This is a genomic window from Campylobacter sp. BCW_6465 (assembly GCF_001762815.1).
GTDB classification, from domain to species: domain Bacteria; phylum Campylobacterota; class Campylobacteria; order Campylobacterales; family Campylobacteraceae; genus Campylobacter_D; species Campylobacter_D jejuni.
The window spans coordinates 1-45920 of record NZ_MJXN01000086.1 but is presented as its reverse complement, the minus strand read 5'-3'; the positions used below and the strand labels follow the sequence as shown (position 1 = coordinate 45920).

The following is a 45920-nucleotide window of genomic DNA, read 5'->3' as shown; positions in this document are numbered from 1 at the left end:
ACCATCTTTATCTACACTATAACCATAGGCTGTATTATTACTTATATCTGCTTGTTTGTATTTTAGAGTATAAATAGAGTTTTTAAATTCACTTGATATATCATAATTAGGAGAACTTGTCTTACTACTTATACTAAAATTAGTATTATTGCTAGTATTTGTTGTATTAGTAGAATTTAATATTTCACTTCTTGCTAGAGTTTGTGAATTTTTACTTTCTATATCACTTAACTTGCTGGCATTTTGTTTTAAAAAAGCATTAGCAAAACTTATTTTAGAATTTTCTTTACTTTCTTTATTAGCTTTACTTTGTGAAAGTATAGAATTATAGTTTGAGTTATCATTGATGCTAAAGATACTCATATTAATTCCTTAATTTAGATTTTTCTGCCTTCAACCTAAATATATTAAAATAATATAAGCAAGATCTGTTCCGTTTTGGAGTGAAAAGAAAATATTTATCACACCAAAGGTAAGGTAAAATAAAAATTCTTAGGATCGCTTTGAAAACTTAACTCTCCCTTATGAGCGTTTATGATTTCTTTAGAAAGAGACAAGCCAAGCCCATTGCCTTTAAGTTTTGTTGTTTTAAAAGCTTCAAAAACCAATTTCTCATCTTTTATTTCACAACCATTATCATACACTCTGATGCATATTTTTTCATTATCACAACTTGCTAAAATTTTAATCATAGGCTTTTCACATTCGCTTTCTTCTATTGCATCAATAGCATTATAAATCAAATTTTGCAAAACCAAACCAAGAAGAGCTTTATCAGCACAAATCTGCTTATTCAAAAAAGATATTTCAAAGTCTATTTGAGAAGTAAAATTATAAGAGTTAATGGCGCTTTCACACTCTTCTTTTAACTCTAAAAGATTAAAATTTAAAGCATTGATGTGCACACCCTTAGTAAAAAGTAAAGTTGAATTTACGATACGCTCTACTCTGGCAATAGCCTTTTGGATTTCAAGAACTATATGCTTATTTTTAAGCTCACTACGAGCAAAAAGGGTTGAAGCAAGTAAAGATATAGATCCAATAGGATTTCTTATCTCATGTGCCAAATGAGCCGCTACACTACCCATGCTTGCAAGCCTTTCATTGCGTTTTTCATCGCTAATATCTGTAGCTGAAACTATAGTTTTTTCATTATGTGCTATGATTTTTACCGCATAAAACCTACCTTCAAATTCAAGCTCATCACGAATTTTATCAAGACTAATGATACTAAGTAATTTTGGATTTTTCAAGGCTTCTTGATTTTGTAAAATAATATTTTTTTCTTTATCTAAAATCCAAAGCGCACTAGGCAATACCTCTATAATCTCATCAACCATTGCACGTAAGGAATTATAGTTTTCATTTAAAGTTTTGTATTCATTTTCTATTACATAAGTTTGTTCTATAAGACTTTCTAAGCCTTTTTGTAGGGTTTCTTTTTCATTTGAGTCTAAACTTTTTAAAATACTTTCATTCATTTATCATTCCTCTAATAAAATCTTAAAATCATTCAAATCAAATAAAAGCAAATTCTGTTCGCATATTTTATCAAATTCCTTGCTAAAACCATTTTTTGAGATTATAATATAATAATTTGGAGCCAAATTTAAAGACTTTGCTTTTGATTTTAAAAGATTTAAAATATTTTTACAAATTTTTTTATTTTTAAATTTAACTTCTCCGACAAAACACAAATTTTCATCTTGATAATAAAGATCAAGTTCTAAATTCTTATCCCAGTAACTTTGCACTCCATTGATATTGAATTTTTTCTCAAGCAATTCTCTAGAAAGCTGTTCAAAACAAAAACTTTGATAAAGTTCAAATTTTTCTTTAATGCATTCTAAAACTTCTTTATAACGATTTTGTAAAATAAGCTTTTCATTGGGCTTTAAAAAATAAAAAAAGAAACGAGTAAAATGATTGCTAAATATAATCTTATCTTGGACAACATAAGATCTTAGTTCTTTTTTGATTTTTTGTCTTTTATCTTTTATTTTTTTAGCTTCCTTACTATACTCAAGTTTTATTATACCTGTTTCTAAAAGATATTTAAGTGTAGATAAAGCTTTAAAATGCTGAATTTTTCTATTGATAGAAAAACGCTTGCGATTGTTTTTAGCTAGTAAAGTAAGAGCGTAAGAACTTGTTTCATCCAAGGCAAAATAACTTTTGATTTTTAGATAATCATCAAGCAAAATTCGCTCTATATTTACAAATACATCGTCTTCAAAATTTAAAATGTTTAATTTTTCAAAACCTTCAAACACACTATAAAAATCAAAAAGCTTACTTAAAGATAAATTCTTATGCAAATCTACAAAGTTCTTAAATTTTATATTTTTCCTTTTATAAAGCATTTTTATAGTATAATTTTAGCAAATTTTTATAAGGATTGTATTTGCAAATTTCAGATTTAAAAAAAGAATTGATCTTAAAAAAAGGTATTTTGCATTTTGACTTCACAGCAAGTGCTTTAGCTCTAAAATGTGTAGAAAAAGAAATTTCAAAAATTCTCCCAACCTATGCAAACACACATTCTGATAGCTCTTTAAATTCTTTTAAAACTCAACAAATTTACGAACAAGCAAGAAAAGATATAAAAAAAAGTTTATCATTAGATGAAAATTTTGCCCTTATAGCCTGCGGAACAGGATCAAGCAGTGCTATTAAAAAATTTCAAGAATTGATCGGCATTTACATTCCCCCTCTTGTAAAAGAAAGATATTTTACGCAAATTGATAAAAATACTTTACCTTTAGTTATCGTAGGGCCTTATGAGCATCATTCTAATGAACTTTCATTTCGAGAAGGCTTGTGCGAATGTATTAGAATTCCCTTGGATAAAAATGGAGAAATTGGTTTTGATTTTCTAGAAAAAACTTTACAAAAAAACAAAAAAAGGAAAATAATCGCTAGCTTTTCTTTAGCTTCAAATGTTACTGGGATATTAAGTGATTACAAACGCATTTCTGAAATGGTTCGTAAATTTAAAGGGATAGTTGCTTTTGATGCATCTAGTTTCATTCCTTATAAAAACATATCTTGTCAATACTATGATGCGTTGTTTATAAGTTCTCATAAATTAATCGGTGGTATTGGCGGTTCTGGACTTTTAGCCATCAAAAAAGATCTTTGCGGAAACAAGCCTAGCTTTGCAGCAGGTGGAACTGTGGGCTATGTTTCTCGCACTTCACAATGCTACCTTTGCAATGAAGAAGCTTTAGAAGAAGGAGGAACACCTGGAATTTTACAACTCATTCGCGCTAGCTTAGCTTTTAAAATCAAAGATTCTATAGGGGTTAAAAATATAGAAAAAAAAGAAGAAATTTTAAAAGATTATTTTTTTGAACAACTAAAAACTATACCTAATTTAATTTTATATGCAAAGAATTTAAAAACTCGATTGCCTATTTTTGCTTTCAATATCAAAGGAATTTCTCCTTTTGATATCGCTTACGAACTTAGTAAAAAATACCACATAGAAACACGCGCTGGATGTGCTTGTGCTGGGCCTTATGGTCATGATTTGCTAGGCTTAAAAGATAATCAAAAACTTAAAACAAAACCAGGTTGGTTAAGAATAAGCTTGCATTATACGCATGAAAAAGAGGATATTGATTATTTTTTTAATGCTTTAAATAAAACTATAGTAAAATTATCGCATTAAAATATTATAGTTTTATTATTATGTATAAAAATTCTATCTTCAAAAACCAAATCAAGTGCTTTTGAAAGAACATCTTTTTCTATATTTCTACCTGCTTGCTGCATATCTTGCCAAGTAAATTCATGGTTTACAGGTAAAACAGCTTGAGTGATAATAGGACCTTCATCAAGATTATTATTTACAAAATGTGCCGTAGCTCCAATTATTTTAACCCCTCTTTCAAAGGCTTGTTTATAAGGATTTGCTCCTATAAATGCAGGTAAGAAAGAATGGTGAATATTTATAATCTTACCTTCAAAATGCTCAACAAAATCAGGAGATAAAATTCGCATATATTTTGCCAAAACCAAATAATCAAATTTATATTGTTCAAGACATTTTAAAATGTGATTTTCTTGCTCTTTACGATCTAAATTTTCAGCGCTGATAAAATGATAAGGAATTTCAAATTTCTCAACTAAATCCTTTAAAGAGTTGTGATTTGAAATCACAGCTTTGATATTTGCTTCAAGTTCGTTACTATAATGCTTTATTAGCAAATCTCCCAAACAATGACTTTCTTTAGTAGCAAAAACAACAATATCTTTTTTTCTCTTCTCGCAAAGCTCTATCAAGGCTTCTTGTCCAAGCATAGCCTCAAGCGTTCCTATAAAAGCTTCTTTATCAAATTCACCTTCTAAAAGAGCACGAAAAAAAAACATTCCTTCGCCTACAAATTCATCGTTTTTTACTATATTGATATGATATTTAAAAATAACATCAGAAATTCTATAGATTAAACCTTTTTGATCTTTGGTACAAATTTTTAATACAGAAATCATTTAGCTAAACCTTTTATATATTCTTTTAATTCATTCTCTCTTGCTTCTTGAAGCTTTAAACCAAGAATTTTACCACAAAATCCAGCATTTATGAAATCTTTTGCTAAAATTTTACTTTCAAACTTATTCTCATAAAGCCCTAATCTTTTAGCTTGTTCAATACGCTTTTTACTCCAAAGTCCAAGCCATTCCTTCAAAGGCATTTCAAAAGCAATTTTTGCTAGTTCAAAATCACTTATATCATCAAGATAAAAAGCTTGATTTGCGTATTTTAGGTATTCTTTTTTAAGTTTAGTTCTTTTAAAAAATATATCTTTTTCTAAATTAAAAAAATTCAAATACAAATACAAGAATAAAGCATCACTTTTTACAAATTCTCTACTTTGTCTGAGTAAATTTTGAAATTCCAAACTCTTAAAAACACTCTCAAAGCCAAAAATCTGTTTCTCTAAGCCAAGTTCTTGTAAATATCTATAGCCGACATCAAGTCTAGGGCTTTTAAAGAATTTATAAAGCTCTGCATTGATCCTATCTTTGCTAAGATCAGTAATATCCATACTTTGCATCAATTTCAAGCTTTCGCTAGTTATCTTAAAGTTAAACCTTGAAGCAAATACTACCGCTCTTAATACTCTTAAACTATCCTCTTGAAAGCTTTGTTTATCAATATGCCTTAAAAAGCCTACTCCTAGATCTTTTAATCCTCCGTAAAAATCTAAAAACTCATCGTTAAAAAGATTAATCATCATAGAATTTATGGTAAAATCGCGTCTTTTGGCGCCAAGTTTTTCATCATTGCAAATTTGAACTTCAAAACCTTTATGTCCATAGCTTATTTTATTTTCGGTTCTAGCAAGAGCTAAATCATAATTTTTAAACTTATATACAAAAAAACTTTTTCCAAAGCCTTGTGCGCCCAATTTTTGCATAATCTTTTCAAAATCTTTAGATTTTATATCATAAAGCTCTATATCATAGTCGCAAATTTTTAAACCTAAAAACAAATCCCTAACGCTACCTCCAACCAAATACGCTCGTTTAGTATAAGGCTTTAAAAACTCAGCGATAAACTGTAAATCGGGATTATTTTTTAAGCTTATCTTCGATATTTGCAAGCAAAAACTCTAAAAAATTTATGGTCAAGTTTAATCTATTTTCAAGATCATCTTTTTTTATACTATTTAAACCTTCAAAAAGAACTAAAATTCTCTCTCTAAGATGTTTTAAAAAAATATCCTCATTAAGCGTTTGAACCTCTGTCATAACACTGGGATTTAAAATTTCACTTTGTAAAAAAGGCTCTTCTTTTTTAAACTCTTTATTTTCCTGAGTAGAAATTTCAATATTATTTTGTATTTTTTGCTCTTCTTCAAATTTTGCCATAGAAATTTTATCTTCTAAGTCTTGCGGAGTATCAAGTTCTTCGCATACAAACTCCATAGGTGGTAATTCATCTTTTATTTCAGTTTTTCTGCTTAATTCTTGTTCTTTTAAAATTTCATTTTGTCTTCTTTGCTCTTCCATGATAGAGCTAACTTCGCTAATGGTTTTTTTAGCTAAATCTTCCAAATTCATATTTTTATCAACCACCTTTTAAATTCATTAATTTCTTCATCGCTTTTCATATTAATAAAAAAATCCAACATTTGAGTGTTTAAATCTTTATGCTTGGATCTAAAACCACTAAGACGACGAACCGCATCGATAGCGTTTTGGTTATCTGGATCTTCTTTTAAGATATTTTTATAAATTTCTAAAGCTTCGTCTTTTAACCCTTGAGCCTCATAGATAGAAGCTTCAGTGACTGTATTTTTCATCACTGTTTCCTAAAATTTTTCTTTAATTCTAGCAAAAAGCTTTTTAATTTATCTTTAAGAAAATAATATGATTTTTAATGTCTATTTTGTTTTAAATAATTTTTCTATATATTCTTTTTTTTCTTTCTCTAAACTAGAATTTAATTCTTTTTGTTCTTTTTTAACTTGCACTTTTAAATCTTGATTTTTAAAATACACATAATCAATTCCAAAAATAACACCAATTATAATAAGCAATGGGATTAAAAATACCATCTTTACACTTTAAGAAAATTGATTAAATACACTACCATAGTAGCGAACATTCTCAGCATTTTCATTTTTTTCTATCGTTTCTATTGCGCCACTATTGATTGCTTTTTGGATATCATCATTTAAATCTTGATAAGAAAAAACCATATTAATACTGATAATATTTGGCAATTTCTCAAGCATTTTATAAGAGTTTAATTCATCTTCTAAATTTTCACTTTCAATCACAACTATAATCTTTTCATTTTCACAAAGTTCTACAGAACAAAAAGGAATTTCAGATATAGCCTTTTTTAAATCATTTATATATTCTTCTTTTGCTAAAATCAAAACACTAGAAAGATTATTCATCAATACTCCTAAACATTATACTATCACCAAAGCCTGAAACAATAAAATCTTTATTGTTTAAAAAAATAATAAACTCACTCATCAAATTTTCATTATTAAAAGTTTTAACAGGCTTAAAATCACTTGTGCTAAAAACTTCACTAACTCCAGCTTCATTATCGCTATAAACAGCGAATTCTCCATTAGGACTTAAAGCGCAAGTATATATCAAAAAATCTTTTTGCAAAAAATTTTGCTCTTCATTTTTTACAACTCCTATACGCCTATCCGTTCCACAACTTAAAATAATATTATTTTTAAAATCTACTTGATAGATATTATCTTTATGCATTTTATCATAGTTTTTTAACATCTTCCAATTTTTCAAATCAAAAAGTTCTACTTCACCACTCTCAAAACCTGCAACCAGCATACTCTTATCTTCATTTAAAACTGCATCATTAAGACTAGAATGAGAAAAATTAAATTTTTTTATATTTTTTAAACTTTTATCAATCAATTCTATTTCAGAACCAATAGAAATCAAAAGATAAGTGTTTTCATTGATAAAAAATGCTTTTATTATGCTATTTTCTTCGAGCTTTTTGATTTGTAAATTTTCCTTATAAAAACTTAAATTTTTAGCACCAAAATCACCCTCGCTAAGTATTAAAAGTGTATGTTTAAAAATATCAATGTTGTAAATTTTAGCAAAATCATCACCATAATAATTTTTAATCTTTGGCAAAGATAAAAGTTCTTTTAAACTTTTATCTTTAATGTTATATTGTAAAATTTCACCTTTATCAGTGCCTATATATAAGTTTTGCTTATCTAGTTTTAAAGCTGTTATATTGGCATTTAATTTCAGCTCATAAGCATAAGATAAAACACAAAAAAGACTCAAAATAAAAAGAAATTTTTTCATTTATTTACTTTACACCCTCATTAATCACATCAATTAAATTTGAACGACTTTTTAATTGTTCATTTTTAAATTCAGGTTTAAAACTATTTCCCACTAAAGGTTTTGCATCGCTTTGTGGAACATGACACTGAGTACAATTAAAACGACTATCGCTAATCATATCTCCTGTGGTTTTGTTGTGTCTAAAATCATAATAATGACTAGCAGGAAGTGGAGTTGCACCAGCATCTGCTGCTATAGCCTTATCATGGCAGCTTAAGCACATATTGTTATCTTTAGTTATAGGTAACAAATCTTCAATAGCATGCGGAATTAATGGTGGTGCATTTTCATAAGAACGCTCAAAACGAGTAGATTCCCCAGGCTGTAAAGTTGTGAAATTTGCCTCCACTAAATTTACTTTATTTTCATTTTCTAAACTTGCTTTTCTAAGTCCAATTTGTTCTGAACTTACCCCACTATTCATTGCGCAAGCGGCAAAAAATACCACTGCAGCACTTCCTAATAAAACCAATTTCTTCTTCATTATTTATTCCTTAAATCAAAAATATTAAAATTCAAAGCATCATCATTGCAAACTTCTATACATCTTGCACACCTTATACACTCTCCTGATTTCACGCTAGCACTTTCTTTTCCAACCATCCACAAAACCTGTTTTTCAGGACAAATACGGATACATTCATAACATTTAGTGCATTTATCACTATCATGCTTTATTTTAAGCAAAGCAAAACGAGAAATAAAAGCATAAAAAGCTCCTAGTGGACAAAAATGTGAACAAATTGCCCTAGGGCTTAAAAAAGTATCGATACAAAAAAGTATAAAGGCTACAAAAATCCAAGAACTTGTAGCAAAAATAATCCCTCTATGTATCATTCCTATATAAGAAAAACTTTCAAACACAGGTAATGAAAATACAAAAGAAAGGATTAAAACCAAGACTAATACAAAATAGCGTAAATTTTTAGGCAAAATTAAAAATTTATTATTAAGGGTTAATTTATTTCGCACAAAAGCAGCAAAATCTGTGATTAAATTAACAGGACAAACCCAAGAGCAAAAAACCCTTCCTAAAAGCAAACCATAGATAAAAAATATAATCAAAGCTCCTATTAAAGCCATTAAATCTATACTCCAGCTTGCTAAAATGATTTGCAAAACCGCAAAAGGATCGCTTAAAGGTATGGTATTAAAAAGTCTAGAAGAACTTAAATTTCCCTGCAAGATAAAATCTGTAGCTTTAAAACTAAAAAGCGCTAAAATTCCAAGCTGAACGATGCGTCTAGCAATTAAATACTTCATCACAGTTCTCCATCATTTAAATAATTGGTTGCTTTTTTAGCATTAAAATGTTTTGAAGTATCTGCATTTTTTATACGACCTTCATCTTTTTCATCCCAGCCTTTTACATAATGAGATCCTGCTTTTCCCAATACATACTCCCTTGGTAAAACACGAATGGCCGGTTTTTCAGTAATACAAGCAAGTTCACAAAGCCCACAACCTACACACACTTCATGATCCACACTAGGTAGTAAAAAAGCATGTTTGGCGGTGCGTTCATTGCGTTTAAGCTCAAGTTTTAAAGCCCTATCTATCAAAGGACAAGCTCTATAACAAGCATCGCATTGAATTCCCCAGTGTGCCACACAAGAAGCACTATCAACAATAGCAATACCCATTTTCAAGGATTCTATACCCTGCTCTAAATGCTTTTTATCTAAAGCATCAGTTGGACATTCTCTAATGCAAGGAATATCCTTACAAAGATAACAAGGAATTTCTCTTGCTCTAAAAAAAGGCGTGCCATTTTTTGGACTATCTAACAAGCTAGCGAGCTTTAAAGTATTATAAGGACAGGCTTTTACACAAAGCCCACAACGAATACATTTGCTTAAAAATCTAGCTTCATCTTCAGCCCCAGGAGGACGCAAGGCATAATTATCATCGGCTTTTAAAGTCAAATTAACCAAAAATCCACCTCCTGTACATAAACATGCAGCCTTAAAGGCGCTAACGAAAAATTCTCTTCTACCTTTCATTTAATCAAAACCCTAAATTAAGCCTTATAAATTTTTACAGCACATTTTTTAAAGTCAGTTTGTTTTGAAAGCGGACAAGTCGCATCCAAAGTAACTTTATTGATATATACATTCTCATCAAACCACGGCACATACACAAGTCCTACAGGCGGTTTGTTTCTTCCACGCATATCTACTCTTGCTTTTACTTTACCACGACGAGATTCCACCCAAACCAAATCACCTTGATTTAAGCCTAATTTCTCTCCATCTTTCTCACTCATATAGCAAAGCGCTTCAGGGACAGCACGGTAAAGCTCAGGCACACGCATAGTCATAGTTCCACTATGCCAATGCTCTAAAACCCTTCCTGTTGCAAGCCAGAATGGATACTCTTTACTTGGTCTTTCAGGTGCTTTCATAAATGGCCTAAAGAAAATTTTAGCCTTATTTTTAATACTGTGCTCTTTTTCATCTTTAGGAGCTATTAAATCTCCATTTGTAAGCATTTTGTTAAAATCACCATAAAAAGCAAAATCTGAATTTGGAGCCGCTTTTTTAGCATAATAATCAAATTTAGTATTAAATCTCCACTGTGTTTCCTTGCCATTAACCACAGGCCATCTTAAACCCCTTACTTTATGATAGGTATCAAAATCCGCTAAATCATGGCCGTGTCCTAAGCCAAATTTACGATATTCTTCCCAAAGGTATTTTTGAACGAAAAAGCCATAGCCTGTAAATTCTTTTCCATCACTGCCTTGAATTTTTCTCTCATCGCCTTTAACATCAGTATTATCAAAGCCTTTTGCGATAGCATCGCTTGGATTAAAGCTTTTTGCTTCTTTATTGGCAAATAGTACATCAAAAAGTGTATCATCTTCACTATAACCCATAGCTTTTGCCTCTTCTAAAACACTTGGCAAGGTAAGCTTATTATCCACTTTTTGCTCTTTCCAAACTTCTTTAAGCTTAAAGCGTTTTGCAAATTCTAAAATTTGCCAAGTATCACTCATGGCAGCACCTACAGGTAAGACTTGTTGTTTCCAATGTTGAGTTCTTCTTTCAGCATTACCATAAGCACCCCATTTTTCATAAATCATAGCACTTGGTAAAATAAGATCAGCTACTTTTGCTGAAATTCCAGGATAACAATCACTTACAACAATAAAATTATCCATTTCTCTTGCTGCTGCGATCCAGTGATTTGCATTTGCAGTGTTTTGCCATGGATTATTCACTTGCACCCATGCAAATTTAATTTTTCCATCTTCTAAATCTCTCATGATATTAAGATAAGGAGAACCTGGTTTTGGGTTGATGGTCTTTGCAGGAACTTTCCAAATTTTTTCAGAAATTTCTCTGTGTTTTGGATTTGCCACAACCATATCCGCAGGCAAACGATGGGAGAAAGTCCCTACTTCCCTAGCCGTTCCGCAAGCACTTGGCTGTCCTGTTAAAGAAAAGGCTCCACTACCTGGTTTAGCTTGCTTTCCTAGTAAAAAATGCACCATATAAGCTTGTTCATTTACCCAAGAACCTCTTGTATGTTGATTAAAGCCCATAGTCCAAAAACTTACGACTTTGCGATTTTTCTCTATGTAAAGATTAGCTAATTCTTGAAGTTTTTTCTTAAAATCTTCCAAAGACTCATTATCATCACCTTTGGCTACCTTTGCAGTGTATTCCAAAGTATAAGGGGCTAAACCTTTTTTAAATTCTTCAAAAGAAATTTCCCAGTTTTTATCAGCCACACCTTGATGTTTCATTTCGAATTTATCACCCGCTTTAACGCCAAGATAAGATAAAGAAGTAGCCTCTTCATCGTCTAAAGTGATTACATTTTCTTTTTCAACTGTATCTTTTTCACTTTCTTTAAATTTTGGATGATTTGGATTATTTCTCATACCATAACCAATATCAGCATAACCAGTTGCAAATACACAGTGATCTTTGATAAATTTCATATCCATAGCCTCTGGATGATTATAAACAATCTCTCTTGCTATGTAGTTCCAAATAGCCAAATCTGTATTTGGTTTAAAAATAATTTCAATATCAGCAATATTTGAAGTACGGTTAGAAAAAGTGCTTAGATTAACAACTTTGACCTTATCAAGATTACTTAGTTTTCTATCACTTACTCTTGACCAAAGGATTGGGTGCATTTCAGCCATATTAGCTCCCCAAGTGATGATAGTATCTGTAAGTTCTATATCATCATAACAGCCTGATGGCTCATCTACACCAAAAGTTTGCATAAAACCAACCACTGCAGAGGCCATACAATGTCTTGCATTTGGATCGATATTGTTTGTTCTAAAACCCGCTTTTGCAAGTTTTAAAGCAGCATAACCTTCTTGGATAGTGTATTGCCCACTACCAAAAATCCCTATACCTGTAACGCCGAGTTCATTGTAGGCTTTTTTAAATTGTTTTTCCATTTCATCAAAAGCTCTTTGCCAAGAAACCTGTTGAAATTTGCCTTTTTTATCAAATTCGCCTTTTTCATTCATGCGAAGCAAAGGCATAACAAGGCGATCTTCACCATACATGATTTTAGCATTAAAATAACCTTTGATGCAATTAAGTCCGCGATTTACGGGTGCTGCAGGATCGCCTTTTGTTGCTACGATTTTGCCATCTTTTCTGGCTATCATAATTCCACAGCCAGTTCCACAAAATCTACAAACAGCCTTATCCCATTTCCAATCTTCTTCTTGCGCGCCAAGCATAGAGCTTGGAACACTAAGTCCTGCAACACTAGCAGCACTTGCAATAGCGGTATTTTTAATAAAATCCCTTCTATTCATCCTTATTCCTCCAAAATAAAAAAATCATCTTATTATAAAAAATGGAGTATAAAAATCTCTTGAAATTTTAATAAAAATAATAATTTTAAAGCTCTATTTTATAGGAGTTTTATTGTCCTTTTTATATTATTCTTACACAAAATAAATATTAAAAATAATCAACTTAAAATAATAAAAAAATGAAGATGTAAAAATTAAGCCCTAAGAATGGGCTTAATCAAAATTAATGGCAACCACAACCACCGCAGCAGCTAGAACCACCAAAAAATGCATCAAGTTTTGCAATATCTGGCATTTCTGTGATTTCATTTACAAGTTCTTTATATGCCACTTTACCCTCTTTAATCACAAATACGGCACGAGCTAAAAGCCCTTCTAAAGCACCTTCATTTATCAAAACACCATATTTTTCACCAAATTCTTTTGCCACAAAATCACTTGCAACACTTAAATTTTCAATACCTTCTGTACTGCAAAATCTTCCCATAGCAAAAGGCAAGTCCATACTTACTACAATCACTTCAGCACCATTGTAACTGGCTACTTTTTTATTAAATTCTCTAGCCTCTGTAGCACAAACTGGTGTATCTAAGCTTGGAACACTTAAAATGATTTGAGTTTTACCCGCTGCACCGATTTCAATCACGCTTAAATCTTTAGCTTTAAGATTTACCTTAGGAGCATCTGCTCCAACTTCTACTGAATTTCCTTTAAGTTTTACAGGATTTCCTTTAAAATTTACTGTACTCATTTAATTTCCTTTTTTGATATTTTAAACATTATTACAATTAATGTTTTAAGAGTGATTATATCCTATAAACATTAATTATTTTTAATTTCACTGAAAATTATTTTACTTCTTTCCAAGTATATTTTTTCCACACTTTTTGAGCTTCCTTACTCTTAATAAAATCTACAAATTCTAAAGCTTTTTTATTTTCTAAACCTTTTTTTGTAGGAGCTATTTCAGCTGCACGATAAATCACTGCATTTTTATCTTTGATAAATAAAGCTTTATCATCGCCTAAAGCCTTTGCCCAATGAGACCAAATGATTAAAGCATCAATATTTGGATTGTTATTCCACTCATCTACAGCAGCTTTGGAATTTTTAGCATAAATTTTTATATTTTTACGTAATTTTACCAAATTTTCTCTTTTTGCACTTTTTAAAGCCATATCTTCATAAAGTCCAACTTGTCCTGCACCATCAACCACCATAACATTTACACCATCTTTTAAAATGTCTTCAAAATTTTTAATATTTTTTGGATTATTTGGACGCACGATAATACCTGATGGACGCACATTTAAAACGCTTAAATTTTCCAAACTTAAACTTGGAATTTTTTTAGCAAAATCATCCATCATTGAAGTATTGCCTGAAAAAATCAAATCTGCATTTTCTTTTGCTTTATCTATCCAAGCTGGAGTTGGACCTGCGGTTACAATCACCTTTTCTTTTGTTTTTTCCTCAAATTTTAAAGCAAGCTCTTTTAGCACAGGAGCAGGACCACCTGGACCATAAACTAAAATTTTAGCATTTAAAAAACTTGCTGCTACTAAACTTAAAAAATTAATATTTTTTTCATAAAATAAACCTTTCTTTAATAATATAACTTACTTGAAAGAAAATTCTATCAATCTATAGTTAACTCTCCCTTGCAAAGCCCTGCTTCTATAAGAAAACGAGAAGGAGCAAAAGAAGTTTTTTTGTTTTTATCATATTTAGCATAACTTAAATAAAGTATATTTTTTGCCCTAGTTACCGCAACATAAAAAAGTCTTCTTTCTTCTTCTAAGCTTCCACCCATTCCCATAAGCTTTTGATTAGGAAAGCGACCTTGCGCAAGATCAATCACAAAAACAAGATCAAATTCCAAGCCCTTACTTGCATGCACGCTAAGCAAATTAACTCCTTTGCCACTACTCATTTCGCTTGCACCTAAAGTTAGAAAATTATAATACTTGTAAATATCGCTATAATTTTTTGTAAGCTCTTTTAAAACATTGAATTTTGTTTCTATTTTTTCTAAATTTTCACTCTTTCTTAATAAATCCACCTGCCCTGCTTTATTTGTCGCTCTTTTGGTTGCAAGTTCTTCGCAAATTTCTCTATAAAAAGAATTTTCACAAATTAAATTGACTAAAGTCAAAGAATGTTTTATTTCCATAGCTTTTTTTAAAAAAAGATAGATTTTTTCCAAATTTCTAGCGCACAAATCATTGATTTTTGAAAGTCTTAAAATAGGATGTGCATCAAATTCACTCTCAAATTTAAAACGAGTTTCGCTGGCTAATTCTTCCAAATCTGCAAAAAGCCCAAGTTGATAATTTCTTTTTTGATGATTTTGCAAATTTACATTTTTATCAGGATCTAAAAAACCTTTTATTAAATTTCCATGCCCTAATTTTAAAAGTGCGTCAAAAATTTCTTTTGCTAAAACTCCACCCACACCTTTGGTATATTGAACCAAATGAATAAAAGCCATGATATCTTTAGGATTTACCACAAGCGCAAGCATGGAGCTAAAAGCTTTAACTTCCAAACTTTCAAAAAAACTTCCACTTCCCTTTCTCACACTTGCAATGCCCTGCTCCCTTAAAGCTACTTCAACCCCATCAGCACTTGAGTTGTTGCGAAAAATCACGGCAATTTCTTCCAAACTTACTCCGCTTGTAAGTATCATTTTGGCTATATTTTGATACTGATCAAATAATTCTTCAAAAGTAAGCAAAGATGGGGCTTTAAACTCATCATTTCTTGTAACAATAAGTTCTTTTGGATATAATCTTTCGTTATTTAAAATCACTTTATTAGCCAAAGCTAAAATACTTCTTGATGAACGGTAGTTTTTATTTAAAGAAAAAATTTTTGCATCTTTAAAACGATCTTTAAACCCACCTATGATATTAATATCCGCTCCATTAAAAGCATAAATACTTTGATCATAATCCCCTACGCAAAACAAACTTTTACTATGAAAAGCCTCTATTAAGGAACTTTGCAAAGTATTTGTGTCTTGATATTCGTCCACTAAAATTTCATCAAATTCATATTTTTCTTCTTTTAAAAGCTCTTTTAGATTGATAAGTAAGTCATTAAAATCTACATAATTAAAACGCTTTTTTTCATTATCATATTCTTTTAAAATATCTTCATAAATTTCAGCATAAATACTTTGTTCTTCATAGTTTTGACAAAACCAAGTATAAAAATCTTGATTGTGTGCTTTGTTTTGAAACAAAGAATAAAGATCATATAAATAACTTGATTGATAAGGTTTTATATCACTTAAATGCCTAAAGGTTCTTTTTTCATAGACACTTTTAAGTAGAGTTTTTAACTCGCTTGCTTGCTTTAAAATTATATTTTTATCCGCATTTCTAAGTAAGGTATAAGCCGTACTATGAAAAGTTCCTGCAAGTATTTTACTGGTAATATTTTTATCAAAAAATTTCCCTAAACGCCCTATCATTTCTTTACTGGCTTTATTTGTGAAAGTCAAAAGCATAATTTTTTGAGGTGCCACTCCCTTGCTTAAAAGATAAGAAATTCTTGCAACAATAGTAGAAGTTTTTCCCGTCCCTGCACTTGCAATAACAAGATTGTGTCCAAAATCAGCAGTAGCAGCAAGATATTGTTCATTATTTAATTTTGAAAGTGGCATTATTTTCCTTATAAAAGTTAAAATTATAAAAAAAAATTACTTAAAAATATAAAAATTTAAAATTACTTTATATTAGATTATAGTACAATGCTAAAATTATTTAACTTTCTGTTTTTAAGGGATAGCAAATGAATTTGAAAATTTTTTCTATTATTGTTGGCATATTAATTGCTATTATTGTGATATTAGGTGGAACCTATTATTATCTTTTTGAATATTCAAAACCAAAGAATTACACCTTAAACACCAACACTTACACCGAGCAAAAATCGTATACTAATAACTACGATAATTCCTATTCGCCCTCGATCCAAACCAACAATAGTTCATCAGATATAAATATTAATAACAATACTATCCAAAAGCAAGAAACAAACCCATTAGATGAAAATCAAAGCTTAAATAACAATACATTTAATACGCCAATAAGCGAAAACAATCAAAGCTTAAATAATGACACCAATACAAGTAATAATATTAATACAAATGAAAATAAGCAAATTTTAGATACGGATAAAGAAAAATTAAAACAAGAAAATAAACAAGCCAAAATAGAAGCTCTTAAAAAAGAAATCAGCAAACAACAAAAGATCTTAGAAAGAGAGAGAGCCGTAAAAAAAGAACTTCAATCAAACAAGTCAAACAAAAATAAATATCTAAATACCGCTAGAGAGTATCTAAGCATAGGAAAAAACAGTCGTTTAGAACCTGAACTTAGTACAGAAAATATGAAAGTTTATATTTTAGATGGAAAATTTTTAAGCCAATATAGAATCAATCTGTTAAAAGATATGCTAAGCGTTATACAAGATAATGCAAAAGATTATTATCTAAGTATTTTTGTTAAAATGCTACCAAAAGGGGAAATGAAATTAACTATCTATAACAAAGAAATTATCTTTTCAGATATGAAAAAAGCTTATAAATATATTAGCTTAGATAGATTAAGCCCATATTTAAACAATCCAAAAGAATTAAATGAACATGTAGCACGTGAAGAAATTTTAGAAAGACTTAAACTTCAAATTAAAAAAGATGGCAAAGGAAGTGATTTTTCTAAACATATCAAAAGTTTGAAAACTGGACTTAATACAGCACAATATTTCTTCCCGTTTTGTGAAATTATAGAAATTAGCTCTATTAAATAAGCTAAAACAATAAAGGCAAATAATGTATGATAAAAATTTAGAAAAAGAGTATTATCAAATTTGCGAAGAACGCGGATATTTTGAGATCGATGGCAATAAAACCATACAAGAAAAAGATAAAAATTTCTGCATTATGATGCCTCCTCCTAATGTCACTGGAGTTTTACACATAGGACATGCTTTAACTTTTACTCTACAAGACATTATGACGCGTTACAAAAGAATGGATGGCTATAAGGTTCTTTATCAACCAGGGCTTGATCACGCAGGTATTGCTACTCAAAATGTTGTAGAAAAACAACTTCTTGCTCAAGGCATTAAAAAAGAAGAACTAGGTAGAGAAAAATTTATAGAAAAAGTCTGGGAGTGGAAAGAGCAAAGCGGTGGAAAAATTTTAGACCAAATGAGAACACTAGGCATCACTCCTGCATGGAGTCGCTTGCGTTTTACTATGGATGAAGGTTTGGTTAATGCCGTAAAAAAAGCCTTTGTAGAACTTTATGATAAAAGACTTATTGTACGTGGAAACTACATGATAAATTGGTGTACTCACGATGGCGCTTTAAGTGATATAGAAGTTGAATACAAAGAAAACAAAGGAAAACTTTATCATATTAAATACTTTTTAAAAGATAGCGATGAATTTTTAGTAGTAGCCACAACGCGTCCTGAAACTTTTTTTGGCGATACTGCAGTTATGGTACATCCTGACGATGAACGCTATACTAAATTTGTGGGCAAAGAAGTGATTTTGCCTATAAGTAAAAAAGCCATTAAAATTATAGCTGATGAGCATGTAGAAAAAGAATTTGGAACAGGAGTTGTAAAAGTTACTCCCGCTCATGACATGAACGATTATGAAGTAGGACTTAGACATAATTTAGAATTTATAAGCGTTTTTAATGAAAAAGGAATTTTAAACGAACATTGTTTAGAGTTTCAAGGTTTAGAACGCTTAGAAGCAAGAGAAAAAATCGTAGCCAAACTTGAAAGTCTTGGCTTTATAGAAAAAACAGAAGAACATAATAATCAGGTAGGATATTGTTATCGTTGCAACAATGTAGTTGAACCTTATATCTCCAAGCAATGGTTTGTAAAAAAAGAAATCGCCCAAGAAAGTATAGAAAAAGTTGCACTTGGCGAAAGCAAATTTTATCCAAATCACTGGATAAATAGCTTTAATGCTTGGATGAAAGATTTAAGAGATTGGTGTATTTCAAGACAACTTTGGTGGGGGCATCAAATTCCTGTGTATTATTGCGAATGCTCTCATGAATGGGCAAGCCAACATACGCCTAAAACTTGTCCAAAATGTCAAAGTCAAAATTTCAAACAAGATGAAGATGTACTTGATACTTGGTTTTCTTCAGGACTTTGGGCTATGAGTACTCTAGGCTGGGGGAATGAAAATTGGGGTAAAGATAAAATTTGGTCTGAAAAGGATTTAAAAGATTTTTATCCCAATTCTTTACTCATTACAGGTTTTGATATTTTATTTTTCTGGGTGGCTAGAATGATGTTTCAAAGCACTAATGCCTTACATCAACTTCCTTTTAAAGATATTTATTTACACGCTCTTGTGAAAGATGAGCAAGGTAGAAAAATGAGTAAAAGTCTTGGAAATGTCATCGATCCAAATGAAAGTATTAAAGAATATAGTGCCGATATTTTACGCTTTACTTTAGCACTTCTTGCTATACAAGGACGCGATATTAAACTTAGCAATGATAAACTTTTACAAGTTAGAAATTTTACAAATAAAATTTATAATGCTACAAATTATCTGCTTTTAAATGAAAGTAAATTTGAAGATTTGGAAAATATCACACTTCATTCAGAATTAGCAAAATATATTTATGCCAAATTTCAAACTTGTGTTAAGGATGTAAGAGAAAATTTAGACAATTATCGCTTTAATGATGCAGCCAATACTCTATATAAATTCTTTTGGGATGATTTTTGCGATTGGGGTATAGAGCTTAGCAAAGCAGAAAAATCAAGCGTTAAAGAACTTGGTAGTATTTTCAAAGAAGCTTTAAAGCTCTTAAATCCTTTTATGCCTTTTATCAGTGAATATTTATATCATAAACTAAGCGATACAGAACTTAAAACAAGCCCTTCTATTATGATAAGCAAATATCCAAAATTTAAAGAACAAGATAAAAATATAGAAAAAATCTTTTCTTTACTTATAGAAAGCATAGTTGGTATCCGCCGTGCTAAAAGTTTAATCGATCTTGGAAATTCTAAAATAGAAAAAGCTTATATCAAATTTAACGATAAAAAAATCAAAAATGAAATCAAAGCTTATATGAATTTTATCATGATGCTCGCAAAGTGCGAGCAAATAGAATTTAGTGAAGAAAAATTACCAAAGGCAATATGTGATGTTAGCGAGAATTTAGAAATTTTCATTACGCTTGAAAATGTTGATTTAAGTGGTATTTTAACAAGACTTGAAAATCAAAAAAATAAGCTTGAAAAAGAAAGCTTCAAGCTTAACTCCATGCTTTCAAATGAAAAATTCACTGCTAACGCACCTAAAGAGGTGGTGGAGCAAAATAAAGAAGCTCTAGAAAATTTAAAAATTCAGCTTGAAAAAATATCAGTTGAACTTCAAAATCTAAGAGGTTGAAAATTTGATAAAAATAAAAAATTTAAAAAAATATTATGGCAAGGAACTCGTGATAAACGATGTTTCTTTGGAGATTAAAAAGGGTGAAATTTACGCCATAGTAGGTCATAGTGGAGCTGGAAAATCCACTCTTTTAAGATGTATTAATGGACTTGAGAATTATCAAGAAGGAAGCTTAAAAGTCTTTGATCAAGAAATTAAAGATTTAAGTCAAAAAAAATCAAAAGAGCTAAGAGTGCTTAGAAAAGATATAGGGATGATTTTTCAAAATTTTGCCCTAATGGAGCGCAAAAATGTATTTGAAAATGTTGCTATGCCTTTAAGAACACACTATACTCAGTGTAAATTTCATGCCAAGCTTTTTAATAAAGAATACATGAGTGAAAAAGAAATTGCCCAAAAAGTCAATTCTTTGCTTGAAATCGTAGGACTTGATCATAAAAACAAATCCTACCCAAGAGAACTAAGTGGGGGGCAAAAACAACGCGTTGCTATTGCTAGAGCCTTAGCTTTAAACCCAAAAATTTTACTTAGTGATGAAGCTACTTCGGCTCTTGATCCAAACACTACAAAAAATATTTTAGAGCTTATATCTAAAATCAATACTGAATTTGGGATTACTGTTGTTTTAGTAACTCACGAAATGGATGTGGTAAAAGACATAGCTCAAAAAGCTTTATTGCTTGAACATGGACAAATCATAGGAAGTGGAGCAATTGATGAGCTTTTTTTAAAGCCTAATGCCAAAATGAAAGAATTTTTAGGAGAAAGTGATTTTTTGCCTAAACACGGACTTAATATCAAACTTTACTTTCCAAAAGAAGTTGCCCAAAATAGCGTCATCACTCATATGGCAAGAACTCTAAATATAGACTTTAACATAGTTTGGGGTAAAATAGAAAAACTTAATGGAAAAGCCTTAGGAAATTTAGTTATAAATATAAATGAAAAGGATAAAGACAAGGTTCTTGATTACATAGAAAAAAGTGGAGTATTATGGGAGGTGGCATCATGAATGAAGAAAACATCTCTATCATCAGTGCTTTTTTTGGTAGAATTTCTCAATTTTTTAATGAATTTTCTTGGCAGGATATTAAAGAAGTGAGTTTAAGTTCTATCACAAGTTTCAGTGAAAATTATGAGAACATTTTAAAACCTGCACTTAATGAAACAATTTATATGAGTTTAATGGCTGTACTATTTGGATTTTTATTGGCTATTATTCCTGGAATTTTACTTGCTATTTGGGATAAAAACGGAATTAAAGAAAATAAAATCGCTTATAGCATTTTAGATTTTATTACAAATATACTGCGTGCCTTTCCATTTTTAATTCTTATAGTTGTTCTTTTACCACTTTCTAAAATCATAGTAGGCACCAGCATAGGTACAAATGCCGCCATAGTTCCATTAGCTATCGGAATAGCTCCTTATTTGGCAAAGATGCTTGAAAGTGCTTTTAAAGAAATAGACAAAGGAATCATAGAAGCAGCAAAAAGTTATGGCGCTAGCAATATTCAAATTATCTTCAAGGTTATCTTTAGTGAGGCTCTTCCTGCTATAATTAGCGGAATTACTCTAACTTTAATCTTTACCATTGGTTTTTCTGCTCTTGCTGGAACTGTCGGTGGTGGAGGTTTGGGAGATGTCGCTATTCGCTATGGTTATGAAAGATTTAACAAAGAAGTTATGATTCAAACTGTAGTTATTTTACTTATATTAGTTCAGTTAGTTCAAATTCTAGGTAATTTATTTTATACTTGGGCTAAAAATAGTAAAACTACATATATCATTGCCACTCTATTGATTTTACTTGGAGTTAGTATAGTTATCAATATAAACAATGATGAAAATTTCTTTTGGCAAGCAATTATTTTTATCTTATTTTTAGGAAGTTTGCTTTATAAAGGTTTCAAAAAATAAGGAGATTATATCTCCTTTTAAGATAAATATAAGTTTTTTTAAGTAAAATTTAAAAAAAATTAAAGGAATTAAAATGATGTATCAGATGCGTTAATCTGACTATCAACAAGTTTTTATATGCTTCTTCCTGATAGTCAGAGTGAATTTATTAAGATTAAAGCAAGCACAAAATGACTAAAAAGGAAAAAAATGAAAATCAAATCTTTATTTATAGCAAGTATTTTAACATTAAGTCTTAATGCAAATGCATTAGAAACCATCACAGTTGCAGCAACTCCCGTCCCTCATGCTGAAATCCTAGAACAAGTAAAACCTGATTTAGAAAAACAAGGCTATAAACTTGAAATCAAAGAATTTACGGATTATGTTTTACCTAATCTAGCTGTTGATAACGGAGAAGCCGATGCAAATTTTTTCCAACATACTCCTTATTTGGAAGAATTTAATAAAAACAAAGGCACCAAACTTATCAAAGTAGCTGCCATACACATAGAACCTATGGCTGTTTACTCCAAAAAATACAAAAGTCTAGATGATATTAAAGAAGGGGTTAAAATCGCCATTCCAAATGATCCAACCAATGAAAGTAGAGCTTTAGATATTATTGCAAAAAAAGGTTTGGTAAAATTTAAAGATAAGGCTTTAAAAACACCTCTTGATATTATAGACAATCCTAAAAAAATTAAATTTGTAGAATTAAAGCCCGCACAACTTCCAAGAGCTTTGGATGATGTTGATTTTGCTGTAATTAATTCCAACTACGCTCTCTCTGCAAATCTAAATCCTGCAAAAGATAGCGTATTTATCGAAGATAAAGAAAGCCCGTATGCAAACATTCTTGTTGTAAGAGTGGGACATGAAAACGATCCAAAAATCAAAGCCTTAATCCAAGCTCTACAAAGTGATAAAATCAAACAATTTATCATAGAAAAATACAACGGATCTGTTTTACCTGCTTTTTAATTTTGTCCCTTACCTAGGGACTTTTTTTTAAATACAAAGGAGTTTTTATGAATTTATTTAAAATTATTATACTCGCTTGCATTCTAAATTTATCTAGCCTATTTGCACAAAACATTACTATAGGAGCCACTCCAAATCCTTTTGGTAGCTTACTAGAACTAATGAAAGATGATTTTAAAAACAAAGGGTATGAGCTTAAAATAGTAGAATTTTCAGACTATATTTTGCCCAATCGTGCATTAGAGGAAAAAGAACTTGATGCAAATTTATATCAACACAAACCTTTTTTAGAAGAATACAACCTAAAAAAAGGTTCAAATTTAATTGCAACAACGCCTGTACTTATAGCTCCAGTAGGAGTTTATAGTAAAAAAATCAAAAATTTAGAAAATCTTAAAGAAGATGCTAGAGTTGCTATACCTAATGATGCGACCAATGAAAGCAGAGCTTTAGAGCTTTTAGAGAAAGCAAAATTAATAGAGCTTAACAAAAATACTCTAAAAACCCCATTGGACATAAACAAAAATCCAAAAAAAACTTAAATTTATAGAACTTAAAGCCGCACAACTTCCAAGAGCTTTAGATGATGTTGATATTGCTATAATTAATTCTAATTTCGCACTTGGAGCCGGTCTGAATCCAAGTAAAGATACTATTTTTAGGGAAGATAAAAATAGCCCTTATGTAAATTATGTTGTGGTACGCTCAGAAGATAAAAATAGCGAAAAGACCAAAGTAATTGATGAAATTTTAAGAAGCGATAAATTTAAAGCCATCATTAATGAACATTATAAAGATATATTAATCCCAGCTTTTTAGGAGTATAGCATGAATATTAAAAAAATATTTTTAAGTGTTTTATTTACAATTAGCCTTAGTTTTGGGGCAGATAAAACCATAATCATAGGTGCAACACCAACGCCTTATGCTGAAATTTTAAATTTCTCTAAACCCTTATTTCAAGAAAAAGGTTGGAGGTTGATAGTTAAGGAATTTAATGACTATAATATACCTAATATCGCTTTAAATGAGAAAGATTTAGATGCAAATTTATATCAGCATAAACCTTTTTTAGATGATTTTAATACCCACAAAGGAACAAATTTAAGTTCTTTAGGTGCTATTGTTTTAGTTCCTATGGCTATATATTCTAACTCCATAAAAGATATAAAAGACATTCCTAATGGTGCTAAAATCGCTATACCTAATGATGCTACCAATGAAAGCAGAGCCCTTGATTTACTAGCTAAAGCAAATTTAATAGAATTTAAAAGTCAAAACACCCTTAAAACCCCTATTGACATAAGTAAAAATCCAAAAAAACTTAAATTTATAGAGCTTAAAGCCGCACAACTTCCAAGAGCCCTAAATGATACTGATTTGGCTGTTATTACCACAAACTATGCTCTTGGAGCAGGTTTAAACCCTTTAAAAGATGGTATTTTTATAGAAGATAAAGATAGTTTATATGCTATTGTTTTAGCTGCAAGAAAAGGTGAAGAAACAAGTCAAAAAAGTCTTGTTATTAAAGAAATTTTAACAAGCAATAAAATTAAAAATTTTATCATAGAAAAATATAAAGGCTCTGTTATCCCTACTTTTTAACTCTATACAAAGCCTTCTAAAGGCTTTGTTAAACTTATAAAAGCTAAAATACTATTTATTGCATTATAATTCTTAGGATAAAAATGAAAATTATTTTTTTAACTTTTTTTATTGTGATAAATTATATCCAAGCAGCTAGTTTAGAAGAAATCAAAACAGCACTAGCTAAAGAATTTAGAAATAATTTTCCTAAAATTATAATTTCTCAAATTGATTTAAAAATAACATCATTGCCTAAAGATTTTGATCAATATGAATTTCTAAGAATCGCTAATGGGCGTTTTAATCAAGCACAAGGCTTTTTAAGGGCTGAATTTAAAACTCCGCAAAATATACAAAAAAATGTATTTTTTAGATATTTCATTCAAGCAAATTTAGAAGTTTTAAAAAGCGAACGCGCTATAAAAAGAGGAGATAAACTTGGAGCTTTTGACTATAAAAGCGTATTGATTGATTTTGATAAAGTTCCTTTAAATGCCTTAACCTTAGATGATGTAGATAATCTTGTAGCTAAAAGCAATATTAACAAAAACGCCATTTTAAGAGCAAATATGTTTAAAACCACAGCTTTAATACGCCGAAATGATCCTATAATCGGAGTTTTAAGTGAAGCAAATGTTGATGTTTTAATCGAACTTGTGGCTTTGCAAAGTGCAAATATGGGCGAAAGGATTCGTGCAAAAAACAAAGAAGGTAAAGTTATGCAAGGCATCGTAGTGGGTAAAAATAGGATGATTATACAATGAAGGTTTTATTAGGAATTTCTGGTTCAAGCAGTGTCAATTTAGGCTTAAAATTATTAAAAAATTTAGAAAATCAATGCGAACTTTATTGTATTTTAACTCAAGGTGCAAAACTTAGTTTCAAAGCTGAAAATGAAGCAAATTTAGAAGAAATTTGTCAAGAAAATTTTAAATACACTCATTTTTTAGATGATAAAAATTTAAGTCTAAGTGTAGCAAGTGGATCTTTTGGAATAGAAAAAACTATCATTGCTCCTTGTTCGATTTCAAGTTTAGCAAAAATTCACGCTGGTTTTGCAGACACTCTTTTAATGCGTGCTGCAGCAGTGGCCTTAAAAGAAAGAAAAAAACTCATCTTAGGCGTACGTGAAATGCCTTTTTCTACTTTAAATTTAGAACATATGTTAAAACTTAGCCAAATGGGAGTTATTATCGCACCTCCTATTATCGCAAGTTATTCTAAAGCAAACAATCTAGAACAAATGGAAAATTTTATCGTAGGTAAATGGCTAGATCTTTTAGAAATAAAACACAATTTATATGAAAAATGGCAAAATTTTTAGTTTAAATTTGTTATATTTTTAAAAAAAATTGGAGCAAAAATGACTTGTTTATATCCTGGGACTTTTGATCCTATTACCAACGGACATTTGGATGTTATCAAACGAGCTTTAAAAATTTTTGATGAAGTCATCGTTGCCATAGCAAAAAGTGAACATAAAAAACCTTGCTATGATTTAGAAAAACGCAAAGAACTAGCCCTGCTTGCAACACAAAATTTAAAAAATGTTAAAATCATTGCTTTTGATAATTTACTTGTAGATTTAGCCAAAGAATTAAAAGTTAATACTATAATCCGTGGACTTAGAGCGGTGAGTGATTTTGAATACGAATTGCAAATTGACTATGCAAATCACGCACTTTGGGAAGATATGGAAACCATTTATCTTATGCCAAGTCTAAAACATGCTTTTATTTCAAGTTCTATTGTTCGCTCTATAGTAGCACATGGGGGTGATGTAAGTTCTCTTGTTCCAAAAGAAATTCTACCTTTTTTAAAGGATCAATCTTGTATGTAGTTTTTGAAGGTATTGACTGCGTAGGAAAAAGTACGCAAATTTCACTTTTAAAAGAAATTTATAAAGACGCCATTTTCACACTCGAACCTGGCGGAACAGAACTTGGAAAACATTTAAGAGAAATTTTACTTAATAAAACTCATCCTATTAGCAAAAGAGCTGAACTCTTGCTTTTTTTAGCTGATCGTGCTCAACATTTTGAAGAAATCTTAAAAACCAATCAAAACAAACTCATTATTAGCGATAGAAGTTTTATTTCAGGCATGGCTTATGCCAAAGATTTTGAAAACGATTTGCTTTTTGCTTTAAATAGTTTTGCTTTAGAAAATTTTTTTCCACAAAAAATTATCTTTTTAAAAGGAGATGTAAACCTTATCCAAGAACGTCTCAGTCAAAAAGAACTAGATAGCATAGAAAAACGTGGCATTGAGTATTTTTTAAGCATACAAGATAAACTCGAAAAAGTGCTTTATTTTTTAAAAGAAAAAATTTCTATAGAAATTTTAACACTTGACGCAAAAGAAAGTAAAGAAAAATTACACCAACAAATAAAGGAATTTTTACAATGATTAACGCTTTAAAAGGAATGAAAGATTTATTAGATAAAGATGCATATTATTATGAAAAAGTGATTAAAATCTGTGAAGAAGTAGCTAAAAACTATAGCTTTACTTTTATCAACACACCGCATTTAGAACTTTGCACCCTTTTTAAAAGAAGCGTAGGAGAAAGTTCTGATATAGTAGGCAAAGAAATGTATGAATTTATCGATAAAGGCGAAAATCATGTTTGCATGCGTCCTGAAGGAACTGCTGGGGTGGTGCGTGCCTATATAGAAAAAAAACTCGATAAAAACACTAGTGTGAAAAGATGGTTTTATCATGGTTCCATGTTCCGCTATGAAAGACCCCAAAAGGGACGCTTAAGAGAATTTCATCAATTTGGCGTTGAAAGTTTTGGAAACGCAAGCGTTTATGAAGATGCAAGTATTATTTTAATGTTAGTAGAAATTTTTTCACGCTTAGATATTAAATTTAGACTACTGATTAACTCTTTAGGTTGTTTAGAATGTATGCCAAAATATCGTGAAAATTTGATACATTTTTTAGATAGCAAAAAAGGTTTTTGCGAGGATTGTTTGCGTAGAAAAAACTTAAATCCCATTCGTGTTTTAGACTGTAAAAATGAGCATTGTCAAAGCTTACTTAATGATGTTCCGCTTTTAAATCAAAATTTATGCTCATCTTGCCAAAAAGACTTTGAAATTTTACAAAGCGTTTTAAAAGAAAACGGAGTGGATTTTGAAGTGGATTCTAAACTTGTTAGAGGGCTTGATTACTACTCTAAAACGGCTTTTGAATTCATTAGCGATGAAATTGGTGCAAAAGCTGCTATTGCTGGGGGCGGAAGATATGATAGACTTATTGAATACCTTGATGGAAAAAGTGGTTTTGGTGTAGGTTTTGCCATGGGTATAGAAAGAATTATAGCTATTTTAGAACAAAAAGAAGAAAAGGTTCAAAGAGAAGGAATTTATCTTTGTGCTATGGATGAAATTTATATCCAAAAACTTTTGCATATCGCTACAAATTTAAGAAAAGAACATAAAGTGCTTTTAAGCTATGAAGCAAGAAAACTAGCTAAACATCTTGAAAACGCGGATAAAAATAATGCTGAAATTTTTCTTTGTATGGGAGAAAATGAAGCACAAAATGAAAGTTTGTTTTATAAAAATTTAGCAAAAAAAGAAGAAAAAATGATTAAAATTTCAGACTTAAAGAAGGTTTTATAATGGATTATGGTATTGATATTTGGGGAAATGAAAATTTCATTATCAAAAATGGTAAAGTTTGTATCAATCATGAGAAAAAACCTGCTATTATTGATATAGTTAAAGAATTAAGAGATGATGGATACAAGGGACCTTTACTTTTAAGATTTCCTCATCTTATTCAAAAACAAATTGAAAATATTTACGGAAATTTCAATAAAGCAAGAAAAGAATTTGGCTATAAAGGAGGATTTAACGCTGTTTATCCTTTAAAGGTAAATCAATACCCTGGTTTTGTAAAAAATCTTGTAAAGCTTGGAAAAGACTATAACTACGGACTTGAAGCAGGTTCTAAAGCAGAGCTTTTACTCGCTATGGCTTATAATAATGAAGGTGCACCTATTACAGTAAATGGCTTTAAAGATAGAGAACTTATCAATATAGGCTTTATCGCAGCTGAAATGGGACATAATATCACTTTAACCATAGAAGGACTTAATGAACTTGAAGCTATCATAGACATAGCCAAAGAACGCTTTAAACCCAAACCAAATATAGGCTTACGTGTGCGTTTGCATTCTGCTGGAGTTGGAATTTGGGCAAAAAGCGGTGGGATTAATTCTAAATTTGGACTTACATCCACTGAACTCATAGAAGCAGTAAATTTACTCAAAGAAAACAAACTTTTAGAACAATTTACCATGATTCACTTTCATCTAGGCTCACAAATTACCGAAATTCATCCTTTAAAAAAAGCCTTAAACGAAGCAGGAAATATTTACACAGAACTTAGAAAAATGGGAGCTAAAAATCTAAAAGCTATCAATCTTGGTGGCGGTTTAGCTGTGGAATACTCACAATTTAAAAATGAAAAAAGTAGAAATTATACCTTAAGGGAATACGCTAACGATGTAGTTTTTATCCTAAAAAATATAGCTGAACAAAAAAAAGATTTAGAGCCTGATATTTTCATAGAAAGCGGACGTTTTGTAGCAGCCAATCATGCTGTTTTAATCGCTCCTGTATTAGAACTTTTTTCTCAAGAATACGCAGAAAACAAACTCATACTTAAAAAACAAAATCCAAAACTTATCGATGAGCTTTATGATCTTTATAAAAGCATAAAACCTTCCAATGCTTTAGAATACTTGCACGATAGCATAGATCATTTAGAGAGTATTCTAACTCTTTTTGATTTGGGCTATGTGGATTTACAAGATCGTTCCAATGCTGAAATTTTAACTCATTTGATTACGAAAAAAGCCATCTTGCTTTTAGGCGATAAACAAAATCCTGCGGATTTACTTGCCATACAAGATGAAGTGCAAGAAAGGTATTTGGTAAATTTTTCACTCTTTCAAAGCATACCCGATTTTTGGGGCTTAGAACAGAATTTCCCCATCATGCCCCTTGATCGCTTAGATGAAGAACCGACTCGAAGTGCAAGTATTTGGGATATAACCTGCGATAGCGATGGAGAAATTTCATATTCTAAAGATAAACCTTTATTTTTACACGATGTAGATGTAGAAAAAGAAAATTATTTTCTAGGGTTTTTTCTTGTAGGTGCCTATCAAGAAGTACTTGGAATGAAACACAATCTTTTTACTCATCCCACTGAAGCTATTATAAGTATCAATGAAAAAGGCTATGAAGTTGAGGGGATTATAGAAGCACAATCCATACTTGATGCCTTAGAAGATTTAGACTATGATATACACGCTATCATGGATATACTTAATGAACGCATAAGTAATTCTAAGCTTGTCAATGACAAGCAAAAAAAGCATATTTTAGGTGAACTTTATCTTTTCTTAAATGATAATGGTTATTTAAAAAGCATAGGAGTTTAGATGAATTTTTGGGGTATTATAAAAGAAGATTTTTCTCAACCAAAGGTGCAAGATCCAGCTTTTAATTCTTCTATAGAACTTTTTTTTAATTACCCTGGAGTATGGGCTGTAGTAAATTACCGCTTTGCACATTTTTTTTACATAAGAAATTTTAAACGCATTGCTAGAATGATTAGCGGAATTTCCCAATTTTTAACTGGAGTAGATTTACACCCTGGTGCAGAACTTGGAAGGCGTGTTTTTATAGATCATGCCAATGGAGTGGTTATAGGCCAAACAGCAATCATAGAAGATGATGTTTTGATTTATCAAGGCGTTACTTTAGGCGGAACAAGTCTTGAAAAAGGCACTAAACGTCATCCAACCATAAAAAAAGGAGTGATCATAGGTTCAGGCGCAAAAATACTTGGCAATATCACCATAGGAGAAAATGCCAAAATAGGCTCAAATGCTGTAGTGGTTAAAGATGTAGGTGCAAATTTAACTGCCGTTGGAATTCCTGCTTATATTATCGAAGAGCGTAAAAATAAAAACATTAGAGCCATAGATGCAAATTGCGATGATAAATTAGAAAAGCTAGAAAATAAAATTTTAGAACTTGAAAATCTTATATTAAAACGACCTGAATCACAAAAATAATAATTTTTATAATACATAAAATTATATGTATTATTATGCGTATTAATTTTTCCTAAAAATTAATACAAATTTTCACATTTATTGAATTTTATAACTCATTTTTAAATTAAATTTATTACAAAAATGCAATTTTCTGCTAAAATTAAACAAAAATTATTAAGGATTGAAAAATGCTTACAAAAAGATCTCAAGTTTTAGAAGAATCTATCACTTTAGCTATCACCGCACTTGCCAATGAACTTAAAGCTAAAGGCGAGGATATCATTAGTTTTTCAGCAGGCGAACCTGATTTTGACACACCGCAAACCATCAAAAATGCCGCTATAAGTGCTATTGAAAAAGGATGTGGAAAATACACTGCTGTTGCGGGAATTCCTGAAGTATTAAAAGCTATTCAAATCAAATTTAAAAAAGATAATAATCTTGATTATGAAACAAGCGAAATTATCACCAATGTAGGCGCAAAACACTCTCTTTTTGAATGTATAGAATGTTTAGTAGAAAAAGATGATGAAGTCATTATCCCTAGTCCTTACTGGGTAAGCTATCCTGAAATGGTAAAATTTGCAGGTGGAAAACCTGTATTTATAGAAGGCTTAGAAGAAAATGGCTTTAAAATTACCGCTGAACAATTAAAAAAAGCTATCACAGCTAAAACCAAGGTTTTAATGCTAAATTCTCCTTCAAATCCTGTGGGATCGATTTATTCTAAAGAAGAATTAACTCAAATTGCTAAAATTCTAGAAGGAACGCAAATTACTGTTTTAAGTGATGAAATGTATGAAAAACTTCGCTATGATGGTTTTGATTTTGTAGCTTTTGCAAGTGTAAGCGAAGACGCTTTAAAACGCACTGTGACCATTAACGGACTTAGTAAATGTGGAGCTATGCCAGGATGGCGTTTTGGCTATATGGCAAGCAAAAATAAAGCCCTAATTTCAGCTGTTAAAAGACTTCAAGGACAAAGCACTTCAAATATTTGCTCCATTACTCAACATGCAGCCATTCCTGCTTTAAATGGAAAATGTGATAAAGATATAGAAAAAATGCGTCAAGCCTTTGAAAAACGCCGTAACTTAGCTTTAGATATGCTTAAACAAATCCCAAATATCAGTGTTTATAAACCAGAAGGTGCTTTTTATCTTTTTGTAAATATACAAAAAATAGAAAAAGATTCTATGAAATTTTGCCAAAAATTACTTGAACAAGAAAAAGTTGCCGTTGTTCCAGGCATAGGTTTTGGCACGGATGGATACTTTAGACTTTCTTATGCCACAAGCGATGAACTCATCGAAAAAGGTTTAGAAAGAATAGCAAATTTCATTGCTTCTTATTAAGCCCTAAAGCCTTAAAATTACTTTAAGGCTTTTTAAGCACAGCATTTACTCTTTGAATACTATCTGATTTATTTAAACTCAATCTTATTATAGAATTTTCTAATCCACCTAAAGAATGCGCTACATTTGCCTCTAGGCTTATCATATCTAAAGCATTTAATTCAAATTTTTCCTTTTCCACTTCAAACCAAATTTTACCGCTTAAAACTTGAATATGTATAGCAAAAGGAGCTTTATGCTCTTTCATCACACTATCTTTAGCTAATAAAATTTGAATTTCTTTACCTTTTTCATTGTCAATTAAAACATTGATTTTTACTTCTTTTGGGCTAAATTCCGCCCTATTCCATTGAATAATTTTCACAAAATCTCCTTTTTTAGTTTTATAAAACTATAGCAAAAACCAAAATATAGATTATAAACTTGTGTTAATTTATCCTTCTTTTCACCAAAAATCCTGTTTAAATTTAGCCCTTATTTCATAAGCCTCGCCCATTTTTGGTGTGATAAGGGGTAAATCTAAATTTTTATAAAGAAATTTTACTACTTCATTCCACGCGTGAGTTCCTGCTAAAAATCTCCCCCAATGTATAGGCATGACAGCTTTTGCATTAAGATCTTTTGCTTCTTTTAAAATTTGCTCAGGAAAAGAGTGCGAATATGGCCAAGCGATATTAAACTGTCCACTTTCAAGACAAGCTAAGTCAAAACCTCCAAAATACTCACCTATTTTTTTAAAATGTGTAAAATACCCTCCATCTGCACTAAAAAACACTCTCTTACCTACACTTAAAAATTCCATCACAAAAGAAGCCCAAAGGGTTTTGTTTTTACCATCTCCCCTACTTGAACTGTGTTGTGCAGGTGTTGCAATGATTTTTAAATCATCAAATTCTATTCCACTCCACCAATCAAGCTCTATGATTTTTTTCTCACTCACCCCATAACTTTTTAGATAATTTCCCACTTTTAAAGGAGTAATAAAAATTTTAGCCTTATCTTTTAAAGCTTTTACACTCTTAGCATCTAAATGATCAAAATGCGAATGCGTGATAATCACAGTAAAAATTTTATTAAAATCATTTACATTATAAACAGGAGCATTTTTAAAAGCCTTGTTGATAAAAAAAATAGGCGAAGCATGAGTGTTAAAAATAGGATCAATCAAAATTTTATATTCTTTAAAACTTATAAAAAGCGAAGAATGTCCAAGCCAAGCAATATGCGAGGTGCTAAAATCACTCAAATCAGGCTTAAAAAAAGGCAATTTAAAAGAAGGAATGGCGTTTTTTGGGTAAAGATAATAATACCTCAAAATTTCTTTAAAAGACACTTTAGGAGTTATAAAACTTTGCTCGTTTTCATTAAGAAAAAATTCATATTTTCTACCCTGCACTTTTTTAGCTTTTGATCGTTGCGCATTAGAAATATCAAAGGTTTTAAATGATAAATTCAAATTTTTCCTTTTATGTTTATCAAGATTATATCTAAAAAGTTTTTAGACTAATTTTATTTTATTGCTAAGTTTTTAGTTTGCTTGTGTTAAAATAAGTAAATTAAATACTAGGTAAAATGATGCAAAAAGAGAATTTATATAAATTAGACAAAATAATTCAAGAAATTGATTTTATATTTGAACAAACTAAAGGCGAACTTGTGCAAGCTTTAAAAAATGAAACCAAACAAAAAGCTATTTTCATGTCCCTAATCAATATTAAAGAAACAATAAAAAATATTCAAGATAGCGAAGATACTGAAGTTATGGTAATTTTTCGCGAAGAAGATATGAAAAGACTCTCAAAAAGTAGAAATATTGCGGCTCATAATAGTCAAGCTATGGATTTAAATATCGTAACAAACCTTATTCGCTATGATTTGCCAAAGCTCAAACAAAATATTGTTAATTTTAAAAATAATCCACATAATTTCAATTTTATTTCAAAAGAAAAAAACACCAAGAAAAAAATACTAAAACCACTGGAAGTATTGATTATTTTTTTATTTATATGTATTTTATCTTGCATTGTTTTTATCACCTACTTTTTACTTAATAAATCTTCTAAAAATATAAGACAAGAAAATTCTTCGTATAGCTTTCATACAAACTATTTTTATTCCCTAGAACCTTTTACTCTTAACCTATCACAATCTGGCAGACAAAAATATATACATTGTGCTATTGATTTGGAATTAACAGGTAAGATTTCTTCAGAAAATTTTACAAGAATTTTGCCTGTTATTAGAGATATCATTATTCAAACCATTCTAGCAAAAGAAATACAAGAAAATGAATTATCTGATTTTAAATTAGAACTTCAAAGAGAATTGCTTAAAAAAATCAATGAAAAATTAGGTAGTAAGCTAATAAAAGGATTATATTTTAAAGATTTTGTCATTTCCTAAAAATTTTTAAAAAATTTTCAAGCCTTTTAAAAAGGCTTGAATGAAGATTTTGAAAGATTACTCAACTTCAGCGTCGATTACATCGTCATCTTTTTTCTTTTTATCGTTCGCTGCATTTGGCTCATCTTTTTTATACATATTTTCAGCTAACTTATGAGAAACTTCACTTAAAGCTTTCATTTTGCTTTCAATCTCTTCTTTGCTTGCATTTTGATTTTTCAAGGTCTCGCGCAAATCATCAAGAGCCTTTTGGATATTTTCTTTATCAGCAGTGGCAACTTTTTCACCCAACTCACTTAAAGATTTTTCTACTTGATGAGCCAAGCTATCAGCTGCATTTCTAGCATCTACAGCTTCTTTGCGTTTTTTATCTTCTTCTTTGTGAAGTTCAGCATCTTTTACCATGTTGTTAATTTCTTCTTCGCTAAGTCCGCTTGAACCTGTGATTTTGATCTCTTGAGCCTTACCTGTTGCTTTATCTTTTGCACTAACAGTTAAAATACCATTTGCATCGATATCAAAAGTAACTTCGATTTGTGGCATACCGCGTGGTGCTGGTGGAATTCCTTCAAGATTAAAATTTCCTAAAGATTTATTATCACGACTAAATTCTCTTTCCCCTTGTAAAACATTGATAGTTACAGCACTTTGATTATCTTCAGCGGTTGAGAAAACTTGCTCTTTTTTAGTTGGAATAGTTGTACCTTTTTCGATAATCTTAGTCATTACCCCGCCTAGAGTTTCTATACCCAAAGAGAGCGGAGTAACATCAAGTAAAAGCACATCTTTAACATCGCCTTTTATAACCGCACCTTGAATCGCCGCACCAATAGCTACAACTTCATCAGGATTTACAGACTTGTTAAGATCTTTATTAAAGGCTTTTTTCACTTCTTCTTGCACTAAAGGAACACGAGTAGAGCCTCCTACCATAACAATTTCTTTAATCTCATCTTTTTTAAGCCCTGCGTCACTTACTACTTCATTGATTTTAGTGATGGTTTCAGCCACTAAAGAATCAATCATACCTTCAAATTTAGCTCTAGTAAGTTTTTTAACCAAATGTTTTGGCCCACTTGCATCTGCTGTGATAAATGGTAAATTAATTTCAGTTTCATTAGCTGAGCTTAATTCTTTTTTAGCATTTTCCGCTGCTTCTTTCAAGCGTTGTAAAGCCATAACATCATTTTTAAGATCTATGCCTGTTTCATCTTTAAATTCATTAGCTAGAAAATCTATAAGTTTATTATCAAAATCATCGCCACCTAAGAAAGCATTACCACCCGTTGCTAAAACTTCTACTACATTATCGCCAGTTTCAAGCACGGTAACGTCAAAAGTTCCCCCACCTAGATCATAAACCACGATTTTTTCACTATCTTTTTTATCAAGTCCATAAGCTAGAGCTGCTGAAGTAGGCTCGTTGATAATTCTTAATACATTAAGTCCTGCTATTGTTCCTGCTTCTTTTGTCGCTTTTCTTTGCGCATCGTTAAAATATGCAGGCACAGTAATAACCGCATCTACAACACTCTCGCCTAAGAAAGCTTCAGCATCTTCTTTTAGTTTCATTAAAACTTTTGCTGAAATTTCTTGCGGAGTATAAATTTTACCTGCGATCTCAATCGCACAAGCACCATTTCTTTCAGTGATATGATAAGGAAGTCTTGTTTTAGCTTCTTTAGCCGCGTCTTCATTGATCATCAAACCCATAATTCTTTTAATAGAATAAATAGTTTTTTCAGGGTTAGTCACCGCTTGGCGTTTTGCACTATCTCCTACTAAAACCTCGCCTTTATCTGTAAAAGCTACCACAGAAGGAGTTGTATTTTTACCTTCTTTATTTGGGATTACTTTACTCTCACCACGTTCATACACAGCAACACAAGAATTGGTTGTTCCTAAATCTATACCTATAACTTTACTCATTTTTTATCCTTTTTATTAAAATTTATTTTGCTACACTAACTTTAGTTGGGCGGATTACGCGATCGGCTATTTTATAGCCTTTTTGAAGCACGGTAACCACTTCACCACTTTGATGATTTTCACTATCTACATGAAACATTGCCTCATGTAAATTTGGATCGAACTCTTTTTCTTCTTTAATAAGAGCCACTCCATGCTTTTCAAGTTTTTTAAGAAACAAATCTAAAGTGTTTTGCACTCCTTCTTTGATTTTTAAGCTAATTTCATCATGGCATTCGACATTGATAGCTGCTTCTAAAGCATCTAAAACATCAAGCAAATCCTTTGCAAAACTTTCATTTGCATAAGCCATAGCGCTTAGCTTTTCTTTTTCCATTCTTTTTTTAATATTTTCAAATTCAGCGTTTGCACGCATATATTTGTCTTTTAATTCATCATAGTCTTTTTGCAATTTGTTTTGCTCAACATCTTCGATATTTTGCAAATTCTCATCTTGCAAATGTTCAGAATTTTCTGCGTTTTCGTTTTCAAATTCTTGCTTTTGCTCGCTCACGCCGCCTCCTTTATGTATTGTAATATTTTTTTATAATCCGTATAAACACTACCTGCTAAGATAATATTTACATCTTCGCCCAAAAACTGCGCATCCACCTTAAGCCCCATAAAACCTTCTTTAAATAAAGGTTCAAATTCAAGACTTTCTTTAAAATAACGATGAACTCCGCAATCTAAGAGCTTAACAAATTCATCATTTTGATAAATTTGATAAGCTCTTTCTTCATTACTTCTATAGCAAATCAAATTTTGTCTTAAGCTAGCTATTTTTTCTACAAGATCCATAAAATGAACTCTCAAAGCTATTTTTTCTATACTAAAAAGATCTAATCCTATAAGACTTTGTAAAAAATTCCATGCTTCTTTTTCATATTTTAAAACGAGCTCTTCTTCTTTAAAATCAAGCACTATAAACTTAGCATTTAGATCAAGCGCTTCTTTAAGTACTAAGCTTCTACCACCATAAACAAGACAATAAATTTCAAATTCTTTACTCAACTCTTTTAAAAAATTCTCACTTTTGATATTGATATCTTGATCTTGTTCTTTTTTCCAAAAACTTTGCCAATAATTTTGCATTGTCAAAATAGTAGGAATTCTACCGCTACTTATATGAAGCTGAGTGATCAACCCTTCGTCGCTAAGTCTTTTAAGATAGACGCGTATAGTTGAAGCAGGGATACAAAGATTTAAATTTAATTCATTTGAACCAATAGGAACATTATCCAAAAGATAAGTTTGGATGATAGAATCTAAAATCAAATCCTTTTTATCTCGGCTTTTCATAGCTCTTTCCTTAAATTTTTAGCACTCTATTTTTTGATTGCTAGAAGTATTATACAACATTGAGTGTTATTTTGTCAAGTATAAATATAAAAAAATATACTTAATTTTATTTAGTCTATATGACTAAACTTTTATTAGTTATTTTTTATAAAAATACAATATATCAAAATAAAAAATAACAATACACTTTACAAGATAATTATAAAAACTAAGCCCAAATTTTAATTAAATCAGCTATTTTTCCATAACTTGTAGAATTTGTATCAAAATAAGTTTGCTTCATTTCGTTGACAATTTCACTAAGATTGTTATAATTAAGTTTAGTTGCATCTTCAGGTTTTAAACCTAGCATTTTTGCACTTCTTTGTTTGAATAAATCAACAAAACCTTCATAGAAAATTTTAAATTTATCCAGATTAAAAACAAGTTTTTTATTACCAGTTTCTTTATCTTCAACTTCATCAAAAATTTTATCAGATAATTGCATTTTAAGTAGAGATTTTTCATCTTCACTTAAATCATCATATTTTACACCTTTACCTAATTTATCCAAGATATCTTTAATTTCTATTGTATTAGTTTGATTAAATTTAGTTAAAGTTAACATACCTACACTTTCAGTCCATCCAGAATTTGGAGCTTTGGTTTTTACTGCTTGCATGCCAGTTTCGCTAAAACTAAGCTTCCCATTAAAATCTCCATCTTTTCTTATCATTTTATCAAGCTCTAAACCTATAGTTCTACCAGCATAATCTGTATCCTTGGTATCATCTGGGCGCATTTCTCTAAAATCTTTTTCAAAACCAAATAGAGTATCCACGCTACCATTTAATTGTGTATAAGATTGCACAAAAAGTCCTAAATTTGTTTCCTGTGCTACAAAACCACTTTTCGTATCTTCAAGTTCATAATCTTCTAAATATCCATCATTATTTCTATCACTAGCCACATAAGCTCTAGTATATGCTATATCAGCATACCATCCAGACACGAAATTTTCAGCTTTTCCACTTAATATATATGATCCATCAAGTCTTTTAGTCATATCTTCTTTGTCAAATTCAATCCCCATTTTATTAATAGCTGTTGAACTTAAAGCACTACGAACGAGTTTATTTGTAATAGGATCTCTAAAATATATAGTAGTCATACCTCTTTCAGCTTTTTTTACTTTATCACTTACCTTTTGATTGAAAACTTTTTCATCTTCTAATCTTTGAAGCATAGTTTGAGCTACATCTGTTTTTTGCTCTTGAAATGAAGAGGAATTTTCGTCTTTTTCATTAAGAATATTTGGTTTTAAATTCAACTTAAAAGATTTGTATACACTAGCTTGCTGAGAAGATTTAGATATGGGTTGAAAATGATTAAGAAATTTTATAAAATCCATTTTGATGCCTTCAAATTTTCGACATCTTTTCAAAAATATTGCTAATATATTTTATTTAATTTTAACTTATAAAATTTTAAATTTTATCCTCTATTATTTTCCAAACCCCTAAAAACACCCTATTCTCTCTAAAAACCCTAACCAGCAACAAACTCTTTTTTAAACACTATTCTAAGTGTCATCTAAAACAACAATAAAAATAAACATAGGATTTATATATAAAGTAAGTAATGAAGACATTTAACAAGTCCGCAATGAGCTACTTTCCCCCTGCCAGTAAGGCGTAGTATCATCACCCACGATGTGCTTAGCTTCTTGGTTCGGGATGGAGCAAGGCGTTTCCACATCTGTATAATCACGGACATTGTTATTTAAATATTCTTTGAAAGATTGAATTTAAAAAATAAAGCTTAATCTTTTTATTTCTTTACTTTTTTCTTTATTCTCTTTCTTCTTTTGTTTTTCTTTCTTCTTTACTTATCTTTTATCTTTGATAAGTTTTTATATAGAATACTTAAAAAACAATGTTAAGAGCAAGTTCTAATATAAACTTTACTTGAAAGATTTTATTAGCTTAAAAACATAATGTTTATATAAATATTTCATATAAAACATTCAAAGCTTTATAAAAACCTTAACAAGGAAGTGATGCTTTATTAAAGATAAGCCAAACGCTCTATTAGTACTGGTCAGCTAAAGGACTTTCATCCATTACACACCCAGCCTATCAAACTAGTAGTCTTCTAGAGAGCTTAGAGAAGATTCATCTTAGAGTTGGCTTCACGCTTAGATGCTTTCAGCGTTTATCCTTTCCAAACTTAGCTACGCTGCGATGCTCTTGGCAGAACAACAGCTACACCAGTGGTTTGTTCAACCCGGTCCTCTCGTACTAGGGTCAAATCTCTTCAATCTTCTTACGCCCACGGCAGATAGGGACCGAACTGTCTCACGACGTTCTGAACCCAGCTCGCGTACCGCTTTAAATGGCGAACAGCCATACCCTTGGGACCTGCTCCAGCCCCAGGATGCGATGAGCCGACATCGAGGTGCCAAACCTCCCCGTCGATGTGAGCTCTTGGGGGAGATCAGCCTGTTATCCCCGGGGTACCTTTTATCCTTTGAGCGATGGCCCTTCCACACAGAACCACCGGATCACTAAGACCGACTTTCGTCTCTGCTTGACTTGTATGTCTTGCAGTTAAGCTGGCTTATACCTTTATACTCTACGAACGATTTCCAACCGTTCTGAGCCAACCTTTGTAAGCCTCCGTTATTATTTGGGAGGCGACCGCCCCAGTCAAACTACCCACCAGACATTGTCCCACTTGAGGATAACTCAAGCTGGTTAGCTACCCAAATAAGAAAGAGTGGTATCTCAACAACGGCTCATATACAACTGGCGTCATATACTCAAAGCCTCCCACCTATCCTGCACATTCTTATCCAAGTAGCAGTGTCAAGCTGTAGTAAAGGTCCACGGGGTCTTTCCGTCTTGCCGCGGGTAGGAGGAATTTTCACCTCCACTACAATTTCACTGGATCCCTCTTTGAGACAGCTCCCATCTCGTTACGCCATTCATGCAGGTCGGTATTTAACCGACAAGGAATTTCGCTACCTTAGGACCGTTATAGTTACGGCCGCCGTTTACTCGGGCTTCGATCAAGAGCTTCGCTAATGCTAACCCCATCAATTAACCTTCGAGCACCGGGCAGGCGTCACACCCTATACATCCTCTTACGAGTTAGCAGAGTGCTGTGTTTTTGGTAAACAGTCGGGAGGGACTCTTTGTTGTAAGTTTCTTCGCTTTCGGAGTAAATCCTAGTACGAAGCTAACCACACCTTATACCGAAGATACGGTGCTATTTTGCAGAGTTCCTTAAAGAGAGTTCTTCCACGCGCCTTAGAATACTCATCCCACCCACCTGTGTCGGTTTACGGTACGGGCAACATTAGCTAAACTTAGAAACTTTTCTTGGCTCGACGGCATCAGGGGTTCTTCTATCCATCCGAAGATTTCAAAAAGCCTTTCAGTTCTCGGAGTGTTCTTATACGGATTTGCCTGTATAAGCTCCTACGACCTTAGACTAGCACTTCCATCCGCTAGCCCCCTTAGCCCTAAGCGTCCTTCCATCGCACACTAATGTTGGTATTGGAATATTAACCAATTTGCCATCGTCTACCCCTTTCGGACTCGACTTAGGACCCGACTAACCCTACGATGACGAGCATCGCGTAGGAAACCTTGGGTTTACGGCGTTAATGATTCTCACATTAATTATCGCTACTCATGCCTGCATGCTCACTTCTATTCGCTCCAGCACTCCTTACCGGTATACCTTCGACGCAAATAGAACGCTCTCCTACCACTTGCACACAACTTAAACTACTTAACTTTAGCCTAAGAATATTTTTATTGATTTTACTAAGTTTTATTTCTATCTTTACTCTATAAAAATCAGTAAAAATATAACTTAAAACATATAACTTAGTTTTTTATATTCTCAACTTAAATAATCTAAGTTGTGTGCAAGTCTACAGCTTCGGTACTTACTTTAGCCCCGTTATATTTTCCGCGCAAAATCACTAGACCAGTGAGCTATTACGCTTTCTTTAAAGGATGGCTGCTTCTAAGCCAACCTCCTGGTTGTTTAAGTAACTTCACATCGTTTTCCACTTAAGTAAGATTTAGGGACCTTAGCTGGTAGTCTGGGTTGTTTCCCTCTTGACGACGGATTTTATCACTCGCCGCCTGACTGCTGTGATTACATATAAGGTATTCGGAGTTTGATAGGGTTTGGTACATTGGTGTATGCCCTAGCCCATTCAGTGCTCTACCCCCTTATATTACGACACAACGCTATACCTAAATATATTTCGGAGAGAACCAGCTATCACGAAGTTTGATTGGCCTTTCACCCCTATCCACAAGTCATCCCGGGGCTTTTCAACGCCTATGGGTTCAGTCCTCCACTAGTTCTTACACTAGCTTCAACTTGCTCATGGATAGATCACTTCGTTTCGGGTCTGCAGCATCTGACTAAGCGCCCTATTCAGACTCGCTTTCGCTACGGCTTCGCGTTTGCTTAACCTTGCCAGACACCACAACTCGCAGGCTCATTATGCAAAAGGCAGTCCATCACACTGTATTGCTACATAGTGCTCTGAATGATTATAAGCAAATGGTTTCAGGTTCTATTTCACTCTGATCACCTCAGTTCTTTTCACCTTTCCCTCACGGTACTTGTGCACTATCGATCTGGTATTAGTATTTAGGGTTGGATCGTGGTCGACCCAGATTCAGACAGGATTCCTCGTGTCCCGCCCTACTCAGGATACTGCTAGCTAAGCTTTGTTTTTCGCATACGGGACTATCACCCTCTATGGCTATACTTTCCAGAATGTTCTGCTAAACTCAGCTCTTGCACATTGCAGTCCTACAACCCCCAGTGCAAGCACTGGGTTTGCCCTCTTGCGCTTTCGCTCGCCGCTACTGACGCAATCTCTATTGATTTCTTTTCCTGAGGGTACTAAGATGTTTCAATTCCCCTCGTTCGCTCCTATATAGGTAATGTATATCTCTATACATTGGGTTGCCCCATTCGGAAATCTACGGATCAAAGCTTCTTGACAGCTCCCCGTAGCTTATCGCAGTCTAGTACGTCCTTCATCGCCTTTACCAGTCAAGGCATCCACCATTCGCTCTTAGTAGCTTACCTTTTGATGTTCTTTTAGCAGATGAGCAAAGCTCATCCTAAAGAACCAAAGCTAAAGGCCTACCCCGCCAACCTAAAAGATATTAGGCTTAAAACGAAATAAACTAAACATTCATTAAAAAATTAATGTAGATAAAGCTTCAATTCTTAATCGCTAAAAAAACAATTTGCATAAAAGTTAGATATAACCTAACTTCTACCTTTTTTATTGATTCTAAAACGCATCACTTCCTTGTTAAAGTTTTTATGATAAGACTTCTTTATCTTAAGACGGAAAGCATTCAAACACTTAATATAGAACTAAATGATTTAGTCTTAACTAAGCTGTGAGTTTGAAACTTGTCTTTAATTTACAAATCTTAAATCTAATATTCTCTTTATTATAGAAATAAAGATAATTAAAAGATATAAGTTAAACCAAAGAAAAGATAAATAGGTTTTATCCTTTAACAAGTCCTGTAAAATTGTTTTTATTAAAACTTGCTTGTGACTCTTAACAATGATAATTAAAAAGAACATTTAGGTTTAAAACCTAAAGGAAGTATATATATATATTAATATAATCATTATAAATATAAATACATAATGTATATGCTACTTATATCTATTTAAAGTATATTCTTTTATAGCTAAAGATAAAAATAAATCTAAGTATAGAGTTTATATTTTATATTTAATCTACTTTATATACTTGCTTTAGATTTTAAAGCTTTTTTATTCAAATCTTTTTTATGGTGGGCCTAACAAGACTTGAACTTGTGACCTCACCCTTATCAGGGGTGCACTCTAACCAGCTGAGCTATAGGCCCTTAATAAATGGTGGAGAATAGCGGGATCGAACCGCTGACCTCCTGCGTGCAAAGCAGGCGCTCTCCCAGCTGAGCTAATTCCCCATAAACAATTAGCTTTATCATCAATCTTTGAAATCTAAACAAGAATCAATTGAGTTTATATATTGAAGTAATAGTGGTGAGACTTATTACTTTGTACTCTAGAAAGGAGGTGATCCAACCGCAGGTTCTCCTACGGTTACCTTGTTACGACTTCACCCCAGTCGCTGATTCCACTGTGGACGGTAACTAGTTTAGTATTCCGGCTTCGAGTGAAATCAACTCCCATGGTGTGACGGGCGGTGAGTACAAGACCCGGGAACGTATTCACCGTAGCATGGCTGATCTACGATTACTAGCGATTCCGGCTTCATGCTCTCGAGTTGCAGAGAACAATCCGAACTGGGACATATTTTATAGATTTGCTCCACCTCGCGGTATTGCGTCTCATTGTATATGCCATTGTAGCACGTGTGTCGCCCTGGGCATAAGGGCCATGATGACTTGACGTCGTCCACACCTTCCTCCTCCTTACGAAGGCAGTCTATTTAGAGTGCTCGGCCGAACCGTTAGCAACTAAATACGTGGGTTGCGCTCGTTGCGGGACTTAACCCAACATCTCACGACACGAGCTGACGACAGCCGTGCAGCACCTGTCTCTAAGTTCTAGCAAGCTAGCACCCTCATATCTCTATAAGGTTCTTAGGATATCAAGCCCAGGTAAGGTTCTTCGCGTATCTTCGAATTAAACCACATGCTCCACCGCTTGTGCGGGTCCCCGTCTATTCCTTTGAGTTTTAATCTTGCGACCGTACTCCCCAGGCGGTACACTTAATGCGTTAGCTGCATTACTGAGATGACTAGCACCCCAACAACTAGTGTACATCGTTTAGGGCGTGGACTACCAGGGTATCTAATCCTGTTTGCTCCCCACGCTTTCGCGCCTTAGCGTCAGTTGAGTTCCAGCAGATCGCCTTCGCAATGGGTATTCTTGGTGATATCTACGGATTTTACCCCTACACCACCAATTCCATCTGCCTCTCCCTCACTCTAGACTATCAGTTTCCCAAGCAGTTTAATGGTTAAGCCATTAGATTTCACAAGAGACTTGATAATCCGCCTACGCGCCCTTTACGCCCAGTGATTCCGAGTAACGCTTGCACCCTCCGTATTACCGCGGCTGCTGGCACGGAGTTAGCCGGTGCTTATTCCTTAGGTACCGTCAGAATTCTTCCCTAAGAAAAGGAGTTTACGCTCCGAAAAGTGTCATCCTCCACGCGGCGTTGCTGCGTCAGGGTTTCCCCCATTGCGCAATATTCCCTACTGCTGCCTCCCGTAGGAGTCTGGACCGTGTCTCAGTTCCAGTGTGACTGATCATCCTCTCAGACCAGTTAAGCGTCATAGCCTTGGTAAGCCATTACCTTACCAACTAGCTGATACTATATAGTCTCATCCTACACCGAAAAACTTTCCCTACTCAACTTGTGTTAAGCAGGAGTATAGAGTATTAGCAGTCGTTTCCAACTGTTGTCCTCTTGTGTAGGGCAGATTAACTATACCTTACTCACCCGTGCGCCACTAATCCACTTCTAGCAAGCTAGAAGCTTCATCGTTCGACTTGCATGTATTAGGCACGCCGCCAGCGTTCACTCTGAGCCAGGATCAAACTCTCCATAATAAACCTTCTTTAGCATCAAGGCAAAGCCTTGACTAAGAAGCAAGCTAAAGGCCTACCCCGCCAACCTAATAGATAAACTACTTAGATTGTATTAAAGAGATAAACCTTATTACTTTTATAGATAGTTTAATCTTTTTCTTCAAAGAAAAAGTTATAAAAGATTAAAAGAAAAGCTTTTAATCTTTTTAAATTAGATTGAATAGATTTTACATAATTGCTTATGCCTAAATCTTTCTGGCTCAATCGATCACTTATTTAGATTTCAAAGATTGACTAATAAGATTTGAATAACAATACTAAGTTAAAAGAACAAAACAAAAAATCATTTTTAAAAGAAAAGTTTTTAAATTAAAAAACTAAGATTTATAAATAAAACTTTTTAGCTTTAAATTAAAAAATTAAGAAAGTTAAAAACTCAAATAATTTAAAAACTTAAAAAATCTAAAATAAAGTTAATTTATAAAATCTACGTAAGCTAATGAAACTTTATAATTTAAAAGATTTTAAGTCCTTTTTTCAAAAAAGGAAATGAAAGTATAACCAATTAAACTTAAAGAGGGATTAAACAATATAAATATTTGTGTAAGTATTTATATAAGTATTTGGTGGGTT

General features: G+C 31.9%; 38 protein-coding genes, 2 tRNA genes, 3 rRNA genes and 2 pseudogenes. 17 read left to right on the top strand and 28 right to left on the bottom strand.

Annotated elements, in window-relative coordinates; genetic code table 11:
- The 3 genes and pseudogenes from AJ886_RS05750 to AJ886_RS05740 all read right to left on the bottom strand — a co-directional run.
- Positions 1 to 363, bottom strand: a pseudogene (locus AJ886_RS05750) (hypothetical protein); the annotation flags it as partial.
- Positions 364 to 461: 98 nt separating this feature from the next.
- The gene (gene flgS, locus AJ886_RS05745) at positions 462 to 1481 is read right to left on the bottom strand and encodes a fla regulon two-component system sensor histidine kinase FlgS (RefSeq protein ID WP_032582703.1); all 1020 of its coding nucleotides are present in this window, start codon (positions 1479 to 1481) and stop codon (positions 462 to 464) included.
- A 3-nt stretch (positions 1482 to 1484) separates the two neighbouring features.
- On the bottom strand, positions 1485 to 2363 hold the full coding sequence (locus tag AJ886_RS05740) for a DUF234 domain-containing protein (RefSeq protein WP_044794322.1): 879 nt from the start codon (positions 2361 to 2363) through the stop codon (positions 1485 to 1487).
- 35 nt (positions 2364 to 2398) lie between these two features.
- Between AJ886_RS05740 and AJ886_RS05735 the strand changes: the two genes are divergently transcribed.
- Entirely contained in the window at positions 2399 to 3673 is a 1275-nt protein-coding gene (locus AJ886_RS05735) for an aminotransferase class V-fold PLP-dependent enzyme (protein WP_074469910.1), read from the top strand.
- Here the strand turns inward: AJ886_RS05735 and purU are convergent.
- The 14 genes from purU to AJ886_RS05665 form a co-directional block, all read right to left on the bottom strand.
- Positions 3670 to 4494, bottom strand: a complete 825-nt coding sequence (gene purU, locus AJ886_RS05730) for a formyltetrahydrofolate deformylase (protein WP_044794319.1) — start codon at positions 4492 to 4494, stop codon at positions 3670 to 3672. The two genes, AJ886_RS05735 and purU, sit on opposite strands and share 4 nt — an antisense overlap.
- Positions 4491 to 5609, bottom strand: coding sequence for a CCA tRNA nucleotidyltransferase (locus AJ886_RS05725; RefSeq protein ID WP_070275160.1), 1119 nt, complete (start codon positions 5607 to 5609; stop codon positions 4491 to 4493). The genes purU and AJ886_RS05725 overlap by 4 nt, the downstream gene beginning before the upstream one ends.
- Positions 5578 to 6069, bottom strand: a complete 492-nt coding sequence (locus AJ886_RS05720; RefSeq protein ID WP_044794316.1) for a CiaD-like domain-containing protein — start codon at positions 6067 to 6069, stop codon at positions 5578 to 5580. The genes AJ886_RS05725 and AJ886_RS05720 overlap by 32 nt, the downstream gene beginning before the upstream one ends.
- Positions 6066 to 6314, bottom strand: coding sequence for a tetratricopeptide repeat protein (locus tag AJ886_RS05715; RefSeq protein WP_002859818.1), 249 nt, complete (start codon positions 6312 to 6314; stop codon positions 6066 to 6068). The genes AJ886_RS05720 and AJ886_RS05715 overlap by 4 nt, the downstream gene beginning before the upstream one ends.
- Before the next feature lie 78 nt (positions 6315 to 6392).
- Entirely contained in the window at positions 6393 to 6566 is a 174-nt protein-coding gene (gene tatA2, locus AJ886_RS05710) for a Sec-independent protein translocase subunit TatA2 (RefSeq protein WP_002852615.1), read from the bottom strand.
- A gap of 9 nt (positions 6567 to 6575) precedes the next feature.
- Entirely contained in the window at positions 6576 to 6914 is a 339-nt protein-coding gene (locus tag AJ886_RS05705) for a chaperone NapD (RefSeq protein WP_002852435.1), read from the bottom strand.
- Positions 6907 to 7821 (bottom strand): WD40 repeat domain-containing protein, encoded by a 915-nt coding sequence (locus AJ886_RS05700; RefSeq protein WP_070275161.1) that lies wholly within the window; start codon positions 7819 to 7821, stop codon positions 6907 to 6909. The genes AJ886_RS05705 and AJ886_RS05700 overlap by 8 nt, the downstream gene beginning before the upstream one ends.
- 4 nt (positions 7822 to 7825) lie before the next feature.
- Positions 7826 to 8350 (bottom strand): nitrate reductase cytochrome c-type subunit, encoded by a 525-nt coding sequence (locus tag AJ886_RS05695; RefSeq protein ID WP_010891887.1) that lies wholly within the window; start codon positions 8348 to 8350, stop codon positions 7826 to 7828.
- Positions 8347 to 9129 (bottom strand): quinol dehydrogenase ferredoxin subunit NapH, encoded by a 783-nt coding sequence (gene napH, locus AJ886_RS05690; protein WP_074469907.1) that lies wholly within the window; start codon positions 9127 to 9129, stop codon positions 8347 to 8349. The genes AJ886_RS05695 and napH overlap by 4 nt, the downstream gene beginning before the upstream one ends.
- Positions 9126 to 9866 carry a ferredoxin-type protein NapG gene (gene napG, locus AJ886_RS05685; protein WP_070275162.1) on the bottom strand — a complete coding sequence of 247 codons (741 nt, stop codon included), beginning with the start codon at positions 9864 to 9866 and terminating at the stop codon, positions 9126 to 9128. Before napG ends, napH begins: the two co-directional genes overlap by 4 nt.
- A gap of 17 nt (positions 9867 to 9883) precedes the next feature.
- Positions 9884 to 12658 (bottom strand): periplasmic nitrate reductase subunit alpha, encoded by a 2775-nt coding sequence (gene napA, locus AJ886_RS05680; RefSeq protein WP_070287352.1) that lies wholly within the window; start codon positions 12656 to 12658, stop codon positions 9884 to 9886.
- A 223-nt stretch (positions 12659 to 12881) separates the two neighbouring features.
- A complete protein-coding gene (gene tpx, locus AJ886_RS05675; protein WP_002856712.1) occupies positions 12882 to 13409 on the bottom strand; it encodes a thiol peroxidase in 528 nt (175 codons plus the stop codon).
- A gap of 97 nt (positions 13410 to 13506) precedes the next feature.
- Positions 13507 to 14274, bottom strand: coding sequence for an AcfC family adhesin PEB2 (gene peb2 / locus AJ886_RS05670; protein WP_079396823.1), 768 nt, complete (start codon positions 14272 to 14274; stop codon positions 13507 to 13509).
- 23 nt (positions 14275 to 14297) lie between these two features.
- Positions 14298 to 16328 (bottom strand): ATP-dependent helicase, encoded by a 2031-nt coding sequence (locus AJ886_RS05665; protein WP_070240458.1) that lies wholly within the window; start codon positions 16326 to 16328, stop codon positions 14298 to 14300.
- Between the two features lie 128 nt (positions 16329 to 16456).
- Here AJ886_RS05665 and AJ886_RS05660 point away from each other — a divergent pair, with 128 nt between their 5' ends.
- From AJ886_RS05660 to AJ886_RS05590, 15 genes and pseudogenes are all read left to right on the top strand, one after another.
- Positions 16457 to 17476 (top strand): hypothetical protein, encoded by a 1020-nt coding sequence (locus AJ886_RS05660; RefSeq protein ID WP_002861422.1) that lies wholly within the window; start codon positions 16457 to 16459, stop codon positions 17474 to 17476.
- A gap of 22 nt (positions 17477 to 17498) precedes the next feature.
- Positions 17499 to 20111, top strand: coding sequence for a valine--tRNA ligase (locus tag AJ886_RS05655; protein WP_070275166.1), 2613 nt, complete (start codon positions 17499 to 17501; stop codon positions 20109 to 20111).
- Between the two features lie 4 nt (positions 20112 to 20115).
- Entirely contained in the window at positions 20116 to 21126 is a 1011-nt protein-coding gene (locus AJ886_RS05650) for a methionine ABC transporter ATP-binding protein (protein ID WP_070275167.1), read from the top strand.
- Positions 21123 to 22034, top strand: a complete 912-nt coding sequence (locus tag AJ886_RS05645) for a methionine ABC transporter permease (protein WP_044780307.1) — start codon at positions 21123 to 21125, stop codon at positions 22032 to 22034. The genes AJ886_RS05650 and AJ886_RS05645 overlap by 4 nt, the downstream gene beginning before the upstream one ends.
- A gap of 189 nt (positions 22035 to 22223) precedes the next feature.
- Positions 22224 to 22997 (top strand): MetQ/NlpA family ABC transporter substrate-binding protein, encoded by a 774-nt coding sequence (locus tag AJ886_RS05640; protein WP_002872575.1) that lies wholly within the window; start codon positions 22224 to 22226, stop codon positions 22995 to 22997.
- Between the two features lie 47 nt (positions 22998 to 23044).
- Positions 23045 to 23816: pseudogene (locus AJ886_RS05635) on the top strand (MetQ/NlpA family ABC transporter substrate-binding protein).
- A gap of 9 nt (positions 23817 to 23825) precedes the next feature.
- The gene (locus AJ886_RS05630) at positions 23826 to 24602 is read left to right on the top strand and encodes a MetQ/NlpA family ABC transporter substrate-binding protein (RefSeq protein WP_070287350.1); all 777 of its coding nucleotides are present in this window, start codon (positions 23826 to 23828) and stop codon (positions 24600 to 24602) included.
- A gap of 83 nt (positions 24603 to 24685) precedes the next feature.
- The gene (flgA, locus tag AJ886_RS05625; RefSeq protein WP_002852578.1) at positions 24686 to 25348 is read left to right on the top strand and encodes a flagellar basal body P-ring formation chaperone FlgA; all 663 of its coding nucleotides are present in this window, start codon (positions 24686 to 24688) and stop codon (positions 25346 to 25348) included.
- Positions 25345 to 25908: a UbiX family flavin prenyltransferase gene (locus AJ886_RS05620; RefSeq protein ID WP_002871446.1), complete on the top strand. Its 564-nt coding sequence runs from the start codon at positions 25345 to 25347 to the stop codon at positions 25906 to 25908. The genes flgA and AJ886_RS05620 overlap by 4 nt, the downstream gene beginning before the upstream one ends.
- Positions 25909 to 25947: 39 nt before the next feature.
- Positions 25948 to 26424, top strand: a complete 477-nt coding sequence (gene coaD / locus AJ886_RS05615) for a pantetheine-phosphate adenylyltransferase (RefSeq protein WP_070287349.1) — start codon at positions 25948 to 25950, stop codon at positions 26422 to 26424.
- Positions 26415 to 26993 carry a dTMP kinase gene (gene tmk / locus AJ886_RS05610; RefSeq protein WP_070233308.1) on the top strand — a complete coding sequence of 193 codons (579 nt, stop codon included), beginning with the start codon at positions 26415 to 26417 and terminating at the stop codon, positions 26991 to 26993. Before coaD ends, tmk begins: the two co-directional genes overlap by 10 nt.
- Positions 26990 to 28216, top strand: coding sequence for a histidine--tRNA ligase (hisS, locus tag AJ886_RS05605; RefSeq protein WP_070233307.1), 1227 nt, complete (start codon positions 26990 to 26992; stop codon positions 28214 to 28216). The genes tmk and hisS overlap by 4 nt, the downstream gene beginning before the upstream one ends.
- Complete coding sequence (gene speA, locus AJ886_RS05600) at positions 28213 to 30048, top strand: biosynthetic arginine decarboxylase (protein WP_032595244.1); 1836 nt, start codon at positions 28213 to 28215, stop codon at positions 30046 to 30048. The genes hisS and speA overlap by 4 nt, the downstream gene beginning before the upstream one ends.
- Positions 30049 to 30687, top strand: coding sequence for a serine O-acetyltransferase (cysE, locus tag AJ886_RS05595; RefSeq protein ID WP_070233306.1), 639 nt, complete (start codon positions 30049 to 30051; stop codon positions 30685 to 30687).
- 170 nt (positions 30688 to 30857) lie between these two features.
- The gene (locus AJ886_RS05590) at positions 30858 to 32024 is read left to right on the top strand and encodes a pyridoxal phosphate-dependent aminotransferase (RefSeq protein ID WP_070233305.1); all 1167 of its coding nucleotides are present in this window, start codon (positions 30858 to 30860) and stop codon (positions 32022 to 32024) included.
- Positions 32025 to 32046: 22 nt separating this feature from the next.
- On the opposite strand, the gene AJ886_RS05585 is transcribed toward AJ886_RS05590, so the two are convergent.
- Complete coding sequence (locus AJ886_RS05585; RefSeq protein WP_044794551.1) at positions 32047 to 32388, bottom strand: cupin domain-containing protein; 342 nt, start codon at positions 32386 to 32388, stop codon at positions 32047 to 32049.
- Between the two features lie 81 nt (positions 32389 to 32469).
- Entirely contained in the window at positions 32470 to 33480 is a 1011-nt protein-coding gene (locus AJ886_RS05580; protein ID WP_070287348.1) for an MBL fold metallo-hydrolase, read from the bottom strand.
- 119 nt (positions 33481 to 33599) lie between these two features.
- On the opposite strand from AJ886_RS05580, the gene AJ886_RS05575 reads away from it, so the two are divergent.
- Entirely contained in the window at positions 33600 to 34427 is an 828-nt protein-coding gene (locus AJ886_RS05575; protein ID WP_250535418.1) for a flagellar basal body-associated FliL family protein, read from the top strand.
- Between the two features lie 57 nt (positions 34428 to 34484).
- Here AJ886_RS05575 and dnaK read toward each other — a convergent pair whose 3' ends face one another.
- The 9 genes from dnaK to AJ886_RS05530 form a co-directional block, all read right to left on the bottom strand.
- On the bottom strand, positions 34485 to 36356 hold the full coding sequence (gene dnaK, locus AJ886_RS05570; RefSeq protein WP_002861408.1) for a molecular chaperone DnaK: 1872 nt from the start codon (positions 36354 to 36356) through the stop codon (positions 34485 to 34487).
- Between the two features lie 22 nt (positions 36357 to 36378).
- Complete coding sequence (gene grpE / locus AJ886_RS05565) at positions 36379 to 36909, bottom strand: nucleotide exchange factor GrpE (protein ID WP_002790452.1); 531 nt, start codon at positions 36907 to 36909, stop codon at positions 36379 to 36381.
- Positions 36906 to 37697 (bottom strand): HrcA family transcriptional regulator, encoded by a 792-nt coding sequence (locus AJ886_RS05560; RefSeq protein ID WP_070275172.1) that lies wholly within the window; start codon positions 37695 to 37697, stop codon positions 36906 to 36908. The genes grpE and AJ886_RS05560 overlap by 4 nt, the downstream gene beginning before the upstream one ends.
- 208 nt (positions 37698 to 37905) lie before the next feature.
- The gene (locus AJ886_RS05555; protein ID WP_070233301.1) at positions 37906 to 39087 is read right to left on the bottom strand and encodes a hypothetical protein; all 1182 of its coding nucleotides are present in this window, start codon (positions 39085 to 39087) and stop codon (positions 37906 to 37908) included.
- Positions 39088 to 39333: 246 nt separating this feature from the next.
- Positions 39334 to 39450: ribosomal RNA gene (gene rrf, locus AJ886_RS05550) — 5S ribosomal RNA — on the bottom strand.
- Between the two features lie 295 nt (positions 39451 to 39745).
- A 23S ribosomal RNA gene (locus AJ886_RS05545) occupies positions 39746 to 42803 on the bottom strand.
- Between the two features lie 729 nt (positions 42804 to 43532).
- Positions 43533 to 43609 (bottom strand) — tRNA-Ile (locus tag AJ886_RS05540).
- An 8-nt stretch (positions 43610 to 43617) separates the two neighbouring features.
- Positions 43618 to 43693 (bottom strand) — tRNA-Ala (locus tag AJ886_RS05535).
- Positions 43694 to 43795: 102 nt separating this feature from the next.
- Positions 43796 to 45308, bottom strand: a 16S ribosomal RNA gene (locus AJ886_RS05530).
- The 16S, 23S and 5S rRNA genes sit together here with 2 tRNA genes alongside, the layout of an rRNA operon.
- Positions 45309 to 45920: the final 612 nt, after the last annotated feature.

Bases quoted from the DNA above. Each gene is read 5' to 3' on its own strand.
- flgS (WP_032582703.1), bottom strand. From the start codon at position 1,481: ATGAATGAAAGTATTTTAAAAAGTTTAGACTCAAATGAAAAAGAAACC.
- AJ886_RS05740 (WP_044794322.1), bottom strand. From the start codon at position 2,363: ATGCTTTATAAAAGGAAAAATATAAAATTTAAGAACTTTGTAGATTTG.
- purU (WP_044794319.1), bottom strand. From the start codon at position 4,494: ATGATTTCTGTATTAAAAATTTGTACCAAAGATCAAAAAGGTTTAATC.
- AJ886_RS05720 (WP_044794316.1), bottom strand. From the start codon at position 6,069: ATGAATTTGGAAGATTTAGCTAAAAAAACCATTAGCGAAGTTAGCTCT.
- tatA2 (WP_002852615.1), bottom strand. From the start codon at position 6,566: ATGGTATTTTTAATCCCATTGCTTATTATAATTGGTGTTATTTTTGGA.
- AJ886_RS05705 (WP_002852435.1), bottom strand. From the start codon at position 6,914: ATGAATAATCTTTCTAGTGTTTTGATTTTAGCAAAAGAAGAATATATA.
- AJ886_RS05700 (WP_070275161.1), bottom strand. From the start codon at position 7,821: ATGAAAAAATTTCTTTTTATTTTGAGTCTTTTTTGTGTTTTATCTTAT.
- napG (WP_070275162.1), bottom strand. From the start codon at position 9,866: ATGAAAGGTAGAAGAGAATTTTTCGTTAGCGCCTTTAAGGCTGCATGT.
- napA (WP_070287352.1), bottom strand. From the start codon at position 12,658: ATGAATAGAAGGGATTTTATTAAAAATACCGCTATTGCAAGTGCTGCT.
- tpx (WP_002856712.1), bottom strand. From the start codon at position 13,409: ATGAGTACAGTAAATTTTAAAGGAAATCCTGTAAAACTTAAAGGAAAT.
- AJ886_RS05665 (WP_070240458.1), bottom strand. From the start codon at position 16,328: ATGCCACTTTCAAAATTAAATAATGAACAATATCTTGCTGCTACTGCT.
- AJ886_RS05660 (WP_002861422.1), top strand. From the start codon at position 16,457: ATGAATTTGAAAATTTTTTCTATTATTGTTGGCATATTAATTGCTATT.
- AJ886_RS05655 (WP_070275166.1), top strand. From the start codon at position 17,499: ATGTATGATAAAAATTTAGAAAAAGAGTATTATCAAATTTGCGAAGAA.
- AJ886_RS05645 (WP_044780307.1), top strand. From the start codon at position 21,123: ATGAATGAAGAAAACATCTCTATCATCAGTGCTTTTTTTGGTAGAATT.
- AJ886_RS05640 (WP_002872575.1), top strand. From the start codon at position 22,224: ATGAAAATCAAATCTTTATTTATAGCAAGTATTTTAACATTAAGTCTT.
- AJ886_RS05630 (WP_070287350.1), top strand. From the start codon at position 23,826: ATGAATATTAAAAAAATATTTTTAAGTGTTTTATTTACAATTAGCCTT.
- flgA (WP_002852578.1), top strand. From the start codon at position 24,686: ATGAAAATTATTTTTTTAACTTTTTTTATTGTGATAAATTATATCCAA.
- AJ886_RS05620 (WP_002871446.1), top strand. From the start codon at position 25,345: ATGAAGGTTTTATTAGGAATTTCTGGTTCAAGCAGTGTCAATTTAGGC.
- coaD (WP_070287349.1), top strand. From the start codon at position 25,948: ATGACTTGTTTATATCCTGGGACTTTTGATCCTATTACCAACGGACAT.
- hisS (WP_070233307.1), top strand. From the start codon at position 26,990: ATGATTAACGCTTTAAAAGGAATGAAAGATTTATTAGATAAAGATGCA.
- cysE (WP_070233306.1), top strand. From the start codon at position 30,049: ATGAATTTTTGGGGTATTATAAAAGAAGATTTTTCTCAACCAAAGGTG.
- AJ886_RS05590 (WP_070233305.1), top strand. From the start codon at position 30,858: ATGCTTACAAAAAGATCTCAAGTTTTAGAAGAATCTATCACTTTAGCT.
- AJ886_RS05575 (WP_250535418.1), top strand. From the start codon at position 33,600: ATGCAAAAAGAGAATTTATATAAATTAGACAAAATAATTCAAGAAATT.
- dnaK (WP_002861408.1), bottom strand. From the start codon at position 36,356: ATGAGTAAAGTTATAGGTATAGATTTAGGAACAACCAATTCTTGTGTT.
- AJ886_RS05560 (WP_070275172.1), bottom strand. From the start codon at position 37,697: ATGAAAAGCCGAGATAAAAAGGATTTGATTTTAGATTCTATCATCCAA.
- AJ886_RS05555 (WP_070233301.1), bottom strand. From the start codon at position 39,087: ATGGATTTTATAAAATTTCTTAATCATTTTCAACCCATATCTAAATCT.